Source organism: Actinocorallia longicatena (assembly GCF_039534125.1).
GTDB classification, from domain to species: Bacteria; Actinomycetota; Actinomycetes; order Streptosporangiales; family Streptosporangiaceae; genus Actinocorallia; species Actinocorallia longicatena.
Genome location: NZ_BAAAUV010000002.1, coordinates 108,751 through 164,607, shown reverse-complemented (window position 1 = coordinate 164,607; position 55,857 = coordinate 108,751). Strand labels below are relative to the sequence as shown.

At 70.6% G+C, this 55,857-nt stretch carries 52 protein-coding genes (2 of these 52 cut by a window edge); 19 read left to right on the top strand and 33 right to left on the bottom strand.

The annotated features are described in order from the left end of the window. Positions 1-806 carry the 3' portion of an NAD(P)/FAD-dependent oxidoreductase gene (locus ABD785_RS03725; protein ID WP_344822105.1) on the top strand. 601 nt of this gene lie to the left of the window's left edge, so 806 of the gene's 1,407 nt are visible here — the last part of the coding sequence; its start codon lies beyond the left edge, outside the window; its stop codon occupies positions 804-806. A gap of 86 nt (positions 807-892) precedes the next feature. Here ABD785_RS03725 and argG read toward each other — a convergent pair whose 3' ends face one another. The 10 genes from argG to ABD785_RS03675 all read right to left on the bottom strand — a co-directional run bounded on the left by argG (position 893) and on the right by ABD785_RS03675 (position 11,048). After that, positions 893-2,335 carry an argininosuccinate synthase gene (gene argG / locus ABD785_RS03720; RefSeq protein ID WP_344822103.1) on the bottom strand — a complete coding sequence of 481 codons (1,443 nt, stop codon included), beginning with the start codon at positions 2,333-2,335 and terminating at the stop codon, positions 893-895. Positions 2,336-2,381: 46 nt separating this feature from the next. Then, positions 2,382-2,864 carry a GNAT family N-acetyltransferase gene (locus tag ABD785_RS03715; protein WP_344822101.1) on the bottom strand — a complete coding sequence of 161 codons (483 nt, stop codon included), beginning with the start codon at positions 2,862-2,864 and terminating at the stop codon, positions 2,382-2,384. Positions 2,865-2,974: 110 nt separating this feature from the next. Beyond that, positions 2,975-4,255: a hypothetical protein gene (locus ABD785_RS03710; protein WP_344822099.1), complete on the bottom strand. Its 1,281-nt coding sequence runs from the start codon at positions 4,253-4,255 to the stop codon at positions 2,975-2,977. Continuing rightward, entirely contained in the window at positions 4,255-4,692 is a 438-nt protein-coding gene (locus ABD785_RS03705) for a cupredoxin domain-containing protein (protein ID WP_344822097.1), read from the bottom strand. The genes ABD785_RS03710 and ABD785_RS03705 overlap by 1 nt, the downstream gene beginning before the upstream one ends. Positions 4,693-4,766: 74 nt before the next feature. Beyond that, positions 4,767-5,543 carry a serine/threonine-protein kinase gene (locus tag ABD785_RS03700; protein ID WP_344822095.1) on the bottom strand — a complete coding sequence of 259 codons (777 nt, stop codon included), beginning with the start codon at positions 5,541-5,543 and terminating at the stop codon, positions 4,767-4,769. A gap of 24 nt (positions 5,544-5,567) precedes the next feature. Then, positions 5,568-7,166: a cation:proton antiporter gene (locus ABD785_RS03695; RefSeq protein ID WP_344822094.1), complete on the bottom strand. Its 1,599-nt coding sequence runs from the start codon at positions 7,164-7,166 to the stop codon at positions 5,568-5,570. Next, positions 7,166-8,404 carry an FHA domain-containing protein gene (locus ABD785_RS03690; RefSeq protein ID WP_344822092.1) on the bottom strand — a complete coding sequence of 413 codons (1,239 nt, stop codon included), beginning with the start codon at positions 8,402-8,404 and terminating at the stop codon, positions 7,166-7,168. Before ABD785_RS03690 ends, ABD785_RS03695 begins: the two co-directional genes overlap by 1 nt. Then, positions 8,401-8,841 carry a hypothetical protein gene (locus ABD785_RS03685; protein ID WP_344822090.1) on the bottom strand — a complete coding sequence of 147 codons (441 nt, stop codon included), beginning with the start codon at positions 8,839-8,841 and terminating at the stop codon, positions 8,401-8,403. The genes ABD785_RS03690 and ABD785_RS03685 overlap by 4 nt, the downstream gene beginning before the upstream one ends. Before the next feature lie 3 nt (positions 8,842-8,844). Then, positions 8,845-10,371: a hypothetical protein gene (locus ABD785_RS03680; RefSeq protein ID WP_344822088.1), complete on the bottom strand. Its 1,527-nt coding sequence runs from the start codon at positions 10,369-10,371 to the stop codon at positions 8,845-8,847. A gap of 143 nt (positions 10,372-10,514) precedes the next feature. After that, a complete protein-coding gene (locus tag ABD785_RS03675; RefSeq protein ID WP_344822086.1) occupies positions 10,515-11,048 on the bottom strand; it encodes a PH domain-containing protein in 534 nt (177 codons plus the stop codon). A gap of 67 nt (positions 11,049-11,115) precedes the next feature. Between ABD785_RS03675 and ABD785_RS03670 the strand changes: the two genes are divergently transcribed. From ABD785_RS03670 to ABD785_RS03650, 5 genes are all read left to right on the top strand, one after another. Then, a complete protein-coding gene (locus ABD785_RS03670; RefSeq protein WP_344822084.1) occupies positions 11,116-11,544 on the top strand; it encodes a winged helix-turn-helix domain-containing protein in 429 nt (142 codons plus the stop codon). 167 nt (positions 11,545-11,711) lie between these two features. Then, positions 11,712-13,940 (top strand): sensor histidine kinase, encoded by a 2,229-nt coding sequence (locus tag ABD785_RS03665; protein ID WP_344822082.1) that lies wholly within the window; start codon positions 11,712-11,714, stop codon positions 13,938-13,940. Then, on the top strand, positions 13,937-14,359 hold the full coding sequence (locus ABD785_RS03660) for a roadblock/LC7 domain-containing protein (RefSeq protein ID WP_344822080.1): 423 nt from the start codon (positions 13,937-13,939) through the stop codon (positions 14,357-14,359). Before ABD785_RS03665 ends, ABD785_RS03660 begins: the two co-directional genes overlap by 4 nt. Then, entirely contained in the window at positions 14,346-14,747 is a 402-nt protein-coding gene (locus tag ABD785_RS03655) for a DUF742 domain-containing protein (RefSeq protein ID WP_344822078.1), read from the top strand. Before ABD785_RS03660 ends, ABD785_RS03655 begins: the two co-directional genes overlap by 14 nt. Positions 14,748-14,835: 88 nt before the next feature. After that, a complete protein-coding gene (locus tag ABD785_RS03650) occupies positions 14,836-16,386 on the top strand; it encodes an SAM-dependent methyltransferase (protein ID WP_344822076.1) in 1,551 nt (516 codons plus the stop codon). Here ABD785_RS03650 and ABD785_RS03645 read toward each other — a convergent pair. Next, positions 16,376-17,074, bottom strand: a complete 699-nt coding sequence (locus ABD785_RS03645; RefSeq protein ID WP_344822074.1) for a helix-turn-helix domain-containing protein — start codon at positions 17,072-17,074, stop codon at positions 16,376-16,378. The two genes, ABD785_RS03650 and ABD785_RS03645, sit on opposite strands and share 11 nt — an antisense overlap. A gap of 367 nt (positions 17,075-17,441) precedes the next feature. Between ABD785_RS03645 and ABD785_RS03640 the strand changes: the two genes are divergently transcribed. The 3 genes from ABD785_RS03640 to ABD785_RS03630 all read left to right on the top strand — a co-directional run bounded on the left by ABD785_RS03640 (position 17,442) and on the right by ABD785_RS03630 (position 20,725). Further along, complete coding sequence (locus ABD785_RS03640; protein ID WP_344822072.1) at positions 17,442-17,786, top strand: hypothetical protein; 345 nt, start codon at positions 17,442-17,444, stop codon at positions 17,784-17,786. Between the two features lie 102 nt (positions 17,787-17,888). After that, positions 17,889-18,563, top strand: coding sequence for an ABC transporter ATP-binding protein (locus tag ABD785_RS03635; RefSeq protein ID WP_344822070.1), 675 nt, complete (start codon positions 17,889-17,891; stop codon positions 18,561-18,563). Next, positions 18,560-20,725, top strand: coding sequence for an FtsX-like permease family protein (locus ABD785_RS03630; protein WP_344822068.1), 2,166 nt, complete (start codon positions 18,560-18,562; stop codon positions 20,723-20,725). The genes ABD785_RS03635 and ABD785_RS03630 overlap by 4 nt, the downstream gene beginning before the upstream one ends. A 94-nt stretch (positions 20,726-20,819) precedes the next feature. On the opposite strand, the gene ABD785_RS03625 is transcribed toward ABD785_RS03630, so the two are convergent. Then, entirely contained in the window at positions 20,820-21,857 is a 1,038-nt protein-coding gene (locus ABD785_RS03625; RefSeq protein ID WP_344822066.1) for a polyprenyl synthetase family protein, read from the bottom strand. Between the two features lie 336 nt (positions 21,858-22,193). Between ABD785_RS03625 and ABD785_RS03620 the strand changes: the two genes are divergently transcribed. From ABD785_RS03620 to ABD785_RS03590, 7 genes are all read left to right on the top strand, one after another. Continuing rightward, positions 22,194-23,555 carry a cytochrome P450 gene (locus tag ABD785_RS03620; protein ID WP_344822880.1) on the top strand — a complete coding sequence of 454 codons (1,362 nt, stop codon included), beginning with the start codon at positions 22,194-22,196 and terminating at the stop codon, positions 23,553-23,555. After that, the gene (locus tag ABD785_RS03615) at positions 23,552-24,382 is read left to right on the top strand and encodes a terpene synthase family protein (RefSeq protein ID WP_344822064.1); all 831 of its coding nucleotides are present in this window, start codon (positions 23,552-23,554) and stop codon (positions 24,380-24,382) included. The genes ABD785_RS03620 and ABD785_RS03615 overlap by 4 nt, the downstream gene beginning before the upstream one ends. Continuing rightward, complete coding sequence (locus ABD785_RS03610; RefSeq protein ID WP_344822062.1) at positions 24,379-25,887, top strand: prenyltransferase/squalene oxidase repeat-containing protein; 1,509 nt, start codon at positions 24,379-24,381, stop codon at positions 25,885-25,887. Before ABD785_RS03615 ends, ABD785_RS03610 begins: the two co-directional genes overlap by 4 nt. Positions 25,888-26,056: 169 nt before the next feature. Further along, the gene (locus tag ABD785_RS03605; protein WP_344822060.1) at positions 26,057-28,309 is read left to right on the top strand and encodes a sensor histidine kinase; all 2,253 of its coding nucleotides are present in this window, start codon (positions 26,057-26,059) and stop codon (positions 28,307-28,309) included. Beyond that, positions 28,309-28,716, top strand: coding sequence for a roadblock/LC7 domain-containing protein (locus ABD785_RS03600; RefSeq protein ID WP_344822058.1), 408 nt, complete (start codon positions 28,309-28,311; stop codon positions 28,714-28,716). Before ABD785_RS03605 ends, ABD785_RS03600 begins: the two co-directional genes overlap by 1 nt. Beyond that, positions 28,713-29,087 carry a DUF742 domain-containing protein gene (locus ABD785_RS03595; RefSeq protein WP_344822056.1) on the top strand — a complete coding sequence of 125 codons (375 nt, stop codon included), beginning with the start codon at positions 28,713-28,715 and terminating at the stop codon, positions 29,085-29,087. Before ABD785_RS03600 ends, ABD785_RS03595 begins: the two co-directional genes overlap by 4 nt. Beyond that, on the top strand, positions 29,068-29,661 hold the full coding sequence (locus ABD785_RS03590; RefSeq protein ID WP_425547724.1) for a GTP-binding protein: 594 nt from the start codon (positions 29,068-29,070) through the stop codon (positions 29,659-29,661). Before ABD785_RS03595 ends, ABD785_RS03590 begins: the two co-directional genes overlap by 20 nt. A 3-nt stretch (positions 29,662-29,664) precedes the next feature. On the opposite strand, the gene ABD785_RS03585 is transcribed toward ABD785_RS03590, so the two are convergent. The 8 genes from ABD785_RS03585 to ABD785_RS03550 all read right to left on the bottom strand — a co-directional run bounded on the left by ABD785_RS03585 (position 29,665) and on the right by ABD785_RS03550 (position 39,079). Then, positions 29,665-30,492, bottom strand: coding sequence for a glutamate ABC transporter substrate-binding protein (locus ABD785_RS03585; RefSeq protein WP_344822052.1), 828 nt, complete (start codon positions 30,490-30,492; stop codon positions 29,665-29,667). Beyond that, entirely contained in the window at positions 30,489-31,829 is a 1,341-nt protein-coding gene (locus ABD785_RS03580) for a hypothetical protein (RefSeq protein WP_344822050.1), read from the bottom strand. Before ABD785_RS03580 ends, ABD785_RS03585 begins: the two co-directional genes overlap by 4 nt. After that, positions 31,826-32,440: an FHA domain-containing protein gene (locus ABD785_RS03575; RefSeq protein ID WP_344822048.1), complete on the bottom strand. Its 615-nt coding sequence runs from the start codon at positions 32,438-32,440 to the stop codon at positions 31,826-31,828. The genes ABD785_RS03580 and ABD785_RS03575 overlap by 4 nt, the downstream gene beginning before the upstream one ends. Further along, a complete protein-coding gene (locus ABD785_RS03570; protein ID WP_344822046.1) occupies positions 32,430-33,707 on the bottom strand; it encodes a VWA domain-containing protein in 1,278 nt (425 codons plus the stop codon). Before ABD785_RS03570 ends, ABD785_RS03575 begins: the two co-directional genes overlap by 11 nt. A 16-nt stretch (positions 33,708-33,723) precedes the next feature. Further along, positions 33,724-34,716 (bottom strand): PP2C family protein-serine/threonine phosphatase, encoded by a 993-nt coding sequence (locus ABD785_RS03565; protein ID WP_344822044.1) that lies wholly within the window; start codon positions 34,714-34,716, stop codon positions 33,724-33,726. Between the two features lie 21 nt (positions 34,717-34,737). Continuing rightward, positions 34,738-36,984 carry a tetratricopeptide repeat protein gene (locus tag ABD785_RS03560; RefSeq protein WP_344822042.1) on the bottom strand — a complete coding sequence of 749 codons (2,247 nt, stop codon included), beginning with the start codon at positions 36,982-36,984 and terminating at the stop codon, positions 34,738-34,740. Further along, the gene (locus ABD785_RS03555; RefSeq protein ID WP_344822040.1) at positions 36,981-38,033 is read right to left on the bottom strand and encodes a hypothetical protein; all 1,053 of its coding nucleotides are present in this window, start codon (positions 38,031-38,033) and stop codon (positions 36,981-36,983) included. The genes ABD785_RS03560 and ABD785_RS03555 overlap by 4 nt, the downstream gene beginning before the upstream one ends. 101 nt (positions 38,034-38,134) lie before the next feature. Further along, positions 38,135-39,079 carry an alpha/beta hydrolase gene (locus ABD785_RS03550; RefSeq protein WP_344822037.1) on the bottom strand — a complete coding sequence of 315 codons (945 nt, stop codon included), beginning with the start codon at positions 39,077-39,079 and terminating at the stop codon, positions 38,135-38,137. 87 nt (positions 39,080-39,166) lie between these two features. Here ABD785_RS03550 and ABD785_RS03545 point away from each other — a divergent pair, with 87 nt between their 5' ends. Next, entirely contained in the window at positions 39,167-39,997 is an 831-nt protein-coding gene (locus ABD785_RS03545) for a crotonase/enoyl-CoA hydratase family protein (protein ID WP_344822033.1), read from the top strand. A 160-nt stretch (positions 39,998-40,157) separates the two neighbouring features. Here the strand turns inward: ABD785_RS03545 and ABD785_RS03540 are convergent, their stop codons facing one another. From ABD785_RS03540 to ABD785_RS03530, 3 genes are read right to left on the bottom strand one after another with little or no spacing between them, the layout of a single operon-like run. After that, positions 40,158-41,261 carry a GDSL-type esterase/lipase family protein gene (locus tag ABD785_RS03540; RefSeq protein ID WP_344822031.1) on the bottom strand — a complete coding sequence of 368 codons (1,104 nt, stop codon included), beginning with the start codon at positions 41,259-41,261 and terminating at the stop codon, positions 40,158-40,160. A 43-nt stretch (positions 41,262-41,304) separates the two neighbouring features. Beyond that, positions 41,305-43,506 carry a YhgE/Pip family protein gene (locus ABD785_RS03535; RefSeq protein WP_344822029.1) on the bottom strand — a complete coding sequence of 734 codons (2,202 nt, stop codon included), beginning with the start codon at positions 43,504-43,506 and terminating at the stop codon, positions 41,305-41,307. Beyond that, positions 43,503-44,117 (bottom strand): ATP-binding cassette domain-containing protein, encoded by a 615-nt coding sequence (locus ABD785_RS03530; RefSeq protein ID WP_344822027.1) that lies wholly within the window; start codon positions 44,115-44,117, stop codon positions 43,503-43,505. Before ABD785_RS03530 ends, ABD785_RS03535 begins: the two co-directional genes overlap by 4 nt. Positions 44,118-44,295: 178 nt before the next feature. On the opposite strand from ABD785_RS03530, the gene ABD785_RS03525 reads away from it, so the two are divergent. Further along, entirely contained in the window at positions 44,296-44,586 is a 291-nt protein-coding gene (locus ABD785_RS03525; protein ID WP_344822025.1) for a hypothetical protein, read from the top strand. Positions 44,587-44,619: 33 nt separating this feature from the next. On the opposite strand, the gene ABD785_RS03520 is transcribed toward ABD785_RS03525, so the two are convergent. The 4 genes from ABD785_RS03520 to ABD785_RS03505 all read right to left on the bottom strand — a co-directional run bounded on the left by ABD785_RS03520 (position 44,620) and on the right by ABD785_RS03505 (position 48,374). Continuing rightward, a complete protein-coding gene (locus tag ABD785_RS03520) occupies positions 44,620-45,228 on the bottom strand; it encodes a pyridoxamine 5'-phosphate oxidase family protein (protein ID WP_344822023.1) in 609 nt (202 codons plus the stop codon). 75 nt (positions 45,229-45,303) lie between these two features. Continuing rightward, positions 45,304-46,794 (bottom strand): CoA-acylating methylmalonate-semialdehyde dehydrogenase, encoded by a 1,491-nt coding sequence (locus ABD785_RS03515; RefSeq protein ID WP_344822021.1) that lies wholly within the window; start codon positions 46,792-46,794, stop codon positions 45,304-45,306. Then, entirely contained in the window at positions 46,791-48,074 is a 1,284-nt protein-coding gene (locus ABD785_RS03510) for an aspartate aminotransferase family protein (protein WP_344822019.1), read from the bottom strand. Before ABD785_RS03510 ends, ABD785_RS03515 begins: the two co-directional genes overlap by 4 nt. A gap of 69 nt (positions 48,075-48,143) precedes the next feature. Beyond that, entirely contained in the window at positions 48,144-48,374 is a 231-nt protein-coding gene (locus ABD785_RS03505) for a 4a-hydroxytetrahydrobiopterin dehydratase (protein ID WP_344822017.1), read from the bottom strand. A gap of 35 nt (positions 48,375-48,409) precedes the next feature. Between ABD785_RS03505 and ABD785_RS03500 the strand changes: the two genes are divergently transcribed. Next, positions 48,410-50,011 carry a PucR family transcriptional regulator gene (locus tag ABD785_RS03500; protein WP_344822015.1) on the top strand — a complete coding sequence of 534 codons (1,602 nt, stop codon included), beginning with the start codon at positions 48,410-48,412 and terminating at the stop codon, positions 50,009-50,011. Positions 50,012-50,198: 187 nt separating this feature from the next. Here ABD785_RS03500 and ABD785_RS03495 read toward each other — a convergent pair whose 3' ends face one another. The 6 genes from ABD785_RS03495 to ABD785_RS03470 form a co-directional block, all read right to left on the bottom strand. Beyond that, entirely contained in the window at positions 50,199-50,918 is a 720-nt protein-coding gene (locus ABD785_RS03495) for a GntR family transcriptional regulator (RefSeq protein WP_344822013.1), read from the bottom strand. Further along, positions 50,915-52,324, bottom strand: coding sequence for a beta-N-acetylhexosaminidase (locus ABD785_RS03490; RefSeq protein WP_344822011.1), 1,410 nt, complete (start codon positions 52,322-52,324; stop codon positions 50,915-50,917). Before ABD785_RS03490 ends, ABD785_RS03495 begins: the two co-directional genes overlap by 4 nt. Further along, on the bottom strand, positions 52,321-53,136 hold the full coding sequence (locus ABD785_RS03485) for a carbohydrate ABC transporter permease (RefSeq protein WP_344822009.1): 816 nt from the start codon (positions 53,134-53,136) through the stop codon (positions 52,321-52,323). Before ABD785_RS03485 ends, ABD785_RS03490 begins: the two co-directional genes overlap by 4 nt. Then, positions 53,133-54,038: a carbohydrate ABC transporter permease gene (locus ABD785_RS03480; protein WP_344822008.1), complete on the bottom strand. Its 906-nt coding sequence runs from the start codon at positions 54,036-54,038 to the stop codon at positions 53,133-53,135. The genes ABD785_RS03485 and ABD785_RS03480 overlap by 4 nt, the downstream gene beginning before the upstream one ends. Further along, on the bottom strand, positions 54,035-55,312 hold the full coding sequence (locus tag ABD785_RS03475) for an extracellular solute-binding protein (protein WP_344822007.1): 1,278 nt from the start codon (positions 55,310-55,312) through the stop codon (positions 54,035-54,037). The genes ABD785_RS03480 and ABD785_RS03475 overlap by 4 nt, the downstream gene beginning before the upstream one ends. Before the next feature lie 112 nt (positions 55,313-55,424). Next, a protein-coding gene (locus tag ABD785_RS03470; RefSeq protein ID WP_344822006.1) for a CoA transferase crosses the window boundary here: on the bottom strand, positions 55,425-55,857 show its 3' end. It continues 902 nt past the right edge of the window; only the last 433 of its 1,335 coding nucleotides appear in the window; its start codon lies off the right edge, out of view — the gene reads right to left on this strand; its stop codon occupies positions 55,425-55,427.

The window sequence follows — 55,857 nt, the reverse complement described above, 5'->3', positions numbered from 1 at the left end:
AGGCCTGTCTCTCGCTGGGGGTGCGGATCTACGAGCGCACCGAGGTCACCGGCCTGTCGGGCGGCCGGAAGGCCGAGCTCACGACCCCCTACGGCCGGATCAGGGCGTCGAAGGTGGCGCTGGGGACGGGCGTCTTCCCGCCGCTGCTCAGGCGGTTGAAGCACTACCTCGTCCCGGTCTACGACTACGCGCTGATGACCGAGCCGCTGACGCCCGCCCAGATGGAGTCCATCGGCTGGAGGAATCGGCAGGGCATCGGCGACTCGGCCAACCAGTTCCACTACTTCCGGCTGACGTCCGACAACCGGATCCTGTGGGGCGGCTACGACGCGATCTACCACTTCCGCAACGGGCTGCGTGAGGAGCTGGAGCGCCGCCCGGAGACCTTCGCGCTGCTCTCCAGCCAGTTCTTCACGACGTTCCCGCAGCTGGAGGGGGTCGGCTTCTCCCACAGCTGGGGCGGGGTCATCGACACCTGCTCGCGCTTCTGCGCCTTCTACGGCAAGGCGCTGAACGGCGACCTGGCCTATGCCGTCGGCTACACGGGCCTGGGGGTGGGCGCGACGCGCTTCGGCGCCAACGTCATCCTCGACAACCTCGGCATCGGCCTGAAGCCGGGTGAGACGACCGAACGCCTCCGCCTGGAGATGGTCAGGTCCAAGCCGTTCCCGTTCCCGCCCGAACCGTTCCGCTTCGGCGCCATCCAGCTCACCCGCTGGTCCATCGCCCAGGCCGACCGGAACGCGGGAAGACGCAACCTCTGGCTGCGCACCCTCGACCGCATGGGCCTGGGGTTCGACAGCTGATCATGCTCGGCCCGACCTGAGACGGGCGACGAGACGCGGCGGGCCCGCCCCCTTCCCGGGGGCGGGCCCGTTCGCGTTCGTCATGATCAGTCGGTGCCGAACTCCATGGCGGCGTGGTCGAGGAGCTCGTCGTGGTCGGGGCTCTTGCCGCGGGAGGCGATGGCCTCGGAGCCGCCCTCGGGCAGGACGTCGATGAGACCGGAGGCGCGGGCCGCGGGCACGAGCGCCTGGTGGGGGGTGCCGATGAGGCCCAGCCCGGCGTACAGCTCCAGCTTGGCGCGGGAGTCGGCGATGTCGAGGTTGCGCATGGTCAGCTGGCCGATGCGGTCGACGGGGCCGAACGCGGAGTCCTCGGTGCGCTCCATGGACAGCTTGTCGGGGTGGTAGCTGAAGGCGGGACCCGTGGTGTTGATCACGGAGTAGTCCTCGCCGCGCCGCAGCCGGAAGGTGACCTCGCCGGTGACGGCACTGCCGATCCAGCGCTGGAGCGACTCGCGGAGCATCATCGCCTGGGGGTCCAGCCAGCGGCCCTCGTACAGCAGCCGGCCGAGCTTCCGCCCGTCGGCGTGGTAGATCGCGAGGGTGTCCTCGTTGTGGATGGCGTTGACCAGCCGCTCGTAGGCGGCGTGCAGCAGCGCCATGCCCGGGGCCTCGTAGACGCCCCGGCTCTTGGCCTCGATGACCCGGTTCTCGATCTGGTCGGACATGCCCAGGCCGTGCCGGCCGCCGATGGCGTTGGCCGCGAGGACGAGGTCGACGTCGGAGGCGAACTTCTCGCCGTTGATCGTCACGGGGCGGCCCTGCTCGAAGCCGATCGTGACGTCCTCCGCGGCGATCGCCACGGACTCGTCCCAGAACCGGACGCCCATGATCGGCTCGACGGTCTCGATGCCGGCGTCGAGGTGCTCCAGGGCCTTGGCCTCGTGGGTGGCGCCCCAGATGTTGGCGTCCGTGGAGTAGGCCTTCTCCGTGCTGTCCCGGTAGGGCAGGTCGCGCTCCAGCAGCCACTCCGACATCTCCTTGCGGCCGCCGAGCTCGTGGACGAAGTCCTCGTCGAGCCAGGGCTTGTAGATCCGCAGGGACGGGTTGGCCAGCAGGCCGTAGCGGTAGAACCGCTCGATGTCGTTGCCCTTGAAGGTCGAGCCGTCGCCCCAGATCTGGACGTCGTCCTCGAGCATCGCCCGGACCAGCAGGGTCCCGGTGACGGCCCGCGCCAGCGGCGTGGTGTTGAAGTAGGTGCGCCCGCCCGACCGGACGTGGAACGCCCCGCAGGCCAGGGCCGCCAGCCCCTCCTCGACCAGGGCGGCCCGGCAGTCGACCAGCCGGGCGATCTCCGCGCCGTAGGCGGTGGCACGGCCGGGCACCGAACCGATGTCGGGCTCGTCGTACTGGCCGATGTCGGCGGTGTAGGTGCAGGGCACGGCCCCCTTCTCCCGCATCCACGCGACCGCTACGGAGGTGTCGAGCCCTCCGGAGAAGGCGATTCCGACACGAGCGCCGACAGGCAGGGAGGTGAGCACTTTGGACATGCGGATAAGTATCCATCTCGCCGCATGAACATGCAACCGCTTTCGCTCATTTACTCGCGGTGTCGAAGGAGATCCACGTGTCAGGGGGAAGATCGGACTGTCGCCGGTGCGCCGAGGTCCACCGGTCGCCCACGAGGGCGGTGGCGACGCGGGGCCAGAACCGGGCGGCGGGCAGGTTGTCGTCCTGGAAGGGGATCTGCCACGGGCCGGGATGGCGGGAGATCACTTCGCGGGCGGAGCCGAGGCCGAGGCCGGACCGGCGCGCGCCGCGCACGACGAAGAAGGCGCTGAGCACCCGGGCCCGCTCGCCGACGCCCCGGACGAGGGCGAACCCGGCCGGGAGAGCGCCGCTGACGACGAGGTAGGGGATCCAGCCGGGCTCGTCGAAGGCCGCGTGCAGCCGCTCGGAGCGGAACTCCCCGCCCGGCCCCGGCAGCAGGCCCCGCCACTCCGACAGGTCGTGCTGGAACAGCGGCCAGAGGCGTTCCACGACGGGACGGTCCTCGGGCAGGGCGGGGCGCACGGGCATGGGGGGCTCCTCGGAAATGGGAAAAGCCTCCCGTTCGGAGTCGAGTCCGAGCCGGGAGGCTTCGCAGAGGATCATCTTACCAAGGCACGTCCGGCCCGTCCGGCCGTCCGTCAGGCGGCGAAGAGGAGGGTGAGGCCGCCGACGGTGTAGAAGACCATGAGGAGCAGGAGGGGGAGCTGGCCGGTGAGGGCGTGCCTGCGGGGGAGGAGGGTGATGGCGCGGTCATGGGCGGCGAAGACGCCCAGGACATGGCCGAGGATCACGGCGCCGGCGCGGAGGAGGGCGCTGGTGGTGTTGCCGAGGATCTCGTTGTCGGGGAGCAGGTTCGCGGTGCCGAAGTAGTCCGCTCCCGTGCCCATCGGGTCCGACCAGAGGATCACGGCCTGCTGGCCGCCCGACAGCAGCAGCGTGAAGTAGTGGGCGACCACGTAGCCCGCGGCGATCGGGATCAGGGAGTGGGCCAGGGCCATCGGGCCCGAGCGGCCCATGGTGCGGGTGGCCAGCCAGTAGGTGAGGGCCACGAGCAGGATCAGGGCGAGCAGGCCCAGGGTGGAGGTCAGGCCGCGGGGGAGCGGGCCCGACTGGACCTTGTCGATCCACCAGGGGTTGCGGGAGAAGCCGTCGTAGGCCGTCGAGCCGAGCATGACCGCGACGACCGCGACCAGGCCCGGGGCCTCGGGGGTACCGGCCAGCCCGTTGAACGGGTTGCGGAAGACGAGATGGCCGTCGGGGTGGCGGCCGATCGGGGCGAGGCGGCCCAGCAGACCCGAATAGGTCTCGAAGGGATCGGCCTTGTCGAACCACTCCTCGCCGAAGACCGTCGAGGCCACGACGGTGACGGCCGCGTAGATCGCGAACCAGGTCAGCAGCACCGAGCCGTCGATGCGGTTCTTGGGGACCAGTTCCATCCACGTGAAGGCGAACAGTCCCACCGCGGCGGGCCAGTAGCCGATCCAGGACGGCAGGGCCGCCAGCGGCCTGCCGCCGCTGAGCAGCGCGATGCCCTTGTGGACGGCGCGCAGCGGGTTGAGCAGCTTCCAGACCGGGCCGAACAGCAGCGACAGCGGGACGATCCCGACCCAGAACAGGATGTAGATCGTCCAGGGGGCGGGGTTGGCGTTGCCGCCGGGGCCGAGCGCCGCCGCCCAGGCCGTCGCCAGCGTCATCAGGACGCCCGCGAGCAGCAGGACCGCGCGCGTCACCCGGGAGCCGGCGAACGCCTCCAGCCAGGCCGGGACGCGGCGCCCGGCGTCGGCGCGGAAGCGGGAGTCCTGCCAGACGAACCCGAGGGCCATGAACGAGATCAGGACGGCCAGAGCCGCCCCGGCCAGCAGGAACTCCATCGGGATCGGCAGGTCCTGACGCCCGCCGATCCCATGGGCCAGGACCATCAGGAGACCTCGAGCTTGAACAGCAGCAGCCCGCTCTCGTGCGTCTCGACCTCGAAGGTGCCGGTCTGGTCGGCGGTGAACTCGATGACGCCGGGCTGTCCCGCCTTGAGCTCCAGCGACTTGTCGAAGCCGTGGACGTGCAGCTCGTCGGCCTTGTCACTGGTGACGGTGACCTTGATCTTGGTGCCCTCGGCCACCTTGTGGGTGGACGGCCGCGGCGAGACCTTGCTGCCCGCGATCGTGACGTTGATCTCCGTGCCGTCGAAGGCGGGAGCGGCCGAGGGGCTCTCCGAGGCGGAGGCCGTGGCCGAGGGGGCGGCCGCGGAGCTGGTGGCCGGGGCCGCCGTGGGGGTCTCGTCCTTCTTCTCGCCGCCGCAGGCGGTCAGGAGGAGGGGGAGGGCCACGACGGGGACGATCAACCGGAGACGGGAGGACACGAGCGGGACTCCTGGGGCGGGACGGTCAGGTACCCGCACAGTGTAGGGAGCCCGCCGTAGCGGCCCCGTAAGAATCACTCCAGAGCCGTGGCCACCTCGAGCGCCGACGGGCGGGATCCGGGGTCCTTGAGACAGCTCGTCACCAGGTCGGCGAGGTCGCCGGGGATCTCCGGGGAGATCACCGGTGTGGTCGACAACACTGTACGGAGTGTCAGCAGTGCGTCGTCGGTGGGCAGCTTCCCGTACAGGCCCTGCCCGGTCAGCGCCCAGTGCAGCGACGCCCCGAGCGACCACACGTCCGAGGCGGGCGAGGGCTCGTCGCCGCGCAGCAGCCCGGGGTCGGTGAACTCGACCGAGCTGATCCGGCCCATTCCCGTCACCTGGACGCCCGGCGTCAGGGTCTGGGAGAGCCCGAGGTCCGACAGCTTCGCCCCGGTCGCGGTCAGCAGCATGTTGCCCGGCTTGATGTCGCGGTGCACGATCCCGGCGTCGTGCAGGGCCTGGGCCGCCCGCGCCGCGCAGGCCACCGCCCGGACCCCGGCCTCGGCGGAGACGGGGGAGGCGGGCTCGGCCAGCGAGCCGCCGGGCAGGTACTCCATCGAGTAGTAGAAGACGCCGCCCTGCTGCCCGGCGTCGTAGAGGGTCACCAGATAGGGGGACTGGACCACGGCGAAGGCTTTCAGCTCGCGGGTGGCCCGGCGGAAGGCGTCCTCTCCGGTGCCCCCGCACACCTTGACGGCCACCTGCTCGGCCTTCACCGGCAGCCTGGCCGGACGGCCCGCGAGGAAGAACTCTCCGTGGTTGCCCTGGCCCAGCGATCGGATGAACTCGTAGTCGGCGATGCCCTGCATACAGGCTCCAAGATCGATATGTGTCTATGGCGAGGGGATGAGGGGCCCGACGACCTCGTCGGGCTCGGCGGCGGACACGAAAGCGTCCAGCTCGCCCTCCGGATCGGCGCTGAACCGGGTGTGCACCTGGACGGGCAGCCGCGGTGTGCGGACCCGTGCGGCGGCGGACTCGAGGCGGCCGAGGATCGAGGTCAGCTCGGCGAGCTCCTCGGAGAGCCCGAGCCCGACCTCCAGCCGTTCCCCCGGATAGCGCGGCAGGTGGACCAGGACCAGCTCGGCCGAGTCGTGCTCGGCGGCGGCGGCCGCCCCCGCCGTGGCCAGCGCGTCCGCGTGGCCGAGGTCGGGGATCACCACGGCGACCCGGTGCACCAGATGCTCGCCGAGGGCGGCGCGCTCGGCCTCGGCGAGGTCCCTGGCGACCTGCTCGCGGGGGTAGACGAGGTTGAGCAGCGGCCCGGTCATGGCCGTGGTCACGAGCGCCATGACGACCATCAGGGAGTACAGCTCGGTGTCGAGCACGCCCTTCTGCAGCCCGACCGACAGGATGACGATCTCGGTGAGGCCGCGCGTGTTGATCAGCGTGGCGAGCCCGGCGCTCTCCTTGCGCGGCACCCCGAGGAACCGCGCGGAGACATAGGCGCCGGCCAGCTTCCCGACGATCGCGACGACGAGGATGCCCAGGAGGGTCCAGACGCTGGACGCCTCGAGCGTGGTCAGGTCGACGCTGAGCCCGGCCACGACGAAGAACATCGGCAGCAGCAGCAGGACCGCGAGCTGTTCGAGGCGCTCCAGGATCTCGTGGTTCAGCTTCTCGGCCGCGCCGCCGCGGGGCATCAGGGCGCCGAACAGGAACGCGCCGAAGATGAAGTGGACCTGGAGGTACTCCGTGGTCCAGGCGGCGCCGAACATGCCGAGCAGCACCAGGGAGAGCAGGTTGGGGGTGAGCCGCCCGGCCCGCTCGTAGGAGGGCACGAGGCGGCGCAGCAGCGGCCGGACCACGAAGATCATCAGTAGCCCGAAGGGGACCACGAGGACGATCTTCCACTGGCCCTCGCCCGAACCGGCGATGGCGACGACGGCCGCGAGGACCGTCCAGGCCAGGACGTCGATGACGGCGGCGCAGGCCAGCGCGAGACCGCCGAGGCGGGTGCGGTGCATGTTCCGGTCGGTGAGGATCCGGGCCAGCACCGGGAAGGCCGTCGCGGACATGGCGGCGCCGAGGAAGAGGACGAACGCGAGCTTCTTGTCCTCGGGCGCGTGGTCGTCGACCAGGAGCAGGGCCAGGCCGCAGCCGAGGACGAACGGCAGCGCCGTCGACCCGACCGACACCCCGGCCGCCACCCGTCCCTTGCCCTTGACCAGCCGCTGGTCGAGTTCGAGGCCGACCACGAACATGAACAGCACGAGCCCGACGTCGGCGAGGGCCTTGAGCGGGGACAGGATGTCCTCGGGGAACAGGTCCCGGCCGATCACGTCGCCCAGCAGCGACGGCCCGAGCGCGATCCCCGCGACGATCTCGCCGACCACCGGGGGCTGCCCGACCAGCCGGGCGCCGTAGCCGAGCAGCCTGGCCAGCGCCAGCACGACCACCAGGTCGAGCAGCAGGATGTCGACGCGCAGCATCAGCGCTTCCTGTTCGACTCGTAGCGGAACGAGCGTTGCGCCCCCACCTGGATGACGCTGCCGGGCGGGACCATGACCGTCTCGCCGCGCTGGAGCTGCCGCTGCGGCATGTCGGGCTCCTTCAGGAAGGTGCCGTTGACGGAGCCGAGATCGGTGAGCTGGACGTCCCACTGGTTCAGCGAGATCTTGATGTGCCGCCGCGAGACCGAGCCCTCGGCGTCGGTCAGCCGGACGGGCCGCGCCCGGCCGGCGACGACCTCGGGCGCGGGCTCGGGCGACCGCCCGATCACGTAGTCGGTGTCGAGCCGCAGGGTCATGCCGTCGTCGAGCAGCAGCACCCCGAGCGGGGGCCGCGCCGACTGCCGGGGGATCAGCGACATCTGCACCATCGCGATGCCGCACACCCCGCAGTACTGCACGCGCGGGTCGTTGAAATGGCCGTTCTTGCAGTCCGCGCCCCACACCAGCGGCCGGGAGTCGGGCATCGGCGCGGCGGCGGGCGGGGCCGGGGCCGGCGGCTGCTCCGAGGGGATCAGCAGGACCGACTCGAACGGCTGCTCCCGGATGTCCTCGGCCAGCGTGACGTTCGCGACGACCTGGGGACGGCGCGGCCGCAGGTCGACGGGGGCGTCACCGATCCTGGGCGGGGCGTCGGGGCGGCCCGTGGGCCCCTCGACGTTCTGCGGGGCCCGCGCGGTCGGCCCCTCGACCTCGTGCCCGTGGCCGTGCCCGTGGCCATGGGCCGCGGGCGGATGCATGGGCGCGAACAGGCACTGGAGGCCGCCGCCGGGGACGATCCCGGAGTCGAGCCGCCAGCGGGTGTCGCTGCCGCCCGCGCCGGGCAGCCGCAGCTCGACCTGGTCGACCCGGCCGCCGATGAAGCGGTCGGTCCAGGTGAGGGCGTCGCGGCCGTCGAGCCTGACCTCGCCGCCGGGGCCGGTGACCATCGCGGTGGCGGCCCCGCTGACCAGCACGGCCACCCCGCCCTGCACCGGGCCGGCGACCGCGCAGGCGTGCTGCTCGGACATGTTCGAGGACAGCACCAGGGCGACCCGGTGGGCGAGGTCCCGTCCGCTGCCGCCGCGCGCGGCGACCTCGTTGAGCACGCCCAGGAGCTTCTCGGCGTCGGCGTCGGTGCCGTCGCAGACCATGAGCAGCCCGTTCTGCCGGGCCACGATGCCCTCCCCGCGCAGCGGCCGGACCACGGCGCCCGTCCCGTTGCTCACGGCCTGGTTCACGCGAGCCTCCCGCCGCGGAAGCGCCAGCGCACGAACGGCACCCGCATCGGGCCGTTGGCGAACAGCCAGACCGCCACCCAGACGACGGTGAAGTCGACCCAGAACGTGCTGGCCGACGGCGCGGCCGTGATCCCCGGGATCAGGTCGAGTCTCAGCAGGACGAACAGCAGGACGCCCTCGTTGATCAGGTTGAGCAGGCCGAACATCGACGGCCAGTCCTTCTCCCACCGGAACTGCATGAGCCCGTGGTAGACGAGCTCCCAGCCGACGCCGATGACGGCGACGGCCAGCAGCACGACGAAGGTCGTCCGGTAGACGCCGGACAGGGATCCGGAGGTGCCCGGCAGGACCGGGCCGATGATCGCCGTGACGAGGACGCCGACGGTGGCGAGGAGGAACAGCCGCGTCTGGATGCGGCCGAGGAGCGTGGGGACCATCGATCAGACCGCCTTGTTCCGTGCCCAGCGGAGCCACTGCGCGGTGGACCGGAGGGGACCCATCTTCTTCACGAACCTGCGCCGGCCCAGGTCGTCGGCGATCTCCTGGGCCGCGATCTGGAGGCCGAGGAAGGTGTCGACACCGGGGAAGTAGCCGCCGAGGGTGGCCGTCCCGGACGCGTAGAGCACCCCGTCGCCCGAGGCCGCCCCCTTCACCTCGAAGTGCCGTTCGACGTCGAGCCGGTTCACCGGGTTGCGCCCCGCACCGGAGTGCCTGAGCAGGTCGTCGATGACGCGGTGCTCGGCGATGTCGGCGGTCAGCCCGGTGCAGTCGATGATGAAGTCGGCCAGGAACTGCTGCTGCCTGCCGTCCTCGGAGCGCAGATGCGACACGAGCCTGCCGTTGGGCCCCGGCTCGACCTTGTCGACCACGCCCTGCATGTTGTGGTACCAGCCCTCGCGGCGGCCCTTCTTCATCTGGGACTGCCAGCGGCGGCGCTTGGGCGTGTTGGTGCCGCCCATGTCCTTGTACTTCTGGGCCCGCTCGGCTCCCTCGAGCTTGCGCATCTCGGCCTTGAGCTGGCCGCCCCACACCGACTTCGGGTAGTTGAAGCCCTGGTAGGCCCAGCCGTCACCGCCCCGTCGCCGCATGAAGACCGACGGCCCGTGCGCCCCGCTCACGAAGGTGCGGAAGGTGTGGACGATCTGCGTCTGGGTGCCGAACTTCTCGCGGTCGTCCATCAGCCGCTGCAGGATCCGCGAGGCCACGATCCCGCCGCCGCGCACCATGACGGTGCCGGGCTGGGTCTTGAGGAACTCGTAGATGTGCTCGTGCGGCTCGTAGGCGTTGACCACGTGGTGGTAGTCGTGGTGCTTCTCGCGGAACTCCTGCAGGTCGGGCAGGAACTTCAGCCCCGGGTACCCGATGGCCAGGTGCACGAACCGCGACCGGAACGCGATGCGCTTGGTCGGGGTCGCCCCGGCCGGGGGGGTGAGGATGGTGAAGTAGCCGCCGCCGTGCCGCTTGCGCACCATCCGGACGTTGCCCTTGGCGACCATCGAGAAGTAGTCGATCCGCTTGGCCTCGCGCTCCAGGTTCTTGAAGACGGTGCCCGCGCGCGGGGTCCAGTAGTCGTTGAGGATCGGCTCGGTGCCGATGTGCCACAGGTGCTTGAGCGACTTGTCCTTCCACGCCTCCTCCAGCGCGTAGGACGGGAAGCCCCACAGGTTGTCGGGGCGCGAGGAGGAGTCGGACCGGATCCGTTCCGTCCGGGGGATCTGCGAGCACCGGGTGAGGTACTCGTAGGTCTGCCACGGGTGGTCGATGTTGGTGAGCACCCGGATCTGGGAGGTCGGGACCCCGTAGATCCGCAGGTAGTCGACGGTGACGAACGAGCCGATGCCACCGCCGACGGTGACGAACGGGACGTCCACGACCGGGATGCCCGCGGCGGCGACCATCTGGTCGGTCCACTGCGAGGTGTGGAGGAGTTCTTGAGAGAGGTCTCCGTGAGTGGGGGGAGTTGTCACGTCACCTGGTCCCTGCGTGCAAATGTGAGGAGCTGATAACCCTTTGGATGCAGCAACCTTCGCCTCGGTTGGGTCCCGGCTGCAAGGGTTCAATGTCCCGTCCTCACCGGTGACCCGCATGAGTACGGGCTACCCGCTCACTCTCAGTCGTCGCCCGGGTCCTCGAGGCCGAAGATCATGGTGGACACCTCAAAGTACAACTGCTCCGGATACGGCATGAACGTGACATTCCGAAACGCTTGGTCCTGTCCGGCGGACTCCATGATGAACGTTCCGTAGTCGAGGAGCCTGCCCTGAAGCGGACGTTCCAGATTGATGTCGGTGACCTTCTTCAGGGGGATCATGCCGATCCGCCGGTCGATCAGGCCCCGGATGTACAGCAGCCGGTGCTCGGTGACGATGAAGTACTCGATCGACCAGGTCACGACCTTCCAGAGCAGCCGGCCGAGCAGGAACAGCCACGCGAGCCAGACCACGGTCATGCCGAGGCCGGGGCCGAGCCACTCCGAGACGAACCCGGCGAGGATGAGCCCGCCGAACACCTCGAGGACGTAGCGGAGCAGGGAGGCGGGGTGCCGCCGTACCGCGAGCACGCTCTGCTCGTTCGGCATCAGGTACTTCTTGAAGGCCTTGGCCCTGTCGATGTCGCGTACGACCATCACGTCGTTGAAGCCCACGGATCCAGCGTACCTTGAGCGCCCGTATACCTATATTTTCTACCAAGTTAGTGGTTAATATTGGGTCATGGACGCCGCACTCAAGGCCGTCGAAGGCCTCCCCGCCGACCAGGGACAGCTCCTCGGAGTCGTGCCGCTGGAAGGAACGGACACCGCGCTCGTCATCGTCGCCCACACCGTCAGGCTGGGGCGCGAACCGCAGGATCCCGTGGTCCACGAGGGACTGACCGTCGACGCGGTCTCCCGTTCCGCGCTCGTCGACGGGCGGAAGATCCCACTGACCTACCAGGAGTTCGAGCTGCTCGCCCACCTCACGGCCAGTCCCGGCCGGGTGCACTCGCGCGGGCAGCTCCTGCGCGCGGTATGGGGGTACACCGAGGCCGGATCGGTGCGGACGGTCGACGTCCACGTGCACCGGCTGCGCAACAAGCTCGGACCTTACCGTGACAGGATCGTCACCGTCCGGCGCCTGGGCTACATGTACACCCGGCGTTGACTATGCCTGACCTGACTGTTGGATTTGTCCTGGGTTGACCAGGTGTGTTTAGCGGACCAAGATGATGGCTCGTGGGGGCGGTGTGACGGCTATTACTTGGATTGCGTAGGTTCCTGATGTCGAAACCCCGTCCGACGCGGACACGTTCGGTACGCGCGCGGATCGCATTGCTTCTGGTCATCCCGCTGGTGTCCCTGATCGGCTTGTGGGGATTCGCGGCACAGCTCACGCTGAAGGACGCCCTGAACAAGTTCCAGATCTCGACGACGTACAACAAGATCGGTATTCCGGGACAGAATCTCGCGGGCGTCATCCAGTACGAGCGCAAGGCCAGCGCGGTCTTCATCGCGGCCGGACGCCCGACGGCCAAGCTCGCGAACGGCACGCCCAACGAGGCGCTGCAGGGCCTGCTGCAGATCCGCGGAATGGTCGACCTCGCGCTGAAGGAGTTCAAGGCCAAGGCCCTGAACGCCACGATCAACGACGAGTCCAGCGGCGCGATCGAAGAACAGCGCAAGAAGTTCGTCGAGGCGCTCGACAAGCTCCCCGAGATCCGCGACGCGGTCGACCGCGGCGGATTCGCCTACTCGCCCATCAGGGCCATCGAGGACTACAGCTCCGTCGTCGGCACGGGCATCAACCTGTTCGCCTCCCTGGTCATCGTCGACGACCTGCGCGTCTACCAGGAGGGCCACGCCCTCATCGGGCTCGGCTGGGCCCGCGACTTCATCATGCGCGAGGACACGCTGCTGACCGTCGCGATGGTCCAGCAGGGCAAGATGAACATGCGCGAGCACCAGATGTTCGCCGGCTGGGTGCAGACCAACCGCCACCTGCAGGACACCTCCTACCTCGAGCTCAGCGACAAGAACAAGATCACTGCTGACGGGGTCGTCGGAGGCCAGACCTACAAGGACTTCCTCGCGCTCGAGGATCGCATCAACGCGACCCAGGGACGCCTCACCCCCGACGTCACGCGCGACTGGCCGAACGTGTCCAACACGCTCATCGAGACCTGGTCCCAGGCGCTCAACAACTCCGGCGCCCAGCTCAAGGCCGACGCCGAGCCCATCGGCGACCGCATCGTCTTCCGCCTGGTCTTCGCCGGCGGACTCGGACTCCTCGCGGTCATCTTCTCGATCGTCATGACCGTCCTGCTGGCCCGCAACCTCTCGCGCGAACTGCGCGGACTCCAGGCCGCGGCCAGGGAGCTCGCCGAACAGCGCCTGCCCTGGGTCGTGTCACGGCTGCGGCGCGGTGAGAGCGTCGACGTCGCCAAGGAGATCCCGCCGCTCGACATCCCGACCCGCACCGCCGAGGTCGCCAAGGTCGCCGAGGCGTTCAACAGGGTGCAGCGCACCGCCATGGAGACCTCCGTCGGCGAGGCGCACCTGCGCAAGGGCATCAGCCGCGTCTTCCTCAACCTGGCCTGGCGCAGCCAGTCGCTGCTCCACCGGCAGCTCCGGATGCTCGACGCCCTCGAACGGCGCGCGCCCGACCCCGACACCCTCAACGACCTGTTCCAGCTCGACCACCTCACCACCCGCATGCGCCGGCACGCCGAGGGCCTCATCATCCTCTCGGGCGCCGCACCCGGACGTACCTGGTCCAAGCCCGTCCACATCACCGACGTGCTCCGCGGCGCCGTCGCCGAGGTCGAGGACTACACCCGGGTCGAGGTCATCTCCGACTCGCCCGTCGCCCTCGCCGGCGCGGCCGTCGCCGACGTCATCCACATGCTCGCCGAACTCGTCGAGAACGGCACCGCCTACTCGCCGCCCCCCACCGAGGTGACCGTCCACGGCGAGGTGGTCGGCAACGGCTTCGCCGTCGAGATCATCGACCGGGGAGTCGGCCTCACCACCGGCGAATTCATCGAACTCAACCAGCGGCTCGCCCAGGCCCCCGAGTTCGACCTCGCCGACACCGACCGCCTCGGCCTGTTCGTCGTCTCACGGCTCGCCGCACGGCACGGCATCAAGGTGACCCTGCAGCCCTCCGCCTACGGAGGCGTCAGCGCGGTGGCGCTCCTGCCCCACTCGCTGATCGTCCCCGAATCGGCCATCAACGACCCCATCGAGCAGCCGCGGCTGCCGCAGGCGGTCATGGCCGAGTCGGTCCACCAGCCGACGGGACCGCAACCGGTCACCGGGCAGCCGGTCGGCGGGCCACAGCCCGTCCCGGCCATCCCCGCCGAGGACGGCGGGCTGCCCAAGCGAGTCCGCCAGGGCAACCTGGCACCCCAGCTGCGGAACTCGGCGGACTCATCGGCCGAGAACCTGGCGGCACCGGTGCCGGTCGACGACGAACGCGCACCCGAAGACTCCCGCAACCTGTTCAGCTCACTCCAGGCTGGCTGGGAACGGGCCCGGGACGAGCACGAGGATGGATCATGACGGGAATGACGCGCGCCGCATCCGAACTGGGCTGGCTGCTGGACGACCTCGTCGACCGCGTCGGCGAGGTGAGCAAGGCCGTCGTCCTGTCCAGGGACGGCCTCGTCATGGGCGTCTCCCGCGGCATCTCCCGCGAGGAGGGCGACCACCTCGCGGCGCTCGCCGCCGGCCTGCACAGCCTCGCCGGCGGGGCCCGCGCGCACTTCGGCGCGGGCGAGGTCAGGCAGACGATCGTCGAACTCGACACCGGCCTGTTCTTCGTCGCCTCCGCCGGCAGCGGAAGCTGCCTGGCGGTCCTCTCCCAGGCGGGAGCAAACGCCGGACTGGTCGCCTACGAGATGTCGATGCTCGTCAAGCGGGTCCGGCGCCTGTTGTCGACCCAGCCGAGGCAGCCGGGAGCTCCCAATGGATCGGTTTGAGCCGCGCGCGGAACCCAGCAAGTTCGACGAACGCTGGGTAGACGAGGAAGCGGGCCCCATCGTCCGCTCCTACGCCATCGCGCGCGGCCGTACCCAGCCGCGCGGAGTCTCGCTGGACCTCGTGACCCTGCTCCAGTACACCGGCCACGAACCGCCCCGCGACTTCCGCATGACCCGCGAAGACCAGCGGATGATCGCCCTCTGCCGCCGGCCCTGCACCGTCGCCGACCTCGCCTCCGACCTCGACCTGCCCCTCGGCGTCGTCAAGGTCCTCGCCGCCGACCTCTGCCACAACGGCCTCCTCGAGATCCGCCGCCCCGGCAGACCCATGCAACACGCCGACCAACAGCTACTGCAACGCGTCCTGGACGACCTCCGTGCCCTCTAGGGGCGGCGGTCGCCCGCTCAGCGATCTCGCCGAACACATGTGAAGGGTCCTTCGGGTTAGGCTGCTTCGGCCGACCGGAGGAGAGTGCGTGCGGGTCAAGGTTCTGCGGGCCGAGATCGAGGTTCATGACGACGAAGGCCGCCAGGTTCCCCTTCAGCCGATGACGCGGGCGGCTCTGGCGGCCCTGGTCCTCGCCGAGGGAAGACCGCTCTCCTCGGCCAGGCTCAAGGAACTCCTGTGGGAGGCCGAGAGGGACGAGCGGAAGCTCAACAGCCGCCTCACCTCGGTGATGGCACGCCTGCGCGTCCTCCTCGGCCCCGAACGCCTTCTCACCGTCGGTGACGGCTACCGGTTCCTCGCCAACCAGTACGACTTCGTCGACCTTGGCGTCGCCAACGCTCTCACGGACCGCGGGCGGGCACTGGACCTGAGGGCCCGCGCTCTGCTCTTCGAAGGCGTCCTGGGGATGTGGGACCCGGTCGTCCTCATGGGCCAGCCCCGCACGCGCGCGATGTGCGACGAACTCGACCGACTTCGCCTGCGCCGCTCCCTCCTGGTCGAGGAGCACGCGGAGATCCTGCTGCGGCTCGGCTCCTCACGGGAGCTCACCGCTTCACTGCCGGAACTCGTCGCCGCGGACCCCCTGAACGAGTACCTGCGCGGCCTGCTGATGCAGGCGCTCTACCTGTCCGGCCGCAAGGGCGATGCCCTCCGGCTTTATGCGGAGGGAGAGACCGCGATCCAGGCGGAACTCGGCTCGAATCCCGGTGCACGACTCCAGGAGCTGGCGGCCTGGATCGACGCCAACGATCCGCGTCTCGAACCGCTGCCCGTGCCTCTCGACGAGGGTGACGCGCGGGTCGAGGCTTCGGGCGGGGATCCGCATCGCTCCTCCGCTTCCAGGATTCTCGGTGCGGTCCTCCAGCTGCCGTATCACTCCTACAAGGACAGGGCCGCGGCGCACAGCATGCTGGCGGCCGTTCCCGACGTCCAGGATCCCGCCTACGACGGCGAGCAGTTCGCGGCGAGGGTGGTGCGGCACGCGCTGAAGGAGGGCATCGACCAGATCATCGACATCGGCTGTGTGGCGCCCGGCCCGCACAGTCCCCATGAGGTGATCGACCTTGTGGCGCCCGGACGGGGACGTGTCGTGTACACCAGCCACGACCTGCCGTTGATCCGCTTCTCCGCCGAGCATGTCACCCGCGACTTCGTGGCCTTCCAGCACGCAGACCTGCGCGACCCGGGGTCCATTCTCTCCTCACCGGCCGTCGAGCGGCTCATCGACCTGGATCGGAGAGTCCTGGTGATGGTCAAGGAGCAGCTGAACTACATCCCGGACGAACAGAGCCCCGAGGTCCTGATCGGTAAGCTCGTCGACGCGGTTCCACGAGGCAGCTGGTTCGCCTTCAAGATCGCTGCCAGGGAAGGACTCGCCGACATCGTCGCCGAACAGCTCGCGTCCGTCTTCGATGGTCTGCCGCCCCTGGTGCTGCGCACCAAGGACCAGACGACCGCCCTGTTCGCAGGGCTCCGCCTGCTTCCGCCGGGCGTGACGGAGGTGAACGCGATCTGGACCGACCGCCCTCCGCGCGGAGGACGCCTCCGGGCTTATGGCGGAGTCGCGGTCAAGGACTGAAGTTTCCGGACGCCACGCGGGAGCCGAGCGCGCGATCGACGCGGGCCCTGGCCCGGTCGAGATCGCGCCGGTCGGCGCCTTCGAGCAGGTCGATGGCGATCACGAGTGGAGACGCCGCGCGCGTCTCGGGAGCGAAGGGCCACAAGCTTGTGGGGACCCGGAGAACGAGCCTGCCCTCGCCGGGAGTGGGGTTCCGCAGCCCGAAGCGCGAGATCAGCTCCTCGAAGAGTTCAGGCCGTGTGTAGGCCTCGAAGCGGGGATCGGCGAGGCTAGGCCTGGGACCGGAGGCCACGAGCCCGCGCGTCCGGCCGATGCGGTGCAGGACGGACGGATGGACGGTGAACTCGTGCGCCGTGGCCCGGTTCCGCACCAGCTCGGCCAGCTGGGATCCGTCCCGCACCTCGGCCGCGCGGCACCTGGTTCGATGCCGCTCCACCGGGTTCTCCCATGCCGGGTCGCATCCGTCGAGGTGGAGCAGCAATGCCCATGCGCCGCGTGGTGAGAGAGCCCGCGGGATCCGGCCGCGGAGGGCCCACGCCCGGACGGCGCCGGGTTCGAGGATCCAACGCCCGCCGATCTTGGTAGCTCCGAGCATCCGGGCCCTGATCAGCTGCCGGACCCGGGACTGGTCGAGCCCGAGCAACTCCGCGGCCTCCGATACGGACAGGAGACGATCGGCCAGATCCATGCGGAAGCCTCCGGTAAAGGGGTGAACGTGAGAGATACAGACGGTAGAAGATCCAGCTCGCTTCGCGATCACCGCAGGATCACCGGCGTCGGCCGCTCTCGGTTCCGGGAACCTGATGAAATCGGCTCATGTTCGTCTGGTGGTCCCATTGGCGAACTTCTCATCTGAGATTGCTCTCATTACGAGCGCATTGCTTGATGATCAAGCCCTGTTCGCGGCGGTATGAAGAAAGTTGTCATGGCAGCGGGAAAGTGGCGGAGGCCACTCCGGCGATCAAGTCGTTGATCGTCCGAGAGCGGCCTGGCGATACTCCTGGCCACGAGGCCGACCGCCCGGTCGGCCCCGACCTGACGAGGGAGACTCGGCCATGAACCGCGCGATCAAGTACGTGGCGGGCACCATGCTCGCCGTGGGCGCTTTCCTGCCGGCCGCGGGGGCGCTCGCCACGAGCGCCTACGCGCACGGCGTGCACTCCTGGGCCCCGGCCCAGAACGACCCCGGCAAGACGGCGGTCAAGGACACCAACGAGGACCAGTGGGTCAAGAACGAGTACAACCGGTCCTCGACCGGAACGCAGAAGTACACGCTGTGGAACAAGTCCGACGCCGGCACGACGGTCTACTCTGGTGACGGGTCGACCGTGACGAAGATCCACGCGTGCGAGGAGTACGACCTGGCACCCGACATCTGCTCGAGCTGGATCACCGTCTAGCACCTGCGCCTGGGGGCTGGACCGATCAGCTTGAGGATGATCGGTCCAGCCCTGTTGCGGATGGTAGTGCACCAGCGGTTCGGTCATGAGCGGAGTTCTTCGATGAGCGGGCAGACGGGTTTGCGGGCCAGGGGGCTCAGTTACGCGGTGGAAGGCAGGGCCCTTCTCGACGGTCTCGATCTGGAGGTCGAGCGGGGGGCGTCGGCGGCGGTCGTCGGGCCCAGCGGGTCGGGGAAGTCGACGCTTCTCATGTGCCTGCTCGGGCTGATCAAGCCGGATGCCGGGCGCGTCACGGTCGAGGGGCAGGAGCTAGGACGGCTTTCCGGTCGTGGGCTGGCCGCTTTCAGGAGAGAGCGGATCGGCATCGTGTTCCAGTTCGGGGAGCTTCTGCCGGAACTGTCGCCGACGGAGAACGTCGCGCTGGCGGGCCTGCTCGCCGGGATGGAGCGCCGGGAAGCGTACGAGAAGGCCGAGCAGTTGCTCGCCGGGCTGGGTGTTCCTGCGGAGGGGACCGCGACGGGGCAGCTGTCGGGAGGGGAACGTCAGCGCACGGCGGTGGCGCGGGCGCTCATCGGGGACCCGACGCTGATCCTCGCCGACGAGCCGACGGGGGCGCTCGACCAGACGGCCCGGGACGCCGTGGCGGATCTCCTGTTCAAGCTCCCGGCGGAGCGCGGGTGCGCGCTGGTCGTCGTCACCCACGATCATGGGGTCGCCGCCCGGGCGGATCGATGCCTGCGGCTGGACGACGGACGGCTTGTGGAGGCGGCTCGATGAGGGGCGGGACCTCGCTGCGGCTCCAGCTCGTCCGCATCGGCTGGGCCGCCGGGCGCGGCAGGCCGGGAGACCGCCTGCGTTTCTGGGCGCTGGCCCTCGCCTCGTCCGTGCTCGCGGCGACGCTGCTCGCGTGCGTGGTCTGTGCGGCGGCCTATTCCGGCAGGGACGAGCGCGACAGGGCCCGCGGGTTCGCCTGGCCGCTCAAGGGCCAGAAGACCGTGCTGCTCTGGCAGGAGGCGCAGGACTCCCTGGGAGAGATCTCCCACAGCGTGGTCAGGGTCGTGCCGCTGAACCCCGAGCTCGCACCGCCGCCGGGCCTCGATCGCTGGCCGGAGCCCGGTGAGGCGTTCCTGTCGCCCGAGCTGGTCCGGCTGGGCGGGGAGGACGGCGTTCGCGAACGCTATGGCCGGTTCGGCGGGCTCATCGGGGATGCGGGGCTGGCGTCACCGGTCGAGCGCCTGGCCTATGTCCGGCCCGCGGTCGCACCCGATCCGGCGCACGCCCAGAGCTGGATCCGCGCGGCGGGATACGGAGTGGCGTCGCCCTTCGGGGAGTCGGTCTACGCGCGGCCGCTGTTCCAGCTGCTCCTCACCCTGGGCGCCACGGCGGGGCTGGCCGCGATGGCGCTGCTGGTGATCGCCGCGAGATGCGGTTCCGCCACCCGTGACCGGAGGGGCGGCCTGCTGGCGGCGCTCGGGGCCTCGCGAGGGCATCGAGCGCTGGTCGACATCGGGGAGAGCGCGCTTCCCGCGGCCGTGGGCACGCTCGCCGGAACGCTTCCGGTCCTCGTCATGGCGTGGATGCCGATCAGGCTTCCGATCACCGGATACATCGTGGATCCCGTCTACGTGAGGGCATGGGCGGTGCAGCTGGCGTTGACGACCGTGGCCGCCTTCCTGGCCGTTCTCGCCGTGGTCGTGCTGCTGCACCGCGTCGACGGGTCGGGCCGCAGCACCCGACCGAGGGAGTTCACCGAGCGCGTGCCGAGCTGGCGGCTGTACCTGTGCGGACTGATGATCAGCATGATCGTGGCGGCCTCCCTGGCGTCGGGCCGGCTCGGCCTGATGCTCTTCGTCGCCGGGACGGTCGGAACGTGGGCGACGCTCCCCTCGGTCGCGGCGGTGCTCAGCCAGCGGCTCGGAAAGTTCCTCGGAGGCTGGGGCCGCCGGTCGGGCAGCTCGGGGCTGCTCATCGGCGGGCGGTGGACCACCAGCCATCCGGGCGTCGTCGTGCGGCTCGGCATGGCCTTCGTCATCGGGCTCGGCGTCGTCAGCCAGATGCAGCTGTGGAACAGCAGACTCGGTGGCGGTGCCGCAGAAGCCCGGCAGACCAACGCCCGGATCGGCGACAGCGTGATCATGATCGAGGCGAGGGGCCTGACCCCCGAGCGGGTCGCGGCGTTCCGCGACGGTCTCCCGTCCGAGCTGTCGGTCTTCGCCATCGGCCGGACATCGTCGCGTGCCGGTGAGCGATACACCCTTTCGGCCGGTTGCAAGGACATGAAGGGCCTGGGGCTGCCCTGTTCCCCGGCGCTCACGGGTCTTCCGCGCTCGGCTCCGGACCGGCGGGTCGACGCGATGCGCCGCTGGTTCGGGGGCGACACCCGGATGCGCACCGTCAACGCGGTTCCGGCCCGTCCGGCCGCACTGGTCGTCGTCGGCCCGCTCGGCGGCCCCTCCCCGATGGCGGCCGTGAAACAGGCGGGCTACCGGGAGCTCTCGGCCCTGCAGGTGGGCGGTCTCGGGGAGGGCTGGCTCATCGGCGCCGCGGACAGGGCGAGGCTGACCAACTGGCTGCTGCTGTTCGGCTGGACCGGATTGTTCTTCCTGCTCCTCGCCGGGGGGCTTAGCGCGGCCGCGGAGTTCCTGCGCTTCGGGCCGGCCCTCGCGCCCCTGAGCGTGGTGAGCGGACGCAGGCGCATCTTCGGCGAGGTCGCGTTCTGGCATCTCACCGTGCCGACGGCGCTGGCGGTGCTCCTGGCAGCGGCGTTCACGATCTGGCACGGCCTGTTCTTCGTGTCGGTGACGGGCGAGGGCAGTCTGTCGTGGATCACCCTCGTCGAGGCCGTCCTGGTGGCGCTCCCCGTCACGTTGCTCATCGGCCTGCTCGGCGGAGTCCAGGCGATGGTGGCCGCGCGCCGCTGGCGCCCGGTGGCGGACTGACGACGGCCCTGCGCCTCGGCCCGGAGACGCGACGTTTCTCGCGGTATTGGGGCACGGGGATGGATGAGAGTCCGCTCCGGGTGAGCCACGACGGTCAGGACCGGCGGGTGACCAGGTAGCGGGCGAGGAGCTCGAGGTCGGCGGTGGCGGGGGAGGGCAGGGCCGTGATGAGGGAGAGGGCCGCGTTCAGTTCACGTTCGGCGAGGGCCTCGGTGTGAAGGCGTCCGCCGTAGGACTCTATGAGGTCGGCTGTGCGGCGGGCTTCCCGGCCACCCGAGGGGCGTGCCGCCAGACGGAGGGCCAGCCCCGGGGCGCCGTTGACGAGGGCAGCTACGACCGGGAGGGTCTTCTTGCCCTGCCGGAGGTCGTTGTGGACAGGCTTGCCCGTGACGGCCGGATCGCCCCAGATGCCCAGAACGTCGTCGATAGCCTGGAAGGCAAGTCCCAGGTGGCGGCCGATCAGGTCCATGCGCTCGGCCCCCTCCTCGTCGCCGCCGCCCAGCAGCCAGCCGACCGCAGTGGCGCAGCCCAGGAGGGAGCCGGTCTTCGCCACGGCCATCGCGCAGTACTCGTCCGCCGTCACCGCGTCGGGGCCCGCCCAGGGGCGGGACTCGAAGGCGGTGTCCATGGCCTGGCCGTTGACGAGGTCGATCAGAGTGCGGGTCAGGCGGGTGATCGAGGAGCCCTTGGTCGCGTGGGCGAGTGTGTCCAGGGCCAGGGCGAGGAGGCCGTCACCGGCCAGGATGGCGGGTCCCGTGCCGAAGGCCTTCCACGCGGTGGTCCGGTGCCGCCGCGTCTCGTCGCCGTCCATGATGTCGTCATGGATCAGGGAGAAGGCATGGACGAACTCCACGGCCACCGCTCCGGGGGCGGCGTCCTCGGCCTTGCCCCCGGCAGCGCGGGCCGCCAGGCCGGCGATGGCGGGACGGATGCCCTTTCCCCCGCCCGATGAGCCCTTTCCCGCCCCGGTCGGTCCCTCTTGCTCCGGCCAGCCGAAGGCGAAGCCGGAGATGGTGCGGGGGCCGTCATGCAGGCGCGCGACCGCCGAGCGCATGGCCGGTTCCATCCATAGGCGGGACTCGGCGAGTAGATCCGTCACCCCGAGTGAGCAGGACACCGTGTTGAGCGTCATCACCAGTCTTCTTTCGACGAGGGCAAACCTCTCCAGAATCCCAAACAAATTGCCCGGTGCGTGTCATTGTCGTGAATTAATGTAAGCATCTTTCAATGACTGGCCAGTCGCGGAGTGTAGTAACATGAATTGAAGATCACTTAAAGTGGATCACCTATCACTCTTCGCAGTAAACGTGACTACGGTCACAGAGGCATGTCCACTTCGTGACACATAGAGCGGCTTGATCCGTTGCGGCCGATCATGCAAGACTCACTTTGTGCCGGGTTTGCCCCGGTCTGATCCCACCCTGGATCGCGCCAATTGAGCATTACGTTGAAGTGAGGCGTGACGTCGATGACCCTCGACACTGCCGTCCGGCCATCCGGGGAAGCGCGGAGCCTTCCCGTCTATCGACATATTCCTGCATTCAGGCGGGATTTGCTCGGCGCTATCTCCGATATGGGGATCAGAGCCAACGGAGAGATCGTCCGGCTGGATGCGAAGATCTTCAAGCCGTACCTGCTCACCCATCCCGACCACATCCAGCACGTGCTGAGGACCAATCCCCAGAACTACCTGCGGGACAGCGTCTTCTTCAGGCCCCTGTTCCGCATGTTCCCCCAGGGCATCCTGGGGGAGAGCGAGGAGAACTGGGACTTCAGCCGCAGGTCCATCCAGCCGATGTTCACCGCCCGGCACGTCCAGGTGATGATGGAGCGGCTCATCGAACTGGTCAACGAGGGTTTGGACGACGCCGAGGAGCCCGCGCGCACGGGCACGCCGATGGCGGTCCGGCACCTGATGGGATCGGTCGTCAACAAGGCGATCGTCGGCTTGATCTTCGGCGACCGCATTCCGCGCCAGAAGACCGACGATCTCGCCGTGGCCGCGGACACGATCGTCAAGACGATGGTGCCCCGTATGGTCACACCGTTCTTCCCCGGCTGGTTCCCTCGCCCGGGCGACCGGGGTTTCCGCAAGGCCGTCGCACTCTTTGACGAGACGATGAAGCCGCTGGCCCGCGAGCGGGACGTCGTCGAGGGCCAGGCCGACATGCTCTCGCTGCTGATCGGAACCCCGCAGCCGGATGGCAGCGAACCCACCGACAGCTGGCTGCGTGACAACTACGTCGGCATGTACACGGCCGCCACCGAGACCACCGCGATCGCGCTGACGTGGCTGTGGCCGGCCGTCGCCGCCCATCCCGAGGTGCTCGCGCGGCTGAAAGCCGAGGTGTGGGAGGTCGTCGGCGACGGCCCCGTCGCGGTCGAGCACATTCGCAAGCTCGTCTATACCCGGCAGGTGATCGATGAGACTCTCCGCTGGCGTCCTGTGGTCTGGCTGGTGACCCGTGGCGCGGAGCAGGATGACGTGATCGGTGGCGTCCGCATTCCGAAGGGTGCCGATGTGATCATCAGTCAGTGGGTAACCCACCGCAGCCCCCTGTTCTGGGATCGCCCCGACGAGTTCGACCCGGACCGGTTCGCGCCCGACGCGCCCGCCAGGAACCGCTACGCCTACTTCCCCTTCGGTGGGGGTGGCCACCAGTGCATCGGCAAGGAGCTCTTCCTCGCCGAAGCGGTGATCGTGGTGGCCAGCATGCTGTCGCGCTTCGACCTGGTGAAGATCGTGCCCGAGGACAACTTCACCCCCCAGCTCGCCGCCACCTTGCGTCCGAAGGACGAGGCGTACATGACCCTGAAGCCCAGGCGATGACGGCCGACGCTCTGTCCGCGGGCAGGATCTGCGCGGTCGCGGGCCAGGTCCAGCGCGAGATGCAGGGCTGGGCGCGGCGCTATCCGGAGCTCTACAAGGCTGAGGCCTTCGACCCCGCGCTGTTCTCCTCACTTGCGCTCGCCTACGCCTTCAGTGCCCCCTGGCTCGACGCCGCCGGGCTGCGCACGGTCAACAAGGTGTGCTTCTGGGCATTCGGCCTCGACTGGCTTGTCGACTACGCGGCCACATCCCGCGACGACCTGGACCCGCTCCTGGCGCGGGTGGCCGGGGTCGCGGCCGGGGACGGCCCCGTCGACGAGCTCACCGCCTTCCTGGTCGAGGTGCGCGACGATCTCGACGCCGCGGCCCCGCACCTGCGCGAGGTCTGGCGGGAGGAACTCGGCCTGATGCTGGGCGGCATGTCGAGGGAGTGGGACTGGAAGCGGTCAGGCGACCTTCCCGACCTCGACGGCTACCTCGCCAACGCCGACAACATCGGCTTCTCCTTCGTGTTCACGGGCCACTGGATCGGCACCGGAGGCGAGGGCGACGTATCCGCCGTCATCAAGGCGAGCCGGGCCGTCCAGTGCGTCCTGAGGCTCCTCAACGACCTCGGATCGATAGAGCGCGACCGGAAGTGGGGCGACCTCAACGCGCTTCTGCTGGGCGTGGAAGAGGACGTCGTCAGAGCCCGCCTGGCGGAGCTGACGGTGAGCGCCGAGGAGCTTCTGGCGCCCCTCCCGCCCGGGTTGGCCGACTACCTGCAGCGGCAGATGGAGTTCTGCTCCGGCTTCTACGGAGTCTCGGACTTCTGGGTCGCCGGGTGATCGAGGCACAACGGCTCGTCGAGAGCCTGCTCGCTCATCCCTGGGGCCAGGTCTCCCCGTCGGTCTACGAGACGGGCCGGGTCGTCGCGCTCGCCCCCTGGCTCGCCGGGCACCGGGACAGGGTCCGGTTCCTGGTCGGTCGGCAGCGTCCCGACGGCGGGTGGGGGCCGCCGAGCGGTCCCGGCTACCGGATCGTCCCCACGCTCAGCGCCGTCGAGGCGCTCCTCGGGGCGCAGGGGGAGGCGGGCCGCGCCGCCGAGCGGGGGCTGAAGTTTCTCCGCAGCGTTCTCAGTGACCTGCCGACGCTGCCGGACATGCCCGCGATCGAGCTGATCTCGGCTTCGCTGATCCACTCGGTCAACGCCAGGGTCGAGGAGCCGCTGCCCCTGCCCGAGGTCTTCGACGACGGCAGATTCGAGCTGGTCAGAGCGGCTTTCAGGGAGAGGATCGAGGTCCCGCGCAAGCTGCTGCACGCCCTGGAGATCGTCGGTGCTGAGGCTGCGGGGCTGCCGGGCATACGGCCTGAATACACCGGAACGGTCGGTGCCTCCCCGGCAGCGACCGCCGCCTGGCTCGGCACGGGCGAACCCGACGCCTTCCATCCCGGCCGCCGGTTCCTCGAGACCGCCGCACGGCCGCACGGTGGGCCCGTCCCGGTCGGCCTGCCCGTGACGGTCTTCGAACGCGGATGGGTGCTGGCGGGGCTGGCCCGCGCGGGGGTCGCCTTCGACGCGCATCCGGAATTGCTGCGCAGCCTCACGGAGCTGCTGGGCGCGGACGGGACCCCGGCCGCCGCGGGGTTGCCCGCCGACGCCGACACCACGGCGGGCGCCCTCTACGCCTCGGCCTTGCTGGGCCACCCCGTCTCACCGGACGTCCTGTGGCCCTACGAGGCGGAGACCCACTTCGCCACGTGGCCGGGGGAGGAGGGCAGTTCGGTCACTACCAACGCCCACGTCCTGGAGGCGTTCGGAGCATACGATGCGGTGCGCCCCGCGCCGCGCTTCCGGGCGGCGGTGGTCAAGACGGTGACATGGCTGTGCGGGCAGCAGAGCGCCGACGGCCACTGGACGGACCGCTGGCACGTCTCTCCGTACTACGCCGGCCATGCCGCCGCACTCGCCTTGCACTCCTATGGCGGCGACCAGGCGCGGCCGGCCGTGGAGCGGGCCGTGCGCTGGGTCCGCGATACCCAGCACCCTGACGGTTCGTGGGGCTGGTGGGGCGGCACCGCCGAGGAGACGGCCTATGCCGTGCAGCTCCTGGCCCTGACCGCCGATCCGACAGACGATGACCTCGACCGCGCGCTCGGACGTGCTGGTGCGTATCTTGCCAGCTGCGATGTCGAACACCCGCCACTCTGGCATGACAAAGACCTTTACACGCCGGTTGCCATAGTCCGGGGCGCCGTCGTCGCGGCGCTCGCTCTGCTCGGGGGAAGGCCTTCGGTAGGGGGAGTAGATGAAACTTCACCTACTAAGGGTGCAATTTCCGTGACTGGCTGACAATCTGCTCAAAGTTACCTGTTTACTTTGAGCAAACCCTTCGAAGTTGCTAGGGTTCTGCACGGCATCTGGTGTTGTTGCCGTACTTATCGCAATGCAGCGTGTTTCTGCTGTTAATGGCCTGTTAAGCCATCATTACAGGCTTCTCATAGAGCGTTGGAGCGGTTTCATGCGTCTCCGTAATGCCCGTGTCCGGACCAAGGTCACGGCGCTTCTGCTGTCGCTGGCTGCGCTCTGGACGTTCGCCGCGTGGGTCACTCTGCGTGAAGGGGTGAACATCCTCGGCGTCAGCAGGATGGACTCCGAGGTGTCCCAGCCCGCTGAGCCGCTGGTCGCCCAGTTGCAGCTCGAGCGTCGGCTTGCACTGGTACAGGCGGGGAACCCCACCGCCGACGGTAGGGACAAGCTCCGGGACGCCCGCGCCAGGACCGACGAGCTCCTGGCGGTCTACCGGAAGAAGTCGGCGGGCGGGTCGGTCAAGCTGGCCACCTCCAAGACCGCCGATCTCCGCATCGCGGAGTCGGTGCGCGCGACCGACGCTCTGATCAAGGCCCGCCCGAGCCTCGAGCAGAAGTCGGGATCGCTGAACGTCCTCGCCGAGCCGTACAACGCGGCCATCGACGCCTTCCTGCGCATGTACGACGCGCTGGCGACCCTCGACGACGAGAAGTTCGCCGCCGACACCCGGACCCTGATCAAGATGTTCCGGACCCGTGAACTCATCTCCCGCGAGGACGCCTTCACCGCGGGCCTGATCGCGAGCCGCAAGTTCAGCCCCGGCGACTACGTGAAGTTCGCCCAGTTCGTGGCCGTTCAGCGTTCCAACTTCGAAGAGTCTCTCGCCGACCTCAAGGACACGGACCTGACCGCATACAACGCGCTCAGGAACCATCAGGGAATGGCCGAGCTCGGGCTGCTGGAGAACGGGGTCATCGACCGGGGCGTCCGGGCGGGCGCGCTGCCCCAGCGGGTCGCCGGCCAGTGGAACCCGACCCTGACCGCTCTCCTCGTGGACCTCGACAAGATCATCCTTTCGGCGGGCGACCGGCTCGTCGAGCGCGCCAAGCCCATCGCCCTGATGGTCATCGTCCGGCTCATCATGGCCGGTGGCCTCGGCTTCTTCGCCGTCGTCGCCTCGGTTGTCCTCGCCATCACCACGGCTCGGCGCCTGGTACAGCAGCTCGAGCGGCTGCGGGACGCGGCGCACGAGCTGTCCGACGTGCGGCTGCCCAGCGTCGTGGAGCGATTGGGCGCCGGCGAACAGCTCGACGTCGCGACCGAGGCGCCTCCGCTGGAGTTCGGTGACGACGACATCGGGAAGGTGGGTCAGGCGTTCAACAGCGTGCAGGAGCAGGCCATCCGGACCGCGGTCGAGCAGGCCGAGTTGCGGCGGGGGATCCGGGACATTCTGCTGTCGCTGGCGCGGCGGTCGCAGGCGCTGGTGCACCGGCAGCTCACGCTGCTGGACGCCATGGAGCGGCGCGAGATCGACACCGAGGAGCTGGAGGACTTGTTCCGGGTCGACCACCTCGCCACCCGCATGCGGCGTAACGCCGAGAACCTGATCATCCTTTCCGGGGCCACGCCCGCCCGTGGCTGGCGGCGTCCCGTCGCGATGGTCGACGTGGTGCGGTCCGCGGTCGCCGAGGTCGAGGACTACACCCGGGTCACCGTGCTCCCCGTCGGAGAGGTCAACCTGGTCGGACGGGCCGTGGCGGACATCGCCCACCTGCTCGCCGAGCTGATCGAGAACGCCGTCTCCTTCTCGCCGCCCTACACGGTCGCGCAGATCTCCGGTCACCTCGTGGCCAGCGGGTACGCGATCGAGATCGAGGACCGGGGGCTCGGCATGTCCGACGAGAACCTGGACCTGATCAACCGGCGCATCGAGAACCCGCCCGAGTTCAACCTGTCCAGCTCGGTGCAGCTCGGGCTGTACGTGGTCGGGAAGCTCGCCGAACGCTACGGCGTCCAGGTGACCCTCAAGCGTTCCCCCTACGGGGGTACCACGGCCGTCGTCGTGATCCCGCGCGATCTGATCGAGGAAGGAGAGGGCGACAAGCCGTCCCAGCCTTTGACGGCCGTCGCCAGTGTCATGTCCGAACCTGTGCAGACCGACACCTTCAAGACCGTCGGCTCCGGAGAGACGCCCCTGGCCGCCCCCGTCGCCGCGGGGCGGACCGGGCCGACGCCCGTCCCCGAGCCCGTCGCCGAGGAGACCACCCCGGCCGGGCTGCCCGTCCGGGTGCCGCAGGCCAGCCTCGCCGCGCCGCTGCGGGAGGAGCCCGCCGAGCCCGAGCCCGTCGAGGAGGATCCGGGGCGTTCGCCCGAAGAGATCCGGCGAATCGTCGGTGCGTTCCAGATCGGTGCGAAACGCGGCAGGGCCGCCTCCGCCGAGAGTTCCGAAAGCGAGACCGAGTGATGCAGAAGACCGGGAACTCAGCCGATCTGGCGTGGCTGCTCGACGACCTGGTCAAGCGGGTGTCCGAGGCCCAGCACGCGATCGTCCTGTCGGCTGACGGGCTCCTCATGGCCCAGTCCGACGGGATCAGCCGGGAGGACGCCGAGCATCTCTCGGCGGTGTCCGCCGGGATCCAGAGCCTCGCCAAGGGCGCGGGCGAACGGTTCGGCGGCGGCGCGGTCCGGCAGACGATCGTCGAGATGCGCTCGGCGTTCCTGCTCGTGACCGTCGCGGGACAGGGCGCCTGCCTGGCGGTCCTGTCCAACGAGGACGCCGACGTCGGCCTCATCGCCTACGAGATGGCGATGATGGTGACCAAGCTGGGTCACCATCTGTCCTCTCCCGCCCGGGTATCGGAAAAGGCATGACCGAACCGCACGAACGCTGGCTGGACCAGGACGCCGGGCCGCTCGTGCGGCCCTACGTCATGACCAGCGGACGGCTGCAGCCCATCCGCGGGACCTTCGACCTGATCACCCTGGTCGAGGCGACGGGGCCCGCGCCGATGGTGGAGATAGGGCTCGGACCCGAGCATCTGTCGATCGTCAGGCTCTGCCAGGTCATGATGTCGGTCGCCGAGATCACGGCGCATCTCGACCTGCCGACCGGTACGGTCCGCGTCCTGCTCGGCGATCTGCTCGACAAGGGCCTCGTGACCGTCCAGGAACCCCAACCGGAGATCGACATGCAAGACCTCAGGATGTACCAGGCGGTGATCGATGGCCTCCGCGCCCTCTAGCCCCGACCTGCGACGCCGGATGCCGACCGCCATCAAGATCCTTGTGGCGGGCGGGTTCGGGGCGGGCAAGACCACTCTGGTGGGGGCGGTCTCGGAGACCAAGCCCCTGCGCACGGAGGAGGTCCTGACCGACCAGGGCGTGGGCGTCGACGACATGTCCGGGGTCGAGCGGAAGAAGACCACGACCGTCGCGATGGACTTCGGCCGGATCACCTTCGGCGAGGAGTTCGTCCTCTACCTGTTCGGAACGCCGGGCCAGGAACGGTTCTGGTTCATGTGGGACGAGGTCGCGCTCGGCGCGCTGGGCGCGGTCGTGCTGGCCGACACCCGGCGGCTCGCCGACTGCTTCCCCGCCATCGACTACTTCGAGCGCCGCGGCACGCCGTTCATCGTCGCGGTGAACTGCTTCGACGGCGCGAAGCGGTACGAGACCCAGGAAGTGCGGCAGGCGCTCCAGCTCAAGCCGGAGATCCCGATCGTGCTCTGCGACGCGCGGGCCAAGGAGTCCTGCAAGGACGTCCTGATCACGCTCGTCCAGCACGCGATGCGGATCCGCACCACCACCGGCCCGTAGGCCTCAGGAACAGCCTTCGAACTGCGGCACGGTCGTCGTCACCTCGACCCCGGTGGGCCCGAACCACCGCTTGAGGAGGCGTTCGGCCGTGCCGTCCTGGTACATGCCGGTGACGGCCCGGTTGACCTCCTCGCAGCCCCGGACGTCCGAGCGGTGGAGGCCGATGCCCCACTTCTCGTCGGTGAACTTGGTGTTGACCAGCCGGACGGCCTTCGGCTGCTGGAGGGCGAAGCCGGCGAGGATCAGGTCGTCGGTGGTGACGGCGTCGACCTGGCCGGCGGTCAGCTTGGTGAAGCACTCGCCGTAGCTGGCGGCCGGGACGAGCGTCGCGGGGATGCCGTGCTCCTCGGTGACGCGCAGCACCGAGTTCGAGCCCTGCGACTGGCACAGCCGCTTGTCCTTCAGATCGCGCAGGCCGGAGACCGAGGTGTCGTCGGCGCGGACCATGATGTCCTGGTGGGCGACGTAGTAGGGGCCCGCGTAGGTGACGATCGTCTTGCGCTTGGCGGTGATCGAGTAGGTGGCGATCACCAGGTCGACCTTGCGGTGCAGGAGGTAGTCCTCGCGCTGCCCCGAGGTCAGCCCGACGAACTCGACGTCCTTCGCCCCGAGCTTCGTGGCGACGTACCGCGCGACCTCGACGTCGAAGCCCTCGAAGGTGCCGTCGGGCCTGCGCATCCCGATGCCGGGCTGGTCGTACTTCACCCCGACCCTGAGGGTGTGCTTGCCCTTCACCGAGCGGGGCCCCTCACCCGCGCATCCGGTGAACGGCAGCAGCAGGGCCACGGCCAGCAGCGCCCGGCCGGCTCTGTGGGAGGGGGTCTTTCTCATCGGAACTCCGCCAGTCTGGGGCGCACCCCGAGCGCGATCAGGACGATCAGGACGGCCGCGGTGACGGGGAGGCCCCGGTGCCAGCCGTCGAGGGCGTCGTCGCCTTTCCGGATCTCCCGGCGGAACACCGCGTTCCGCTGCGAGATCAGCTTGCCGAGCTCGTCATCGTAGATCGCGAACGCGGGGGCCGCGTTGACGGTCCTGAACCTGACGGCCGCCGCCCGGTCCCGCGGCGCCAGCCGCCGCAGCTCGGTGTCGGACTTCTCCACGTCGCGGAAGCGGTCGAGCGCCACCGACGGGCCGCCGCCGAGGAAGCCCAGCTTGGGGTCCGCGGCGGCGAGGTTCTGGGCGTACTTGGGAAGGCTGCCGACGTCGTAGAAGGCGATGGCCTGGAGCTTGTCGAGGTAGACCTGCTCGTAGGTGTCGGCGCGCTCGGGGTCGAGCAGGTACCGGGTCTGGTCGCCCGCCGCGCTGTTGCTGATCGCGCGGGCCCGGGTGTAGGCGAGGGTGGAGTCGAAGCCGTCGATCTTGGCTTCGCGCAGGTGCGAGGCCGCCGACCCGAGGGCCAGCTCGGCGGTGACCGTCAGGGCCAGCGCCAGGACGGTCGTCAGGGCCAGCGCCGGATTGACGATCCGGCGGAACCTGCGGGTCAGGTAGAGCTGGAGGGCGACGAGCACGCCGAGCAGGGCCACCCCGGTGACGCCGACCGCGATCCTGGCCCGGGTGACGTTGGAGCGCTCGGCCGCGTAGGTCTCCCGGACGATCGCGGCGCTCTCCAGGGTCAGGTTGTAGGCCTTGGGCAGCAGGTCGAGCCGCATCAGGTCGGTGGCCTGCCGGTACAGCTCGAGGACCTGCTTCGGCGCGACCCCCGGCGGGTGCTTCGACTGCTCGTCGAGGACCAGGGCACGGGAGGCGAGCCGCTCGTAGCGGCCGAGACCGTCCAGGACGGACTGGACGGTCAGCCGCCCGGCCGGGTCCTTGCCCGCGATGTCGAAGGCCTCGAGGACGGCCCTGTCGGCCTCTCCGCGGCGCTGGTCGTAGAGGTGGAGGTAGGCCTCGCGGCCGGCCGGGTCGTCCCCGCCGAGGAGGGCGGAGGCGAGCTGGCCGTCCATGTCGCTGAGCGCGTAGTAGAGGTCGCCGGTGTGGACGACCTGGGGGCCGGCGTCGTGGCCGACGACGCGCAGGCCGTCGCGGCCGTTGCCGAGGCCGGACCGCACGGCCAGGAACAGCGCCAGGACCGCGACGGCCGCGAGCACCGCGCCGATCCGCAGGCGGGCGGGGACCGTCCGGGTGACGACCCTGCGGCGGGCCACCTCCCTGACCCTCGTGGCGGTCATGCGGTCCCCCTCCGGAGCTCGATCGTGGTCCACGCGCCGACGTGGACGCGGTCGCCCGTCTCCAGCGGGATCTCGGTGTTGACCTTGACGGGGTCGTCGGAGCCGTTGAGGCAGGTGCCGTTGGTGGAGCCGGGGTCGACCAGCAGCCACCGGCCGTCGCGGGCGAGCAGGACGGCGTGGACGTGCGAGACGCCGGGGTCCTCCGGCGGCCCGGCCAGGTCGATCAGCGGGGTGAGGCCGCGCGAGCCGCTGCGCCGGCCGATCACCGCCTCGGCGCCGGTGAGGACGAGGCTGCGGTCGGGGCAGTAGGGCGGGAAGACCAGATGGGCGGCGTCGGGGCCGCCGAGCTCGACGACCCGCTGGTAGTAGGCGCGGTCGGCGGTGATCACGACGTACCAGACCGCCTCGGCCGCGGGCTCGGGCGCGGCGGGACGGTCCCCGGCGGCGAAGTCGTGGCCGCACTCCTCGCAGAACCGGCCGGTCCGCGACGCCCCGCAGGACGGGCAGTACCCCGTCGGCGGAGGGGGTTCGGGCGCCTCGACGCGCTCGCCGCAGACGTCGCAGTAGCCGTCGGTGGCGGAGTCGTGCCCGCAGGCCGCTTCAGGCGTCATCGGCGGCCCGCCGGGTCCTGACGGTCCGCACCGAGCGGGTGTCGAGGGACATCTCGTCGGCCTTGTCGACCTGCCTGCGCAGGCGCACCGTCCCGCCCTCCCCGACCTCGACGACCTTGGCCAGCAGCTCCGACAGGGGGGTGTTCCCCGACTCCCCGGCCAGCCTGACCGCCCGGCCGAGCCGGGCCGTGGCGGTGTCCTCGTCGCCGGCCCGCCGCGCCTCCAGCCCCTCCTGGATCACCGCTGCCAGCTCGGCCTGCCCGGTGTAGTGGGCGACCCGCGGGTTGATCCGGGTCGACAGCGCCTCGTCGTCGGTCCACTCGGCCAGCACGTTCGCCGAGGCCTGGACCTCGCCGCCCGCCACCAGCTTGATCCACGCGGCCCGCATCTCGCGGCCGACGGCGCCCGCGGGCACCTCGACGCACACGTGGTAGTCGCGCGTCTCCCTGCCCCACGCCCCGGTCGGGTAGTCGCCGGTCTGCGCTCCCGCCTCGACCCGTTTGCCGGTGAGGTCGGCGACCGCGGGGAGCACCTGCTTGACGTACCTGAGCACGGCGTTCTGCGGGGTCCAGATCCGCAGCGCCACGTCGGCGACGGCCTTGCCCATCGCGTGCTCGGTCATCGCCCGGAAGTCGGCGGCGAGCCCGGCCGGGTCGGGGATGATGTCGACGGTCCCGAGCAGGGCGTCGGCGATCCGGCGCAGCTCGGCGACCTCCCAGTCGGTGCCGACGCCGCGGCAGTCGCAGACGAACCCGCCGGAGATCTCGGTGAGGATCCGGCCGAGCTGGTGCTCCGACTCGTGCTGGTTGACGCCGTCGGTGAGCAGGATCGCGTGCCGCAGCCCGCCCCTGCCGTCGAAGAGCTCGGCCGCCAGCCGCAGCCAGGTCCCCATCGCGGTGCCGCCGGTGGTGGTGATCTTGCCGATCGCCTCCTTGGCCTCCCGCCGGGTGGCCGGGTCGGAGCGGACGAGCTGCCGGGTGCGCGGATAGACCATCTTGGCCCGGTCGTGGCCGGCGACGATCGCGAACGCCACGCCGTCGCGCAGGCCGTCCACGGCGATCTTCGCGGCCCGTTTGGCGGCGTAGATGCAGTCGCCCGACATCGAGCCGGAGTTGTCCACGATGATCACTTCGGCGGCGTCGGGGCCGGCGGACGCGGCGATGCCGGAGGCCGTGCCGGTGACGGTCACGATGGCGTGGACCTCCCGGCCGTTCTCGGGCAGGTACCGGTTCTGGTCCACGGTCAGGCCGAACGCACCAGTGATCATCTTGAGGACCCGTCCACTAGAAGACCGCGTCACCCGAGATCGGGACGACGGCGACGGTGATGTTGTCGTGGCCGCCGCCGTTGAGCGCCGTCCTGACGAGCTCGCGGGCGACCGACAGGGGGCTGCGCTGGTTGCCCTTCGGCCCGGTCAGGGGGCCGGAGACCGGGTCGGCCAGGGGGTCGGCGAGCGCGGCGGCCAGGGCGAGCGGTGAGGCCATGTAGTTCCACAGGCCGTCGGAGCAGACCACGAGGACGCCGGGCACCTCGGGGGCGTAGACGAGCACGTGGACGTCGATGTCCTGGGCGTCGGCGCCGAGCCAGCCGACCAGCATGTGGGCGCGCCGGTCGGAGTAGGCCTCCTCCTCGGTCATCATCCCGTGCGAGACGACGTGCTGGGCCCAGGAGTCGTCCTCGGTGAGCAGCTCGTCGCCCGTCGCGCCGATCCAGTAGGCGCGGCTGTCGCCGACCCAGCCGACGACGATCGCCTCCTGGCCGTTGATCTTGCCGGTGACGGCCGAGATGTAGGTGCAGGCGGGCGCCTCGGTCGGAGCGGAGGCCAGTGACCGGACGGCCTTGGCGGCCTGGAGCGCCGCGGTCCGGGTGGCGTCGCGCGGGTCGACTCCGCCCTCCAGCTCGGCCAGCAGGACGGCCAGGCCGGTGTCGACGGCCGTCCGGGAGGCCTCGTCGGGCCGGGGAGAGGCCGAGACGCCGTCGGAGACCACGACCGCGACGCCGTCACCGTCGCGGTCGCCGTTCAGCCGGGCCATCGCCATCGCGTCCTGGTTGGTGGAGTGCCGCAGCCCACGGTCGCTGACCGCCGCGGCGACCTGGCCGAGATCGATCTCGACGTGGTCGCCGGCCGCGGGCTGCCGGAGGCCGCAGGCCGCGCAGTAGCCGTCGGTGATCTCCGTCCCGCCGCATCCCGGACAGGACTGGTCGAGGCGGCGTCCGCAGGCTTCGCAGAAGACGTCACCGTCGAAGACCGGGCTTTGGCACGAGGGGCAGGGCATCTGTATCCGTTCTGGCGGGGTCTAGAAGAGGGTCCGGGGACGGACCGCGTTGGCTTGTTCGACGAGGTGGTGGCGGTCGGGGCCCTCGTCCGCGTGACGGGCGAGGAAGCGGTAGGCGCGTTCGAGGCGGCCGCGCAGGCCGTCCACGGTCAGGGGGGCGTCCAGGAGGCGCTCGCCGGAGCCGTCGTTGCCCGCGGTCAGCCAGGCGAGGGCCGACCGGAGGATCTCGACGGCCAGCCGCCCGTAGCGCTCGGCGTCCAGGCCGAGGCCGGACAGGCGCTGGCCAGCGTCGAGCAGGTCGGCCTCGACGAGCTCGGCGGGGGCGCGGCCGAGGACGACGGCGTTGACGGCCGCGATCTGCGCGGTCACATAGTGGCTGGAGACGGGCGGGACGGCGTCCAGGGCCTTGATCGCGCCGAGCCGGTCGCCGCCGGCGAGCCGGACCCTGGCCAGGCCGAAGGCGGCGCTCACGAAGGTCTCGTCGGTCCGCCAGACGGCCTGGTAGTAGCGTTCGGCGGCGCCGAGGTCGGACAGCAGCTCGCAGCAGAAGGCCAGCCCGAGCTTGGGGGCGAGCTCGCCGGGGGCCAGGTCGTAGAGGTCGTCGAAGCGGCGGCGGGCGTCGGCGAGCTCCCCGGCGGCCAGCGCCGACATCGCCTGGTACCACTCGCCGCGCCAGTCCGACACCGCGCTGAGGATCTTGCGGGCGGTGACCTGCTCGCCGAGCTCGATGTGGACCAGCGCCCGCTTGAGGACGATGTCGTCGGAGTCATCGGGGGCGGCGGCCAGCGCGGCGAGCAGGGCGACGGGATCGCGGACGGTCAGGCTGGCCAGGAAGGGGGCGGCGGGGGCGCCGGCCGCGACCAGGGGGGTGGGCAGGGCGAGGACGGAGGCGCGGGGCGTCAGGGCGGTCGTGGCGGTCTTGCGCTCGGCGCTGAACAGGGCGGAGCGGGCCGGGCGCGGCTGGTCGTCCTGGGCGGCGAGGACCTCTCGCAGCACCCCGGTGAGCTGGTCGGCCATCTCCTGGGCGTCCTGGAACCGCTCGGCGGGGTCGCGGTGGGTGGCGCGGCGCAGGAACCGGTCGTAGGACTCGTGCTCGCGCAGGACCGGGATCTGCTCGCGCGGGGGCAGGCTCGCGGCCCAGGTGGAGGTGTAGCCGTGGAAGGAGAAGCTCATGACGGCCAGGGCGCGGCCGACCGTGTACAGGTCGGAGCTGACCGAGGGGCCGACGGTGGCGATCTCGGGGGCCTGGTAGCCGACCGTCCCGTAGATCGCCGAGACGTTGTCGTCCATGCGCCGGACCCCGCCGAGGTCGATCAGCTTGAGCTGCTCCTGGTCCTGGATGGCGTTGTCGGGCTTGAAGTCGCAGTACAGCAGGCCCAGGCCGTGCAGGTAGCCGAGCGCCCGCACCACCTCGAGGGCGTAGGCGATGGCCTGGCCGAGGGGGAGGGCGGTCTCCTCGCCGTGGGCCTTGCGGTGGTCGAGCAGGACGTCCTTCAGCGCGTGGCCGCCGACGTACTCCATGACGATGTAGCCGACCATCGTCAGGGTGCGGGGCTCGGGGTGCTGGACGAAGTTGTAGATCCGGACGATGTTCGGGTGCTCGACCTCGGCGAGGAAGGCCTTCTCCGCCGCGGCGACGGCACTGGCCTCGGGGTCGTCGGTGTCGAGCAGGCCCTTGAGGACGACCCAGCGGTGGGAGACGTTGCGGTCGCGGGCCAGGTAGATCCAGCCGAGCCCGCCGTGGGCCAGGCAGCCGAGCACCTCGTACTGGCCGCTGACGAGATCACCCGGCTTCAGCTTCGGGGTGAAGGAGTAGGAGGAGCCGCACTTGGGGCAGTAGCCGTCGGTGCGGCCGGGGTGGCCGTCGCGGCTGCGGCCGACGGGCTCGCCGCAGCGGCAGAACCGCTTGCGCTCGGCGACCATCGGGTCGGCCAGGACGGCCTCGGCCGGGTCGCGATAGGGGACCGGGGGGACCTCGACCAGGCCCGCGCCGAGCATCCCGCGGCGGGACCTCCCGCTGCTGGCGGCCGAGACGGTGGTGCGGCTGGCCCGGACCGAACCGGTGCGGGGGAAGCCGTCGGAGGCGTCTGCGCCGCCGCCCGCCGCGCGGGGCACGGACTGGGCCATCGAGCGGGACATCGACTGGGCCATCGACTGGGCCATCGACTGGGCATGGGTGAGCTGCTCTTCGGCGGTGGGGGCCATGCCGCAGACGAGGCAGTAGCCGTCCTCCACCGTCCCGGTACAGCCGGGCTGGGAGCAGTTCATGGAGCCGCCTCGGGGGAGAGCGCCTTGCTGAAGGCGGCCAGGGCGACGGTGGCCTGGCGGAGATCGCACGGGGAGGTCCAGAGTAGTGCGCGAGCGGTCTCTCTGTGCCCGGTGACCTCTGGTTTTTCCAGAAGGCCCAGTCTGCGGGCCTTCGCGGAGTAGGCATCGAAACGTCCGCGGAGCTCGGCTCGGCGGTCCAGAAGGCCCTGGAGCAGCTCGCGATCTTCGTGGGCGGTCGCCAGCGCCTCGCCGAGCCGGGTTTCGGCCTCCGCCAGGGCGGTGGCGAGCTCGCTCCACCGGGCTCTGGCGCCGAGCGGGGGGAGGGCGCCGATCAGGGCCGCCAGGGCGGCGTGGTCGGGGACCGTCGTGGCGGGCGGCCGGGCGATCTTGGCGTCGGCGGCGGTGCGCACCTCGGCCAGGTGGGCGGCCAGGTCGACGAGGCGGGCCAGGGCGCGGCGCAGATCCTCGATCCTGGCGTGGTGGCCCGCTCGGGCGGCCGCGGCCTCGGCCAGCCGGGCCGCGAGGGCCTCGAGCTCGGCCAGCAGGGTGCCGAGCCCGCCGGGGACGGTCAGGGGGTCGGCCCTGATCTCGGCCCGGACGATCTCCAGCCGCTCGGCGAGCGGGGCGATCGCGGGATCGTCGATCTCCTGCCGCAGGGCCAGGAGGTGGGCGCTCTCCGCGCGGTCGACCCTGGCCACGCAGCGTTCCCAGTCGCGGTGTGCGGCGGCCAGGAGGGCGGTGGCGCGGTCGTACAGGACGGTCATCCGCCGGACCGCCTCGGCCAGGCTCAGCCGGGTGACGGGCGGGCCCAGCAGGGTCGGGCGGGCCTGTTCGTCGACGAGGTCCACGGAGTCGAGGCCGTCGTCCAGGGCGCGGCCGTAGCCGTCGAAGAGCCGCCAGAGCTCGGTGACCAGGGTGTCGAAGGCCGCCGCGCGGTCGGCGGTCTCGCCCCGGGGCGCGGCGCCCTTGAGGAGCGGGTAGCCGGGGCGCTGGGGGAGGGCGAGGAGGCTGGCGGCGATGCGTTCGCGCTCGTCCGCCCGGCTCTGCACCGCTGACACCACCTTGCCCCGACTTTCCCCGATCCGCCCTGGCATATCACTATCAGCACCTTTGACGCGCCGAACAGTCCCCGGGTTCGGTGGGGAGCGGTTCAGGCCTTGAGCGCCTTGCAGAGGTAAGGCCAGATGCGGTCCAGCTCCCGGCGCCAGTACCGCCAGTTGTGGGTGCCCTTGGGGTAGAAGTGGGTCGTCACCGGGATCTTCAGGGCGTGGAGCCGGGAGACCAGAGGCTTGGACGTGTAGTAGCAGAAGGCCTCGGCGGGATCGACGGCCTGGGCGGTGGGGGGATCCAGGGGGCCCTTCACGCCGTTCTTGGCGCAGGAGATGTAGATCTTGGAGCCCCGAAGGCCCCTGGCCATGTAAACCGGGTCGTGGGCCTTCCAGATGTCCTCGTTGATCTGCGGCTGGCCCCACATCAGGAACTTCTCCGTGCCGGAACCGGGGATGCCGGTCAGCAGGACCTCGGCCGCGCCGTCGATCCGGGTGGAGCCGTAGCCGGAGAAGCAGGCGGTGAAGACGAACCGCTTGTGGTGGCGGGCGGAGTAGATCAGGGCGCCGTAGCCGCCCGCGGAGACCCCCGCGATGGCCTGGCGGCGGCCGGCCCGGTAGCGGGACATCAGGAGCGCGCGGAGCTCGACCATGTGGAAGGTCTCCCACTGCGGGCCGACCAGCCAGTTGGTGTAGCCGCCGCCCTCGCCGCCCTCCGGCATGACCACGATCATCTTCTTGCCCGCGGACTTCTGGATGATCTTGCTGTTCCTGGTCCAGGCGGTGTAGCCGTCATGGCCGCCGTGCAGCAGCCAGAGCAGGGGCCAGGAGCGCTTCCTGCTCCAGCCCTTCGGCAGGATGATCCGGACCTTCATGTTCCGCTTCATGGCGGGGGAGTAGACCGTCAGGTCGCGGACCCTGGCGCTCAGCTTCTTCTCCCCGACCACCCGGGCGCCGGCCGCGTGGGCGGCCTCCGCGGGAAGGGAGGCCAGCGCCGCCGCCCCCGCGACGCCCACCGTCGTCCGGATGAAGTCTCGCCTCTGCCACACGGGTAACTCCTCTGCGGATGTCGGACTCAGGGACGGTAACGTGCTCTGTCCGCCGGGTGTTATGCGGCGGGATCACAGTGATTTCTGATGATTTGTCAGATGGACGCAAAGTCGCGTCGTGTAAAGGGGACCGCGGTGCCGAATGTGCGGGTGGAGACAAACGGGCCTGTCTTTACGGTGATTCTGGACCGTCCGGAAGTGCGGAACGCGGTCGACGGCGCGACGGCCGCCGAACTCGCGGCGGCGTTCCGGGCCTTCGAGGAGTCCGACGACGCGGCCGTCGCGGTGCTGTGGGGAGCGGGCGGGACGTTCTGCGCGGGAGCCGATCTCAAAGCCGTCGGGACGGACCGCGGCAACCGGGTCGCCCCGGACGGCGACGGGCCGATGGGGCCGTCGCGGATGGTCCTGTCGAAGCCGGTCGTCGCCGCGGTGAGCGGGCACGCGGTGGCCGGCGGGCTGGAGCTGGCGGCATGGGCCGACCTGCGGGTCGCCGAGGAGGACGCGGTCTTCGGCGTCTTCTGCCGCCGCTGGGGCGTGCCCCTGATCGACGGCGGGACGGTCCGGCTGCCCCGGCTGATCGGCGAGAGCCGTGCCATGGACATGATCCTCACCGGGCGTCCGGTCTCCGCCGCGGAGGCCTTCGCCTGGGGCCTGGTCAACCGGCTGGTCCCGGTCGGCACGGCGCGCGAGGCCGCCGAGGAGCTCGCCCTGGAGCTCTCCCGCTTCCCGCAGGTGTGCATGCGCGGCGACCGCATGTCGGTGCTGACCGGCCAGGGTCTCCCGGAGTCCGTGGCCCTCGCCCGCGAGCTGACTTACGGCACCGCCGCCCTCGGGGAGGCGGTCGCCGGCGCCGCCCGCTTCAGCGAGGGCGCCGGACGCCACGGATCCTTCACCGGCCTCGACGACCAGGACGGCTAGGGGCTGTTTCAAAGTCGGCGCCCGTGGCGAGCGGCGTCCAGGTGCGTGCCTCGCGGGGGCGGAGGAGGGAGTCGACCTGGTTGGGTCGGCGACCGACGACAACCTCGCGAGGTGCGTGCCTGGGCGCCGCGCAGTAGGGCAGTTGACTTTGAAACAGCCCCTAGAGGGGGACCGCGGCGGCCATGGCGGCGGTGCCGGCGCCGTTGGGATGCAGGTGGTCGCCCTGGTCGTAGGCCGGGGCGAAGGCGCCGGGGTCGTCCGGGTCGGACAGGACCTCGGCGAGGTCGAGCAGCGGCAGGCCGCAGGCGCGGAGGCGCTCGTTGACCTCGGTGTGCACCGGGACGGCCTTCGCGGAGAAGTAGCCGGGGTGGGTGACGTCGCGGTACGGGGGGAGTGTGGCGAGGATCGGGGCCGCGCCCGCCTCGGTGGCCTGGGCGGCGAGGGAGAGCAGGCCCTCGACGATCTCGGCCGCGGAGTGCTTCGGCTGGTGGAACATGGCGGGCAGGCCCAGGTCGTTGATGCCGAGTTCGATGATGACGTGGGTGAGGCCCGGGACGCTCAGGGCGTCGCGGCGGAACCGGCGCAGTCCCGCCTGGCCGAAGCCGTCGCGCAGCAGGCGGTTGCCGCCGATGCCGAGGTTCAGCACGGCCGTCCCCAGCCGCCGCGACAGATGGTCGGGGTAGCGGAGGTTGGCGTTCGGGGCGGTGCCGGAGCCGTCGGTCAGGGAGTCGCCGAACGCGACGACGACCGGCTCGGCGCCGGGGTCGCGGAACAGGTCGACGCCGCCGACCCAGTTCAGGTTGAAGATCTTGCCGGGGGCGTCGAGGTCGCGGTCGGCGGTGGTGTCCCCGTCGGTGACGTAGCTGGTCTGCAGGGCGTCGGGATGGCCGGTGCACGGGCCGGACGGCCCGTCGACGTACAGGCTGACGGCCAGCTCGGCGTCGTCGGGAACGGCCAGCTCGAAGGCGTCGGTCAGCACCGCCCCGCCCGCCGGGACCACGACGCCCGGAGAGCCGTCGAACGTCACGGCCGTGTCCTCGCCCACCGAGCCCTTGCCGAGGTGCAGCCCCGCCCGGGCCGCGCCGAGCCGCAGCGGCCGCGTCCCGAACTGGTTGCTCAGCCGCAGCCGCAGCCGCTCACCGCCCCGGTGCAGGTGGACGATCTGCCGGACCGTCTGGTCGCGGAACTCGCGGGTTCCCGAATAGCTCAGCGCGTCAAAGGGGCTGACCATGGCGGCCCGGTGGCCAGCCGTCCACTTCTTCATGGTCCGCCATGAAATCAGAGCCCTGTTCCGTCCTCGACACCGCCTAGAGCTCCAGTTCGGGTTTCAGGCGGCCCATCGACCAGCGGCGCTGGTGGTGGACGACCAGGGTGAGGAGGGCGAGGGCGCCGCACAGGAAGAGGAACAGGACGACGGCGCACTGCCAGGTGATCGACGGGTTGCCGCCGGAGATCGTCACGCGGAGCGCCCGCACGAGGTAGGTCATCGGGATGAAGGCGTTGACGGTCTGGAACGGCTCGGGCAGCGTCTGGACCGGGTAGAGCCCGCCGCACGACACGAGCTGCACCATCAGCAGGACCAGGGCGACGGCGTCGCCGACCGCGCCGAAGGCCAGCCGGATCGTGTGCACGATCGCGCTGAACGCCGCGATGCCGAGGGCCATCAGGCCGAGCGTGCCCGGCAGGTTCACCGGGTCGAGGCCGAGCAGCAGGTCGACCGCCGCGAACAGCAGGCCCGCACCGGCCAGGCCCATCGCGATGACCGGGAACCAGGCCGAGAGCGCGACGGTCGGCGACGGCAGCCGGCTCGCGAGGATCCGGCCGGAGACGGGCTTGAGCAGCAGGAACGCCACGATGCCGAACACCCACAGGGCGATGGCGAAGAAGAACGGGGCGAGCCCGCGGCCGTAGAAGGTCGCCGGATGCGCGTTCACGGTCGAGATCTTCACCGGGTCCGCGAGGACGGCGGCGTCGGCGGTGCCGTAGGAGGGGATCTCGTCGGCGGCGGAGCCGAGCCGGTCGGCCAGCTCCCCGCCGCCCGCCTCCAGCCGTCCCGCGCCTTGGGAGAGCCGCCCGCTGCCGTCGGCGAGGGCTCCGGTGCCCCGGCGCAGCTCTCCGACGCCCTGCTGGAGGGCTGCGGTGCCCCTGTCGGCGGCGCGGATGCCGGTGGCCAGCGCCCTGGCGCCCTGGTCGAGCTCGGTGAGCTGCCCGGCGGCGGTGTTCAGCCGCCGCCGCAGGGCGGGGACCTCCCGGCGGAGCGCGCGGGCCTCGACGGCCACCTCGGTGACCTTGCCGTCGACCCTCACAGCGAGGTCGGCGATCTTGTTCGCGTCCCGGTCGAGGCGCTCGGCGAGGGCGAGCAGGTCCCGGTAGACCGGGTCGGTCCTGACCGTGTCGGGGAGGCGTTTGAGCAGGCCGGTGAGGGTCAGGTCGGCGAGCTCGGCGGCCCGGTGGACCCACGGGTAGGCGGCCAGGTTCCGCAGCGCGGGGTGCTCGGCGGCCAGCAGGTCCAGGCGAAGGACGAGGCGGCCCTCCCGGCGCTCGGCGGCGCGCAGGAGGTCGCGGTAGAGGGGATCGCTCCTGATCTCCGCGGGGAGGGTGCGGAGCCAGGCGGTGACCTGGTCGCAGTACTCGGCGAAGGTCGTCGTCCCGGCGGCGGTGAGCTCGGACAGGCGGCCGGCGGTGGTCGTCACGGAGACGGCCTTGCCGGCGAGGCCCGGCAGCGCGGCCGACAGCCGGCGGGCGAGCGGCACCTCGATCTGGGCGATCTTCGAGACGCCGGCCGACACCTGGTCACCGCCGCCGACCAGACGGCGGGTGCCGTCCCTGAGCGTGCCCACACCGGTCTGGAGCCGGGCCTCGCCCGCGCCGAGCGTCCCGATGCCGCCGGTGAGCCGGTCGGCGCCGTCCCTGAGCTCGGCGGCGCCGTCCTGGAGCCGTCCCGCGCCGTCGGAGGCCTCGGTGAGGCCGCTGCGCAGCTCGCCGAGCCGCCCGATCGCCGCGGTGAAGTAGGCCTTGTCGGCCGCGGCGGCGATCTGCCGGGTCAGCTCGGACTGGATCGTCTCGGCCATGATGCCGACGAGGAAGTTGTTGCCGTCGTCGATCCTGATCTGCATCGCCGCCTGCTCGGGCGAGCCGGACGCCCCGCTGGACAGCAGGGAGCTGAAGTCGCGGGGGACGGTGATGACCGCGTAGTAGTCGCCTTCGGCGAGTCCCTCCTCCGCCCGTTCCGCTCCGACGAAGCGCCACCCGAGCAGCGGGTTCTTCTTCAGCTCCGCGACGAAGTCGGATCCGGCGTGGACCTCCTCGCCCGCGGCGGTGACCGTCTGGTCCTCGTTGACGACCGCGACCGGGACCCGGTCGAGCCGGCCGTAGGGGTCCCAGTTCGACCACAGGTAGACGGCCCCGTACATCAGCGGGACCGAGGCGAGGAAGACCAGGCCCGCGCGCTGGAGCGGGGTGCGGAAGCGCTTCAGCTCGTAGCGGGCCAGCCGCAGGGCGCGGATCACAGCCGCACCACCGTGTCGGCGACGCCCTCGGCCGGGTCGGGGTCGGTGGTCGCGGCGATGACGACGGTCCCGCCGTCGGCGGCGCGCCTGGCGGCCTGCCACAGCCTCCGCTGGCCCGCCGGCGGCGCCCCGTCGTCGAGATCGTCGAGCAGGACGACCGGGGTCCGCTCCATCAGGGCGAGGGCGAGCGCCAGCAGGGTCCGCCGCTCGGTGGCCATGCCGCCGACCCGCTCTCCGGCCTCGAAGCGGGTGCCGAGCCGTTCACAGGCCGTCCCGAAGGGTTCCCGGCCCTTCCCGGCGATGATGCTCCGCTCGTTCACATGGTCCCGGACGGTCAGCTCGTCCTCGGGCTCGGCCGCGCCGCCGATCCGGCCGACCGCGACGAGCCCGCGGATCCGGGGCGGCGACTTCTGCTCGCACACCCACAGGTCGCCCATCGAGGGCCGCATCCGCCCGCCCAGCGTCAGCAGGAACGACGAGCGGCCGGTGCCGCCCGCCCCGCCGACCGCGACCAGCTCCCCGGCCCCGGCCTCCAGCTCGATCCCGGAGAAGATCCAGCCGCGCCGTGTCCGCACGCCCAGCTCCTCGGCCACCACGACGGCACGCCCCACGGTTCCCCCTTCACCCCGAGGAGGCCACGATCCCGGTTCGCCGCCGGGCCGCGGGCCGGGAAGACGGGGCCTTTGCCCGGTCCTGCCCCGCCCGGGCACCGATCTTGAAGATGGTCTCTGGGTGAAATGTCGGACCCTCCCGTGAGAATGGCGGTCTGACCGTTCTTCGGGAGGGTTCGTGCCCAGTCCAAGAGCCACGCTGGCCGCCATCGCCGCCACCGCCCGCGACGCCTACGGCCCCGCGCACCACATGCGGGTCCGGGCGTCGGGGATCGTCCACGCCGTCACCCTCACCCGCTGGCTGGCGGGCGAGCTCCTGCCGGGCCCGGCCTGCATGGTCGGGGTCTCCGGCTGGGACCCCTACGCCGCCCACCCGGATCCGGGCGAGGTCACCTGCCGCCGCTGCCTGCGGCTGCGCACCCCCGAGCCGCCGGGCGTCGAGCAGCTCGAACTCTTCCCCGCCGCCTGAGCGCGGGGGATCCGCCCCGCGCGCCCGGCCTCCTCATCCCGCCGCGCGCAGGCGCGCGTTCTCGCGCTCCAGTTCCTCCACGCGGGTGCGGAGGGTGCCGAGAGCCTGCTCGACGGCGTCGCGGGGGAAGAGCTGCGGGATGTGCTGGGGGCAGTTCCAGTCGAAGCCCTCGACGTCGACGATCAGGGCGCGCTCGGGCCGTCCCGGGGAGCCCTCGGCGGTCAGCGCGGCCAGCAGGCCGGGATCGTCCTCGACGGCCCGCGCCCGGCCGAGGATCTTCAGCCGGGTCCGGTGGGCGTAGTCCATGAGGAACAGGGAGACCCGGTCGTCGTGGTCGAGGTTGCCGCGGGTGATGTACTGCCGGTTGCCGCGCAGGTCGGCGAAGCCGAGGGTGTGCTCGCCGAGGACCTTGAGGAACCCGGCGGGGCCGCCCCGGTGCTGGATGTAGGGCCAGCCGTTCTCGCCGACGGTCGCCAGGTAGAAGCTGTCGCGCTCCGCGATGAACTCCGCCTCGGCGGGCCCGATCGGATCGGCGGCCGCCGGTCCCTCCAGCATCCGCCCGTAGGCCCGGTCGCTGCCGTGCTCGTGCTGGTGACGCCGGACGGCGGGGGAGAAGGCGAGCTGCGCGAACCTGCGACTCATGACGGTCCTCTCTAACGGCTTATTCAAACATAAGCCGTTAGAGAGGCCCTTGATTCCCGCCGGAGGGCGGAACGGTCAGCCGTTGGTCGGGAAGCCCAGGTTGACGCCGCCGTGGGACGGGTCGAGCCAGCGGGCCGTCACGGCCTTGGTGCGGGTGTAGAAGTGGACGCCCTCGGTGCCGTGGGCGTGGGAGTCGCCGAACAGCGAGGCCTTCCAGCCGCCGAAGGAGTAGTAGGCCATCGGGACCGGGATGGGGACGTTGATGCCCACCATGCCGACCTCGACCTCGTTCTGGAAGCGCCGCGCGGCCCCTCCGTCGTTGGTGAAGATCGCGGTCCCGTTGCCGTAGGGGTTGGCGTCGATGAGGGCCATGCCCTCGTCGAAGGTGCTCACCCGGAGCACCGACAGGACGGGGCCGAAGATCTCGTCCTTGTAGCAGTCCATCTCGGCGGTGACGTTGTCGATCAGCGTGGGCCTGAGCCAGAAGCCGTCGCCCTGCGGGAGGCCCTCGCGGCCGTCGACGACGAGGTCGGCCCCCTGCTCGACCGACGAGGTCAGGTAGGTGGCGACCTTGTCGCGGTGGACCCCGGTGACCAGCGGGCCCATGTCGGAGGACGGGTCGTCGCCCGGCCCGGTCGTGAGTCCCTCGACCCGCTGCTTGATCTTGGCGACGAGCTCGTCGGCGATCGGCTCGACGGCCACCAGCGCCGAGATGGCCATGCAGCGCTCGCCCGCGGAGCCGAAGCCCGCGTTGACGGCGGCGTCGGCGGCCAGGTCGAGGTCGGCGTCCGGCAGGACCAGCATGTGGTTCTTGGCGCCGCCGAGGGCCTGGACGCGCTTGCCGTTGCGGGCAGCCGTCTCGTAGATGTAGTGGGCGATCGGGGTGGAGCCGACGAACGACACCGCCTTGACGTCCCGGTGCTCCAGCAGCCCGTCCACCGCGACCTTGTCGCCGTGCAGGACGTTGAACACGCCCTCGGGAAGGCCGGCCTCGGCCCACAGCTCCGCGATCTTGATGGCGGCGCTCGGGTCCTTCTCCGACGGCTTGAGCACGAAGGTGTTCCCGCACGCGATCGCGACGGGGAACATCCACATCGGCACCATCGCCGGGAAGTTGAACGGGGTGATGCCCGCGACCACGCCCAGCGGCTGGAGGATCGAGTAGGCGTCCACCCGGGTGGAGACGTTCTCGGAGAAGCCGCCCTTGAGCAGGTGCGGGATCCCGCAGGCGAACTCGACGACCTCGAGGCCGCGCGCGACCTCCCCCGCAGCGTCGGACTCGACCTTGCCGTGCTCCGAGGAGATGATCTTCGCGAGCTCGGCGGAGTCGCGGACCAGCAGCTCACGGAACGTGAACAGCACGTTCGCGCGCTTGGACAGGGAGGCGTCGCGCCAGGCGGGGAAGGCGGCCTTCGCGGCGGCGACGGCCTCGTCGATCTCGGTCCGGGAGGCGAAGTCGACGGTGCCGGAGACCTTGCCGGTGGCCGGGTTGTAGACGTCGCCTACCCGGTCGGACGTGCCGGTGAAGGGCTTGCCGCCGATCCAGTGGGTGATGTGCTTGGTCACGCGAGCGCCTTAAGGGAGTCGACGAGGATGGCCAGGCCCTCACGGGCCTCGGCCTCGGTCAGGGTGAGCGGGGGGGCCATGCGCATGACGTTGCCGTACAGGCCGCCCTTGCCGCCGAGGAGACCGCGACGCTTGGTCTCCTCCATCATCTTCGCGGCGAGCGCGGGCGCGGGAGTGCCGGTCTCCGCGTCGACGAGCTCGATGGCGAACATGAGGCCCTTGCCGCGGACGTCGCCGACGAACGGCAGGTCCCCGGCGGCCTCGCGCAGCCCCTCGATGATGATCCGGCCGGTGTGCGCGGCGTTGGCCTGGAGGTCGTGGTCGAGCACGTAGTCGAGGGTCGCGTTGGCGGCGGCCATCGAGATCGGGTTGCCGCCGAAGGTCGCCAGGCCGATCGCGTGCGGGGCGTCCATGAGGTCGCCGCGCGCCACGACGCCGCCGACGGCGTAGCCGTTGCCGAGGCCCTTGGCGAAGGTCATCGCGTCCGGGACCACGTCGTGGTTCTGGATGCCGAAGAAGCTCTGGCCGGTGCGGCCCCAGCCGGTCTGGACCTCGTCGGCGATGAACAGGATGCCGTGCTCGTCGAGGACCTCCTTGTAGGCGGCGAACAGGCCGTCGGGGGCCATCGTGAAGCCGCCGACGCCCTGGATCGGCTCGGCGATCAGGGCGGCGACGTCGCCGCCGGTCGCGGTCGCGAGCACATGGCGCAGGTCCTCGACGCAGACCTTGACGTAGTCGGAGTCCGACAGCCGGGCGAACTGCGGCAGATGCCGGTCGGCGCCGTGCAGGAAGTTGGTCGTGAACGGGCTGTAGCCGTTGTTCTTCCAGGCCCGGTTGGAGGTGACGGCCGTCGCGCCGAAGGACTTGCCGTGGTAGCTCTGGCGCATCGCCAGGACCTGGTTGCTCCTGCGGGCGTAGGTCGCCAGCAGGAGGGCCGCCTCGTTGGCCTCGGTGCCGGAGTTGGTGAAGAACACCTTCGCGTCCGGGATGCCGGACAGCCGGGCGATCTTCTCGGCGAGCTCCACCTGCCCCCGCAGGAGGTAGACGGTCGAGGTGTGCACGACACCGGTGGCGATCTGGCGTTCGACCGCCTCGCGGACCTCCGCGACGTCGTACCCGATCATGTTGGTCAGGATGCCCGCGAAGAAGTCGAGGTAGGAGTTGCCCTCGGCGTCGACGACGTGGTTGCCCTTGCCGCTGACGATCTCGATCGGCTGGTCGTAGTAGAGGGCCACCCAGTTGGGCATGACCGCCCGGTGGCGTGCGAGGAGTTCCGACATGGCCCTAAGTCTTTCCAGCTCAGCGTGGTGTAGGCCACTAGCGAAGTGTCGGCTATTTCAAGAATTGCTTTACACAGTGTTGAGGCGCTCGGCGAGGGCGAAGTCCTTCTCGGTGAGGCCGCCCGCGTCGTGCGTGGACAGGGTCAGGGTGACCCTGTTCCAGACGATGTGGAAGTCGGGGTGGTGGTTCGCCTCCTCGGCGACGGCCGCCACCTTGTTGACGAAGATCATGGCCTCCGCGAAGTCCTTGAAGACCCACTCCTGGATCAGTGCGTTGCCGGTCTCGGTCCAGCCGTCCATGTTTCCGCCTTTCCGGCGCATAGGATGCGCTCACAATGCTTCCCACCTTGGCCGACGTTCTCAGGCTCGACCCGGTGCGGCGCGGTCAGCCCCGTGTCGTGGCGGGCTCCGACCGTCTCGATTCCCGGGTTCGCTGGGTTCATGTCGCCGAGGTGACGGATGTCGCCCACCTTCTCAGAGGCGGCGAGCTCGTGCTCACCACCGGGATCGCCCTGCCCGACGAGGCCTCCCGGCTGCGCGAGTACGTCCGGAGCCTGGCCCAGGTGGGGGTCAGCGGCCTCATGGTCGAGCTCGGCCGCCGCTACAAGGGGGATCTTCCGCCCGCGCTGGTCGCCGCCGCCGAGAAGGAGGGCGTCCCGGTGATCATCTTGGGCCGGGAGACGCTCTTCGTCGACGTCACCGAGGCCGTCCACGCCCGGATCCTCGACGCCCAGCTCGAGGAGCTGCGGGCCTCGGAGCAGCTCCACGAGATCTTCACCCAGCTCTCGGTCGAGGGGGCGCCCCCGGCCGAGGTGATCCGCCAGGTCGCCTCGCTGGCGGGCCGTCCGGCCGTCCTGGAGAACCTCTCCCACCAGGTGCTGGCCGCCGACGCCGCGGGCCGTGACCCCGCCGAGCTGCTGAACTCCTGGGAGACCCGCTCCCGGGCCGTCCGGACCGAGATGCGCACCGCCTACGACGAGTCGGCGGGCTGGCTGGTGACGGTCGTCGGCGCCCGCGGCGAGGACTGGGGCCGGCTGATCATCCTTCCGGAGATCGCGCCGGGCCCCCGCGAGATCGTCCTGATCGAGCGGGCCGCGACCACCCTGGCCCTCGGCCGCCTGCTCGACCGGCACGAGGCCTCGCTCGAACGCCAGGCCCATGGGACGATCATCAGCGGAATTCTGGCCCACGCCTACTCCGACCCCCAGGAGGCCGCCGCCAGGGCCAGGGCGCTGGGCGTCCAGCTCTCCGGCCGCAGGCTCCTCGGGGTCGTGGTCCGCACCCGCGCCCACGCCGGACCCGAGCAGATCGCCGAGCTGGCCGAGGCGACCGCCGCCGCCGGCCGGGAGGCCAGCCTCGCCGCCCTGGTCGGGGTCCTGGACGAGGGCACCCCGCAGGCCCGCGTCGGCGTCCTGGCCAGCCTCCCCACCCGGGCCGACGCCGAGAACGCCCTCACCGAGATGGCCAAGGCCGTCCGCAGGCACAGCGCCGACGCGGTGATGGCGACCGGCTCGGTCGTGGAGTCCATCCGCGACGTCCGCCGGTCGTTCCTGGAGGCCGAGCAGGTCGCCGACGTCGCCGCCCAGGGCTCGGGGGACCGGCTCTACTACCGACTGCCCGACCTGCGCCTGCGCGGCCTGCTCCATCTCCTCCGCGACGACGCCAGGCTCCAGACCTTCGTCGAACGCGAGCTCGGGGCCCTGCTGGAGTACGACGCCCAGCGCGGCAGCGACCTGACCCGGATCCTCACCCTCTACCTGGACACGGGCCGGAACAAGGCGGTCGCCGCCCAGGCCGCCCATCTGTCCCGGCCCGCGTTCTACGAGCGGCTGCGCCGGATCGAGCGGGTCCTCGACACCGACCTCGACGACGTCGAGGCCTGCACGTCGCTGCACGTCGCCCTGCTGGCCCTCACCTCGGTCCGCCGTGACCTCTGAGCCCTGGACCTCACACGGCGCCCCTAGGGGCTGTTTCAAAGTCAACTGCCCTACTGCGCGGCGCCCAGGCACGCACCTCGCGAGGTTGTCGTCGGTCGCCGACCCAACCAGGTCGACTCCCTCCTCCGCCCCCGCGAGGCACGCACCTGGACGCCGCTCGCCACGGGCGCCGACTTTGAAACAGCCCCTAGCCCGACGTGGTGTCGAACTTGAGGTGTGAGGTCACCCGGTACCGGTCGCCCCGGTAGATCGACCGGGTGAACTCGCAGGTCCGCCCGGTGGTGTCCTTCGTGGTGCGCTCGACCAGCAGGGCCGGGGCGTGCAGCGGGACGTGCAGCAGCGCCGACTCCTCGGCGTCGGTGACGGTCGGCTCGACCGTCTGGACGGCGTCGGAGACCGTGACGTCGAAGTTCGTGCGCAGCAGCTGGTAGAAGTTGCCCTCCTCCATGTCGCCTGGCACGAGCTCGCGGACCAGGTTGTAGGGCACGTGGATGCGCTCTATCGAGATCGGCTCGTCGTCCACCGAGCGCAGCCGGACGATCCGCAGCACCGGCTCCGACGGCGAGAGCTGGAGCTTGGCCCCCATCGGCGCCCCCGCGGGGAAGGTCTCGAACTCCAGCACCTTGCTGATCCAGTTGCCCTCGGCCGGCGGCACCGCGAACGCGTTGGAGGAGGTGCCGGACAGCTGCTGGTTGACCTTGTTCGGGCTGGTGAAGGTGCCTCTGCCGTGCTGGCGGACCAGCAGGCCCGCCTGGGTCAGGTCCTCGATCGCCGCGCGCAGGGTCGGCCGCGAGACCCCCAGCTCCTGGGCCAGATCGCGCTCCGCGGGCAGCGGGGTGCCGGGACCGAACTGCTCGATCAGGTCCAGGAGGTAGTCGCGGACGCGGTCGCGTTTCAGGGCGGTCATGCGGGCACCTCGCCGTGCGGGACGCCCAGCCGGGCCAGGTGCGGGCCGACCCGGGCGGTGAACTCGGCGAAGTCGCGCGGCCGCGACGACCAGGCGATCTCGGCGAGCGCGCACAGCCGGGGATAGGCCAGGTACTCGACCTCGGCGGGGGTCGCGGCGAACTCGGTCCACAGCTGGGCCTGGGTGCCGAGGACCGGCCCTGGCTCGAAGTGGTACACGTCCGAGAGGGTGATGATCTCGCCTTCCTGGCCTAGCGGTTCGTGGGGACTGTCGGTCTGAGGGTAGTCCAGATAGGTCCACCGGTAGGGAGTCATGATCACTTCATGGCCGCGTGCGGACGCCCGTGCCGCATGGGCCGGATCACGCCAGGCCATGACGACCGTCTCGGGCGGGATCGCATCGGAATCTCCGGCCTCGTCCCAGCAGACGGCCCGGCGGCCGTGCGCGGACAGGAACCTGGCCATCTCGCCCAGGAACCAGCCGTGGAGCTGGGAGGGACCCTCCAGCCCGAGTTCCAGGGAACGTTCCCTGGCGACGGAGCTGTTCTCCCACTGCAGGGTGGGCACCTCGTCCCCGCCGAGATGGATGTCGGCCGACGGGAACACCTTCATGGTCTGGCGCAGCACCTCCCTGCAGAACTCCAGGGTCTCCTCCTGGACCCCGAAGACGTGCTCGCTGACGCCCCAGCCCGTCCAGACCGGAAGGGGCCGGTCGGCGCGGTTGCCCAGCTCGGGATAGGCGGCCAGCGCGGCCCGCGCGTGGCCCGGCATCTCGATCTCCGGGACGACCCGCACGCCCCGCGCCGCCGCGAACCGCACCAGGGCCGACAGCTCGGACTGGGTGTAGAAACCGCCGTGCGGAGTGCCGTCGAAGGCGACCGAACCGGCCCGCCCGACCATGCTCTCGCTGCGCCAGGCGCCGATCGAGGTGAGGCGCGGATAGCCGTCGATCTCCATCCGCCAGCCCTGGTCGTCGGTGAGATGGAGATGCAGGACGTTCAGCTTGTGGAAGGCGAGCTGGTCGACGAAACGGAAGACGAAGTCAAGCGGCATGTAGTGACGGGCGACGTCGAGCAGGACGCCGCGCCAGGCGTAGCGGGGAACATCGGTGATCTCCACGCAGGGCACCCGGCCGTCGGGGCCGAGGAGCTGGCGGAGGGTCTGCACGCCGGACAGCAGCCCGGGCGTCCCCCGCGCCGTCAGCACGATCTCCTCGGGGGAGACCGTGAGGGCGTACCCGTCGTCGTCGCGGTCGCCGAGGAGCAGCCGCACCGGGGTGCGCCCCTCCCCGAAGTACTCCACCAGCAGGGCGGCGACGTCGCGGTCGCCCGTCACCGCCACCCCGTCGAGCTCCAGCGAGCCCTGCAGTTCCCGGATCTCGCCGGGAAACGGAACCAGATTGATCATCCCTTGACCGCCCCCGAGGTCATTCCGGCGACGAGCCGTCGCTGGATCACCATGAAGAAAATGACGACCGGCAGCGTGAACAGGGTCGAACCGGCGATGAGGCCGCCGTAGTCCGTGCCGGTGTTGGAGGAGAAGGAGACCAGCCACAGCGGAAGGGTGTAGTTGGCCTGGTCCTTCATCATCACGTAGGCGTAGATGTAGTCGTTCCAGGCGGTGATGAACGCGAACACGCTGGTCGCGATCAGCCCCGGCATGACGAGCGGCAGCAGCACCCTGCGGATCACCGTGGCGCGTCCGGCGCCGTCGACCATCGCCGCCTCCTCCAGCTCGATCGGGATGCCGTGCATGAAGCCGCGGAGCGTCCAGATCGTGAAGGGCAGGACGAACGCCACGTAGGTGAGCGTCAGCCCGGCGAGGTTGTCGAGCAGGTCGAGGTTCTTCATCCCGAGGAAGAGCGGGATGACCAGCGCGGGCTGCGGGATCATCTGGACGAAGACGACGCCGAGCAGGAAGCCGCGCCGGCCCCGGAACCGGAACCGGGTGAGCGCGGTCGCCGCGAGGAAGGCCACGACGATCGACAGCGCGACCACCGACGAGGCGACGATCAGGCTGTTGAGCAGGTAGTCCCAGAAGTGCGGCTTGTTCAGCGCCGAGGAGAAGTTGCCGAAGCTGAGCGGCCACGGCAGGAAGTCGGGGCTGGTGTCGAGGATCTCCCCGTACGGCTTGAACGCCGTGGTGACCATCCAGTAGACGGGGAACGCCCAGACCACGCAGAAGACGACGGCCGTCCCGTTCAACAGGAAACGCTTCACAGTTCCTCCCCGGAGCGGACGAGGCGCCGCACGTAGTAGGCGGTGAGGCCCATCAGCAGCACCACGGCGACGACGGCGATGGCCGCGCCCTGGCCGTAGGCGTTGCCGCTGAAGGCCTTGGTGAACGACAGGATGCTGAGGGTGGTGGTCCCGCCCTGCGGACCGCCGCGGGTGAGGATCCACAGCTGGTTGAAGACGTTGAAGTCCCAGATCACCGAGAGGATCGTCACGAGCAGCAGGATCGGCCGCAGGAACGGCAGCGTGATCGCGCGAAAGGCCTGGACGGGCCCCGCGCCGTCGATCGCGACGGCCTCGTAGTACTCGCGCGGGATCTGCGACAGCCCCGCGTAGAGGGTGAGGGCCACGAACGGCACCGACTGCCAGACCACCAGCAGCCACACGATCGAGAACGCCGACAGCGGGGTGGCGAGCCAGTCGTGCTGGCCCGCGCCGAGCGCCCAGTTGACCACTCCGTACAGCGGCTGGAACAGCCACTGCCAGATCAGGGTCGCCGCGACGCTCGGCACGGCCCACGCGGTGATCAGCACCAGCGTGACGGCGGTCCGCATCCTCTTGCCGAGCCTGACCATCATGAGAGCGACGCCCATGCCGATCGCCAGGGTCCCGGCGACGAGGGCGGCGCAGAAGACGATCGTGCGGACCAGGACGGGCAGGAACTCGTCGTCGGTGGCGAGCTCGGAGTAGTTGTCGGCCCCGACCCATTCGGCCGTCCCGGTGAACAGGGCGCGCAGCCCGAAGTCCTGGAACGACAGGACGAGCAGCTTCACCAGCGGGTATCCGAGGATCAGCGCGAACAGCACCGCGGCCGGGGCGAGCAGCAGATAGGGGACGCCCGACCCCGGCTTGCGCAGCCGGGACGGGCGTCGGTGGAGAACGGTCATGAGGCGTTGAGCGCCGTGTTCAGGTGCTCGTCGAAGGCCTTCGCGGCGTCGGCGACGGACTTGCGGCCGGTCGCGATGTCGGCGAAGAAGGTCGAGAGCGACTGGTCGGTCTCGATGGTCGCCCAGCCCGGGGTCGCCGGGGTCGCGACGCTGTTCTTGGCGGCCTGGACGAACGCCTGCGAGGTGTCGGGGAGCCCGCCGGAGACCTGCTCGATGAGCTCGGTCGAGACCGGGGTCCAGCCGTCCAGGCCGACGATCGCCGACTTCTGGACGTCGGCGCTGGCGGCGGTCTTCAGGTAGGTGACGGCCAGGTCGGCGTCCTTGCTCTTGACCGGGACGGCCAGGTCGGTGCCGCCGAGGAAGACCGGCTGGGTCCTGCCGTCGGTCGCCGAGGGGAACGGGAAGGTCCCGATCTTGTCCTTGAGCTCCGGTTTGTTCTTGAGGATGGTCTTGACGCTGGAGTCGACGACGGCGCTGACCTTGCCGTCGGCGAACAGCGCGGCCTGGTCGGGGGCGCGGTTGGTGACGTTGCGGGAGGCCGGGACGGAGTACTTGTTCTGGAAGGCCTTCCACGCCTCCAGCCCCTTGATCGACTCGGGGGAGGAGAGCTTGCCCGCCCACTTGCCGCCCTCCTGGACGGCGAGCCGGCCGCCCGCGTCCCAGAGGAACTGGACGGCGCCGAACCAGTACTGGCCGGGGACGTAGAAGGGGGAGAAGTCCTTGCCGGTGTTCTTGGCCTTGACCTTGTCGAGGGCCGCGGTGAGCTCGGCGAACGTCTTCGGTGCGGCGGTGACCCCGGCCTTGGCCCAGATCTCCTTGTTGTAGACGACGGCGCGGTTGCCGGCGAACAGCGGGGCGGCGTACAGCTTGCCGTCGACCGTCGCGGGACCGGCCAGGCCGGGCAGCCAGGTCTGACCACCGGTCAGCTCGGCCTGCTTGCCGGTCAGGTCGAGCAGGCCGCCGCTGGCCGCGAACAGCGGGACGTTGGTGTTGCCGATCGCGACGACGTCCGGAGGGTCGTTCTGGGCCAGCGCGGTGCTGATCTTGGTGTTGATCTCGTCCCACTGCTGGATCTGCAGGTCGACCTTGGCCCCGGTGTCCTTGGTGAACTTGTCGTTGATGGCGGCGACGGCGCCGTCCGACAGGTCGCCCTCCATCATCCAGACGGTGAGGGTGCGGGGGCCTTCGGTCTTCTTGTCGTCGTCTCCGCCGCACGCGGTGGCCGACACGGCCAGCGCGGACACGGCGAGCGCTGCGAGAATGCGGCGCGTCATGGGAACCTCCGGGGGGATCGAGGAGAACTGCCCGGAAGATTCGCACCTAACCAGTGGTCAGGTCAATATGTGACCACTGGTTATTTTTCCTTTTCGCTCTGGCCGGAGTGGTTCAGATCCATACGGGGAGTGCGCTCCCGTCGATGGCGGGCGCCAGGTCCCAGGAGGGGAGGAGCCCGGAGGCGGTGCCGGGCGGGAGGACGAAGGAGAGCACTCCGTGCGGGGTGTTGACCGCCGCGATCAGGTCGTCGTCGGGGTCCTGGCCGGCTCCGGGGGTCACCCGGCCGAGCGAGTCGAGCCAGCGGGCCGTCCCGGCCAGGGAGACCGAGCCGTGCCAAGAGCCGCCGGACTCGGCCCGGTGGACCAGCCCGCTGATCGCCGCGAACGCCCCCAGGTAGCCGGTCGCGTGGTCGAGCCCCTGGCAGGGCAGCGGGACGGGACGGTCGCTGCCGGCGAACCGCATCCCCTCCTCGGCTATACCAGTGGTCATCTGGACGAGGCTGTCGAAGCCGCGGCGTCCGGCCCACGGGCCCTCCGGCTCGTAG

Bases quoted from the DNA above. Each gene is read 5' to 3' on its own strand.
- ABD785_RS03695 (WP_344822094.1), bottom strand. From the start codon at position 7,166: ATGCTGCGCGTCGACATCCTGCTGCTCGACCTGGTGGTCGTGCTGGCG.
- ABD785_RS03600 (WP_344822058.1), top strand. From the start codon at position 28,309: ATGCAGAAGACCGGGAACTCAGCCGATCTGGCGTGGCTGCTCGACGAC.
- ABD785_RS03545 (WP_344822033.1), top strand. From the start codon at position 39,167: ATGATTTGTCAGATGGACGCAAAGTCGCGTCGTGTAAAGGGGACCGCG.
- ABD785_RS03570 (WP_344822046.1), bottom strand. From the start codon at position 33,707: ATGATCACTGGTGCGTTCGGCCTGACCGTGGACCAGAACCGGTACCTG.
- ABD785_RS03685 (WP_344822090.1), bottom strand. From the start codon at position 8,841: ATGGTCCCCACGCTCCTCGGCCGCATCCAGACGCGGCTGTTCCTCCTC.
- ABD785_RS03625 (WP_344822066.1), bottom strand. From the start codon at position 21,857: ATGACGCTCAACACGGTGTCCTGCTCACTCGGGGTGACGGATCTACTC.
- ABD785_RS03505 (WP_344822017.1), bottom strand. From the start codon at position 48,374: ATGGACGGCTGGACCGAGACCGGCAACGCACTGATCCAGGAGTGGGTC.
- ABD785_RS03520 (WP_344822023.1), bottom strand. From the start codon at position 45,228: ATGAGTCGCAGGTTCGCGCAGCTCGCCTTCTCCCCCGCCGTCCGGCGT.
- ABD785_RS03615 (WP_344822064.1), top strand. From the start codon at position 23,552: ATGACGGCCGACGCTCTGTCCGCGGGCAGGATCTGCGCGGTCGCGGGC.
- ABD785_RS03585 (WP_344822052.1), bottom strand. From the start codon at position 30,492: ATGAGAAAGACCCCCTCCCACAGAGCCGGCCGGGCGCTGCTGGCCGTG.
- ABD785_RS03490 (WP_344822011.1), bottom strand. From the start codon at position 52,324: ATGATCAATCTGGTTCCGTTTCCCGGCGAGATCCGGGAACTGCAGGGC.
- ABD785_RS03700 (WP_344822095.1), bottom strand. From the start codon at position 5,543: ATGCAGGGCATCGCCGACTACGAGTTCATCCGATCGCTGGGCCAGGGC.
- ABD785_RS03715 (WP_344822101.1), bottom strand. From the start codon at position 2,864: ATGCCCGTGCGCCCCGCCCTGCCCGAGGACCGTCCCGTCGTGGAACGC.
- ABD785_RS03655 (WP_344822078.1), top strand. From the start codon at position 14,346: ATGGATCGGTTTGAGCCGCGCGCGGAACCCAGCAAGTTCGACGAACGC.
- ABD785_RS03480 (WP_344822008.1), bottom strand. From the start codon at position 54,038: ATGACCGTTCTCCACCGACGCCCGTCCCGGCTGCGCAAGCCGGGGTCG.
- ABD785_RS03540 (WP_344822031.1), bottom strand. From the start codon at position 41,261: ATGAAGAAGTGGACGGCTGGCCACCGGGCCGCCATGGTCAGCCCCTTT.
- ABD785_RS03630 (WP_344822068.1), top strand. From the start codon at position 18,560: ATGAGGGGCGGGACCTCGCTGCGGCTCCAGCTCGTCCGCATCGGCTGG.
- ABD785_RS03510 (WP_344822019.1), bottom strand. From the start codon at position 48,074: ATGTCGGAACTCCTCGCACGCCACCGGGCGGTCATGCCCAACTGGGTG.
- ABD785_RS03575 (WP_344822048.1), bottom strand. From the start codon at position 32,440: ATGACGCCTGAAGCGGCCTGCGGGCACGACTCCGCCACCGACGGCTAC.
- ABD785_RS03660 (WP_344822080.1), top strand. From the start codon at position 13,937: ATGACGGGAATGACGCGCGCCGCATCCGAACTGGGCTGGCTGCTGGAC.
- ABD785_RS03560 (WP_344822042.1), bottom strand. From the start codon at position 36,984: ATGAACTGCTCCCAGCCCGGCTGTACCGGGACGGTGGAGGACGGCTAC.
- ABD785_RS03565 (WP_344822044.1), bottom strand. From the start codon at position 34,716: ATGCCCTGCCCCTCGTGCCAAAGCCCGGTCTTCGACGGTGACGTCTTC.
- ABD785_RS03640 (WP_344822072.1), top strand. From the start codon at position 17,442: ATGAACCGCGCGATCAAGTACGTGGCGGGCACCATGCTCGCCGTGGGC.
- ABD785_RS03670 (WP_344822084.1), top strand. From the start codon at position 11,116: ATGGACGCCGCACTCAAGGCCGTCGAAGGCCTCCCCGCCGACCAGGGA.
- ABD785_RS03605 (WP_344822060.1), top strand. From the start codon at position 26,057: ATGCGTCTCCGTAATGCCCGTGTCCGGACCAAGGTCACGGCGCTTCTG.
- argG (WP_344822103.1), bottom strand. From the start codon at position 2,335: ATGTCCAAAGTGCTCACCTCCCTGCCTGTCGGCGCTCGTGTCGGAATC.
- ABD785_RS03710 (WP_344822099.1), bottom strand. From the start codon at position 4,255: ATGGTCCTGGCCCATGGGATCGGCGGGCGTCAGGACCTGCCGATCCCG.
- ABD785_RS03645 (WP_344822074.1), bottom strand. From the start codon at position 17,074: ATGGATCTGGCCGATCGTCTCCTGTCCGTATCGGAGGCCGCGGAGTTG.
- ABD785_RS03580 (WP_344822050.1), bottom strand. From the start codon at position 31,829: ATGACCGCCACGAGGGTCAGGGAGGTGGCCCGCCGCAGGGTCGTCACC.
- ABD785_RS03495 (WP_344822013.1), bottom strand. From the start codon at position 50,918: ATGACCGCCCTGAAACGCGACCGCGTCCGCGACTACCTCCTGGACCTG.
- ABD785_RS03500 (WP_344822015.1), top strand. From the start codon at position 48,410: ATGCTTCCCACCTTGGCCGACGTTCTCAGGCTCGACCCGGTGCGGCGC.
- ABD785_RS03620 (WP_344822880.1), top strand. From the start codon at position 22,194: ATGACCCTCGACACTGCCGTCCGGCCATCCGGGGAAGCGCGGAGCCTT.
- ABD785_RS03595 (WP_344822056.1), top strand. From the start codon at position 28,713: ATGACCGAACCGCACGAACGCTGGCTGGACCAGGACGCCGGGCCGCTC.
- ABD785_RS03475 (WP_344822007.1), bottom strand. From the start codon at position 55,312: ATGACGCGCCGCATTCTCGCAGCGCTCGCCGTGTCCGCGCTGGCCGTG.
- ABD785_RS03635 (WP_344822070.1), top strand. From the start codon at position 17,889: ATGAGCGGGCAGACGGGTTTGCGGGCCAGGGGGCTCAGTTACGCGGTG.
- ABD785_RS03590 (WP_425547724.1), top strand. From the start codon at position 29,068: ATGGCCTCCGCGCCCTCTAGCCCCGACCTGCGACGCCGGATGCCGACC.